The organism is Aeromonas sp. 2MA4, assembly GCF_029237305.1.
Taxonomy (GTDB): domain Bacteria; phylum Pseudomonadota; class Gammaproteobacteria; order Enterobacterales; family Aeromonadaceae; genus Aeromonas; species Aeromonas salmonicida.
In genome coordinates, this window is record NZ_JAACFY010000021.1 from 1 (window position 1) to 56,434 (window position 56,434).

The following is a 56,434-nucleotide window of genomic DNA, read 5'->3' on the forward strand; positions in this document are numbered from 1 at the left end:
TGTCGACCAAAGACGGTTAATCGGGCATTTTTATGGTTGTTCACTGGGGCACCTCGGATGATTGGTTTGGTTGGCGCCTCCAGTTTTCCGGGAATGCCCCGAGTGAACAACCTACAGAGAGATCACACCTAGACACCTCAGAGCCTTAAAATGAGGCAACTATTGGAGGTGTTATGACCCGTCAGCGTTATCCAGAAACATTCAAGATAGAAGCGGTTAAACAAGTCACCGAGCGCGGGCGGCCTGTGGCTGATGTTGCACGAGCCCTCGGGGTATCCAGCCACAGTCTGTATGCCTGGCTCAAGCAGTACGGTAAGCCCGCTGACCAGCAGCACGAAGAGTCTGCCTTGCAAGCCGAGATACGCCGTCTGAAAGCCGAACTGCGCCAAGTCACCGAGGAGCGCAACATTTTAAAGGAGGCCGCCGCGTACTTTGCCAGCGAGTCAAGGAAAGGTACGCGTTCATAACCTCCCGACTCGACCGGTACAGTGTCGTTACCCTGTGCCAGACCCTGGGGGTTCACCGAAGTGGCTTCTATGCGTGGTTGAAACAGCCCGCGTCGCCACGGCAGCAGGAGGACGAACGACTGACCGGATTGGTCAAGCAATCCTGGCTGGAAAGTGGTGCTGTCTACGGTTATCGCAAGATCCATCGCGATCTTCGTGACTTGGGGGAAGCCTGCGGCAAGCACCGTGTGGCCAAATTAATGAAGCGGGGGGGGCTGCGTTCACAAACGGGCTATCAACGCCGTAAGGGGCATCATGGAGGCAAGAGCCCACAGGCTGCCCCAAACACGCTGGCACGTCAGTTTAAGGTGCCAGCCCCCAACATCTCCTGGGTGACTGACATTACCTACATCCGCACTCAAGAAGGGTGGCTGTATCTGGCGGTGGTGCTCGACCTGTTCTCTCGCCAGATCATCGGTTGGGCGATGAGGCCACGTATGACGGCAGACTTGGCGGTTGATGCGTTATTGATGGCCGTCTGGCGGCGCAAGCCCAAGCAGGCGGTACTGGTGCATTCGGATCAGGGCAGCCAGTTTACCGGTGGGGAATGGCAGGACTTTCTGAAGGTTCACAACCTGAGTTGCAGTATGAGCCGACGTGGCAACTGTCACGACAACGCTGTCGCCGAGAGCTTCTTTCAGTTACTCAAACGGGAGCGGATCAAGCGCAGGGTTTACTCGACAAGAGACGAAGCCCGCAGCGACGTATTTGATTATATCGAAATGTTTTACAACCCAATCCGGCGCCATGGTTCCAATGATGGGCTGTCGCCGGTAGAGTTTGAAAAGCAGTTCAATGTTCAACAACAGAGTGTCTAGAAAACCCGGGGCGATTCACAAGGCCTTCCTGCTTGGGAAGGTCTTTTGTGTTCCTGGCCACGGAGTAGCTAGCTTTGAGCTTTAGCAGATTGCCATTGCATCACCAGCTGGATGGATATCTTGCCCTGTTATGCAAGGTGGTGGCTCGGTTCAAAAGCGCTCAAGCAATGGGGAAATACAAAGTGTGATGTAAGGGGCCGGAGGCGTTGGTCTGCGTGAAAGAGCCAACAGGAGGCTTGAGAATGTGCACATAAAGAAAAGGGGACGGCAGTTGCCGTCCCCTCAAGTCATCTAGTCCAGTCCATGAACTGCAATGCTCCCTGCGATCCCTGACTTTATCCTTATCCTTCGGAATATCCCCTTCCCAATCCGTTGAGGTGTCCTGTGACCATCCTGGTCTGGCAATCTTTCCTGATTGCTGCACTCTCTCCATCTTGGAGGTGTCCCTTACCACATCCTGTGGTGTTCCTTGCGTCATCCTGACAGATAACCATCCGGGCTATCTCGCTTCATCCTGAAGCTGTCCTGCTCGCATCCGGCGAGGTCCTGTTCTTCCTGAAGAGCGGTAATCCCTACTGCTCTGCCTCATCCCGAGGTATCCGCAACCACATCCTGTGATGTCCTGTTCAATCCTTTTGATAACCTTCCCGGTTACCAGCCTCATCCTGAGGTATCCCTGACCACGTCCTGTGGATTATTCCCTGTTTATGCGCTGTTCCTGCATCCTGCCGAACCAGCTTCGTCCTTGTGAGACCCATATTAAGGGAAGCGCACAGGGTAACAAGGGTGCTTGGGTGGTTATCGGCATGAGCCAGCTTGATTAAACCCAATCATTAACAAGATAAATCCATATTAATCATTATGTTAGTTTGTTTCATTGGAAAGCACATGGATTCAAAGATGGCTTCGCGTACGGTGCAACACAGTGGCCTCTTACAGCCGCTATGGCGGATCTCTCACACGAAAAAACAGGGGGAAAACGATGGTACAAGACTGCTCAATTCAACTGGCAAGAGTTAAAAATTAGTTGAATAAATATGCTTGAAAAGAATACAAAAAGCCGAGGCTGAGCTCGGCTTTTTGGGATTAGCTAACCCGGCTGCCTGGTGTCGGGTATGCCTTGCGCAATGACTCTGGCGCCAGCACTTCCAGGTTGCCGCTCATGTTATTGAGCCAGGTGCGAAATTCAGGGGTGTCCTGGACTTCGGTCTCCACCACGACACTGCGCTTGTCATAGCGAGTCATGCGTGGGTTGTGGCCCGGGATCTGGCCATCGACCAGGGTCGGGCAGTTTGCATCAATGCGACCGACAAAGCGGATTGGACCGCTGACGTCCTGGTAGCCCTGGTCACGGATCAGCTTCTGGATATTGAAATCCTTCGGCTGGGTTGCGCTGAAGTTGGTCAGTTCCACGCCCTTGATGTGATCGAACGGGATGCCGTATACCTTGGGATCCAGCTCGGACAAAGTACAGAGCAGGGTCGGACCATCGGCCTGATTCAGGATGCCGAGCGGATTGATGCGGTCATAGCAGAGCCATACAGTACGCTCCTTGATGACGCGCTGTATCTCGGCGCTGAACTTGCGACCACGCCAGAGGGCATCGCGGATCAGGGTGCTGCGACGGATCTCCGGGTTGCCGGCAAACGGACGCGGTGACTGATGCACGCTCTCGAGCCAGCGTTCGGCCAGTTCGCTCTGGCTGTCGCGGATCACCTGGCTGGCCTTGTCGATCAGCGGATTCAATTCGGTCAGCACACTTGCCGGTAGCAGTTGGCTTGCCTGATCACTCCAGGTTTTCAGGGCCACCGCCAGCGACAGCGGCATGATATTGGCGAAGTCGTTGAGGCCATGGCGCTCAAAGCACCAGCCGTGGGGTTTGCTGCGCTCATCCGAGGTGAGGTCGAACAACCCCATGCCGGACATCTCTTCCAGGTCCCGTTGCACGGTACGCAGACTGACATGGATACCTTCCTCTTCCAGTTTTACCTGAAGTTGGCTGGCGGTCAGCTTGTAAGGGCGGTGCGGGATGCAACGCGCCAAGGTCAGTTGTCGTAACAGCTTCTTACTCATGGTGCATGCCTTCACTGGTTTAGCGTTGAGTGTATCCTAGCCATGGCATGCGACAGTCTATGTCGCAAGTTTTGCTGCGACAACTGTCGCCATTTTCATACAAACGTCATTAACTACATGATATTAAATATGATTACTGTTTTGGCGGGTGGCAATTGAGGCTTTTAATTGATGAAAAAATCGCAAATTAAAGTGCTGTCTTGCGGTTTTTAGGGAGAAGAAAAAATAGAAATCACGTTAAAGGGCAGAAGATGATGTGGAGGGAATGGCTTCCCCCCACCAGATGGACATTCTTGTCAGGCCAACCAGGACCAGGCCGACTTGGTCATGGCGGCCCCCACCATATAGCCAAACACCGCCAGCGCGGCGACACCCGCCACAAGCTTCTGGCTGCGAGCAGGCCGTTTTAACGCCATGACACCGAGCCCTATGTAGACCACCAGGGCGATCAGCTTGGCCATCAGCCAGGGTTGCTGGCCCGGGCTCATCTGCAACGTGACAGCCAGCAGCACCCCGAACAGCAGCAAGAAGGTGTCGTTGACGTGGGGCGCTATCTTCAGCCAGCGCTGTTGTAGACGCGGGCTGGCATTGAGAGAGAGCATCCAGCGATAGACAAACAGCAGCAGGCTGACGATGGCGAGGGTCATGTGCAGGTGTTTGAGCAGAGGGTAATAGGCAATCATATTGCTTCCTTGTCGTTGTCGGGCAGACCGCTGTTCCAGTTGTGAGCGTGAATACGCTCTTGTCCTTCCTGATCGTCTTGCAACAGATCGGAAAGGATGTCCCTGTATTGCAGGCTCTTGTTGATGTAGGTGTGTTCGTCGTCCAGGTAATTGGCCTGCTCCCGCAGCAACCAGTTGTCGTGTTGTTTGAAGGTCTGTCCCGCCCGCCAGGCCTGGTTGGCCCGAAATCCCAGCTGGGTCAGCGCTTCCACCCCCAGATCCACGGCGGAACCCAGGGTTTCCCGATGCACGCTGTCCACGCCGTGGCGCAGGATCTCGTGAGCATGGGGTCTGTCTTGGGCACGCGCCAGTATCTTAAGGTGCGGGAAGTGTTTCTTCACCATTTCAATCACTTCAAGCGAGGTGGCCGGGTCATTGATGGAGAGTACCAGCAGTTTTGCCTTGTGGGCGCCGGCGGCATGCAGCAGATCGAGCCGGCTGGCGTCGCCGTAGAACACCTGATAGCCGTACCTGCGCAGCATCTCTATCTGACTGGCGTCCTGCTCCAGTATGGTTGTGCCTATGCCGTGGCCGTGCAGCAGGCGCCCCACTATCTGGCCGAAGCGGCCGAAGCCGGCGATGATGACGGGGTGCTCCACCAATTCAGGTTGCTCGTGCTGCGGCGAATCGCTGTGGGTACGGTAATCGAACCAGGGCTGGATCACCCGATCGTTGAGGATCAGCAAGAGCGGCGTCAGCGCCATGGAGAGCGCCACCACCAGGGTGAGCAGCGAGATGGTGTCGCCAGGCAGCACCTTGTTCTGGGAGGCAAACGAGAAGAGCACAAAGGCAAACTCCCCACCCTGTGCCAGCGCCAGCCCGAAGGTCCAGCGCTGATTGGGCGAGATACGAATGACAAAGCCGAGCGCCATCAGCACCAGCCATTTCAATGCCATCAGGCCGATCACCAGCGCCGGGATGAGAAAGGGGTGTTCGGCAAACAGGCTGAAGTTGATGCCGGCGCCCACCGACATGAAGAAGAGGCCGAGCAGCAAGCCCTTGAACGGCTCTATGTCCGCCTCCAGTTCGTGGCGATATTCGCTGTCGGCCAGCACCACGCCGGCGAGGAAGGAGCCAAGGGCAGGGGAGAGCCCCACAGACTCCATCAGCACAGCGATGGCGATCACCAGCAGCAGGGCGGCGGCGACGAAGATCTCCCGCATGTGGGACTGGGCGATGGCGCGAAACACCGGCCGCATCAGGTAGTGGCCGCCCAGCACTATGCCGGAGATGGCCGCGACCACCAGCAGGCCGTGTTGCCAGCCAGCCAGCTCCGCACTGCCATTGCTGGCCACCGGTGCTATGGCGAGCAGCGGCAGGATCGCCAGTATGGGAATGACGGCAATGTCCTGAAACAACAGCACCGCAAAGGCGGATCGACCGCTTTCGCTCTGCATCAGTTTGCGCTCCTGCAGGCTCTGCAACACTATGGCTGTGGAGGAGAGCGCCAGGATGAGGCCGATGGCCAGTCCCTGCTGCCAGGGCAGTCCGATGAGATATGCCACGCCAGTCAGGGCACCTGTGGTGAGCAGCACCTGCAGGCCGCCAGTGCCGAGTATGGGCCCCTTCAGCTGCCACAAGAGGGCAGGGCGCAGCTCCAGCCCGACCAGAAACAGCATCAGCACTACCCCGAACTCGGCGAAGTGCATCACATCCTTCTGCTCCCCCACCAGCCCCAGCAGAAAGGGACCTATGATGATGCCCGCCAGCAGGTAGCCAAGCACAGAACCCAGCCCCCAGCGTTTGGCCAGCGGCACGGCGATCACCGCCGCCGAGAGGTAGATAAGCGCATCAAACAGTAATCCATGCCCCATCAGCCCGCCCTCCGTTTAAACGTCTGGTCAGGCTCATGGGGTCGGCCAAATAGCTGACAGTGTTTCATGAGAGCACCTCCAGCAGATCCCGCAGATAAGATTGCCCCGCGAGCTGATCGAGGGTCAGTTGCTCGTCGCGCAGGGCACACAACAGCTGGCGATAATCCTGGCCACAGCGGCGCAATGCCTCCGAATCCTTGATCTTGTGAAAGGAGTGGAGCACGAACGGGGGCAGCCAGGTCATGCCGCACAGTTGTGCCGTTTGCTGGAACGGCAGCAAAAAGTCGAGCAGTGGGCGGCTGTTGTAGCCTGCGCTGCAATAGGACTCTGGGGCGCCACCCGTGGTGATGGCACTCAGCCACTGCTTGCCATTGAGGGCATGGGCCTCGGGACCGTAGGCATAGCCGTATTCCAGCACCAGGTCCATCCACTCCTTCATGATGGCGGGGCAGGAGTACCAGTAGAAGGGGTGTTGAAAGACGATGATATCGTGTTCCGACAGCAGGGCCTGTTCCTGTTTTACATTGATGAACATGTCCGGGTAGTGCTGATAGAGGTCATGAACTGTGACGCCCTCCAGCTCTTCGATAGCCTGCAACAGCTGCTTGTTGGCTCTTGAGCTCTGCAGGGCCGGGTGTGAAAAGATAACTAGAATGCGTTTCATGGGGTCATAACCTGAAGACTGAGCCTGGTACTGGCAAAAACCAGTACTGGCGAAAAGAAGATGCATTGAGCGGTGACGTTATCAAGAAGTGCCATGGCCCGCCAGTTCCGGGATCAGGTCCCGTTACGCCGGACGCGGGGATCCGTGGGTGAATCGCGCCCCGCCAGACTACTTACATCCCGCGAACCATAGAGGGGAGGGCTTGACCCTCCCCCTGGGCCAGAGGTTACCATAGGGCTCTTCTGCTTAATGAGTCATGTCATGGTTCTGACCCGTCGCCAACTCGCTCGCGCCCGCCGCTGGCTCCCCTTGTGGAGTCTGCTGATGGTGCTGATGTCGTTTGGCAGCCGGGCGGCGACCGATCTCTGTACGCTGACCCCCCATTGCAGCCAGAGTGAGCGAACCCTGGAGAAAGCCATGCCGTGTGGCAGCTTTACTGCGGCGCTCGCCATGACGGTGCTCACCAGCGACAGCCTGACGGTGGCCGTGCTGGAGCCTGACAGGCCAGAGTTTATTTCCCCTTCCCTGTATACGCCGGATGCGCCGCCCGAGCGGCTGGAACGTCCTCCCCGTCATCCCGGTTGAGTCGAGTTTCCCCATTTTTTTGGGTATTTCTTCTTATCCGAGGTGAGTCATGTACAAGTCCCTGTTACTGGCCCTGCTGGCCGGCAGTGTCAGCTTCTCCGCCCTGGCTGCGGAGCGGATGACTGTCTACAAGTCCCAGTATTGCGGCTGCTGCAAGACCTGGATCAAGCACATGGAAGAGAACGGCTTTGAGGTCAAGGTCGTCGAAACCGAGCAGCTTGAACCCATCAAGCAGCAGTACGGCATCACTCCGCAGCTGGCGTCCTGCCACACGGGTGTGGTCAATGGCTATGTGGTGGAGGGACATGTACCCGCTGCCGACGTGCAGAAGCAGCTCAAGGAAAAACCGGCGATCCGCGGCCTGACCATTCCGGGCATGCCCCAGAGTGCGCCAGGCATGGATATACCGGGTCAGCCCTATCAGGTGCTGAGCATCAGTCATGAGGGCGCGACCAAGACCTGGTCGAGCTATCCCGGCTGACGCAAACTGGTCATGAGCAGACATAACTCCATCATGTGAGGCACACCTGAGCGAATCCGTGTCGCTCATGGTCAGGTTTGAGGGCCACTGTCGCGAGACAGTGGCCCTTTTACGTGTTCTGGCGGGTTTTGCGCTGATAACTTGCAACTGGGGGCGACAAGGGGCAGATTGTTGGCCACACCAAGGAGCCAAGGCTCAGGTTTGCCAACCCTTTTAAAGCGCAAAGGATGCGAGATGTTCACCTTTTCCCGAGGGCTTCTGCTGCTGGCTTGTCTGGCCGCGGTCCCCTGTTCATATGCCAATGATGAGTCCGCCATGCCCACAAGTGACACCCTGATCCAGCCTCCCGTGGCCGCCAAACATCCTCATACCATCAAAAAACACGGGGATGCCCGGGTCGACAACTACTACTGGCTGCGGGATGACGAGCGCCAGAATCCCGAGGTGCTGGCCTACCTCAAGGCTGAAAACGCCTATACCGATGCCATGCTCAAGCCCACCCAGCCGCTGCGCGATCAACTCTACAAAGAGATGGTGGCCCGCATTCCCCAGCAGGATGAGTCGGTGCCCTATGTGAAGAATGGCTACCGTTACCAGACCCGTTATGAGCCGGGCAAGGAGTACGGCATCTACTCCCGCACCCGGGTCGGGGAGAAGCACGCCGATGTGATGCTCGACAGCAACCAGCGCGCCGAAGGGCACGAGTTCTACGCCCTGGGCGCCCTGGAGGTGAGCCGCAACAACCGCTGGCTGGCGGTGGCGGAAGATTTCCTCTCTCGTCGTCAGTACCAGATCCAGTTCCTCGATCTGGAGAGTGGCCAGTGGGCCAGCGACAAGTTGGAAAATACCTCCGGCAACCTGGTATGGGCCAACGACAGCAAGACAGTGTTCTACGTGCGCAAGCATCCCAAGACCTTGTTGCCCTATCAGGTCTATCGCCACGAGCTTGGCTCGGATCCGGCGAAAGATGCCCTGGTGTATGAGGAAAAAGACGACACCTTCTACGTCAGCCTCTATGCCACCACCTCGGAAGACTTCATCGTCATCGCCCTTTCCAGCACCACAACGGGCGAGGCGCGTCTCATCGACGCCAATGTGCCGACCCAGGCGCCGCGTCTGTTCTTGCCCCGTCAGGTGGATCACGAATACAGCCTGGATCACTACCGCGGCCGCTTCTATGTCCGTTCCAACAAGGACGGCAAGAACTTCGGCTTGTACGAGACCAAAGAGAGCCCGGTCGATCGCTGGAAATCTGTGATAGCTCCCAATCCGGACGTACTGCTGGAGAGCTATGCCCTGTTCAAGGAGTGGCTGGTACTTGAGGAGCGCAACCAGGGCCTGACCCGGCTGCGCCAGATCAACTGGCAGAGCGGCGAGGAGAAGGAGATCGCCTTCGACGATCCCGCCTATGTCACCTGGCTTGCCTACAACCCGGAGCCGGATACCAGCGCCCTGCGCTATGGCTACTCTTCCATGACTACGCCCTCCTCCACCTATGAGCTGGATATGACGAGCGGCAAGCGCACCCTGCTCAAGCAGCAGCCGGTGGCGGGCTTCAAAGCACAACTGTATGCCAGTGAGAGACTCTGGATCACGGCCCGTGACGGCATGTCCGTGCCGGTGTCACTGGTCTATCGCAAGGACAAGTTCAAGAAAAACGGCCACAACCCGCTGCTGGTGTACGGCTACGGCTCTTACGGTGCCAGCATGGATCCCGACTTCAGCACCGCACGTCTGAGCCTGCTGGACAGAGGCTTCGTCTATGCCATCGCCCATATCCGGGGTGGCGAGGAGCTGGGCCGTCACTGGTATGAAGATGGCAAGCTGCTGAAAAAACAGAATACCTTCAACGACTTCATCGACGTCACCGATGGGCTGGTTGCGCAAGGGTATGGCGCCAAAGATCAGGTCTATGCCATGGGCGGCAGTGCCGGTGGCCTGCTGATGGGGGCCGTCATCAACCAGGCTCCCCAGCTTTATCGCGGCGTGGTCGCCCAGGTACCGTTCGTGGATGTGGTCACTACCATGCTGGATGAGTCGATCCCCCTCACCACGGGGGAGTACGACGAGTGGGGCAACCCGAACCAGAAGCGTTACTACGACTACATGAAGGCTTATAGCCCTTACGATCAGGTCAAGGCACAGGCCTATCCCAATCTGCTGGTCACCACGGGTCTGCACGACTCCCAGGTACAGTATTGGGAGCCTGCCAAGTGGGTCGCCAAGCTGCGCGAGATGAAGACGGATGATAACAAGTTGTTGCTGAATACCGACATGGATGCTGGCCACGGTGGCAAATCCGGTCGCTTCAAGGCGTACGAAGACATAGCGCTGGAATTCGCGTTTATTCTGGATCTGGCCCAAGCCGGCAGCTGAGACAAGATGACACAGGCCCTTGCCCTGCAAGGGTTACAAAAGAATCCGTCATCGCTTTTTATTGCTTCCATCAGGTAGCAGATGGAATTAATCTTTGGTAGGAAAATGAATGATCAGCGTCATAGTTTTCGAGATTTAATTCCGGGATTTTGCCATTTTGTTTGATTTGTGTTGGCTTAATGTGCTTAATCGGAGTGCTTATAACTTTTTCTTTGGCCCCTCAGGGGCCAAATTATCTTCAACTGGCACGAAGCCGGTTGACTCACCGCAGGATGAGGGTGATTTTTTGGGAAAGGCATCGCAGCCCAACCCTTTTATTGCATGAGGCAAGTTAGGCAAGCCCAGCGCAGAACAGGGTGTTGTCGTACATTCATCCGGGAATCGGATGAGATAAATCAATGAAAAGGATGGAAAACATGAAAGGATTATCCTTGGCGTGCGCCCTGTCGGCGGCTCTGGTCGGTGTTTCGTTTGGCGGCCAGGTACAGGCGCAGGAGCGCTTCGTGACCATAGGCACCGGCGGCCAGACTGGCGTCTACTATGTGGCAGGCCAGTCTATCTGTCGTTTCCTCAATCGCGGCGCTGCCGATCATCAGATCAAGTGCAACGCGCCCGCCAGTGGTGGCGGTGTTGCCAACGTCAACGGCATCCGCAGCGGTGAATTCAACTTCGGCATCATGCAGTCTGACCACCAGTTCAAGGCGATGAAAGGGCTGCCCCCTTTCCAGACCGAAGGGGCCATGGATGATATCCGTGCCGTCTTCTCCCTGCAGAGCGAGGTGTTCACCATTCTGGCTCGTCGCGATGCCAAGATCGCCAGCTTTGACGATCTGAAGGGCAAGCGCGTCAACATCGGCAACCCGGGCTCGGGTCAGCGTGACACCATGGAAGAGATCATGGCGGTCAAGGGCTGGAAGAAGGGTGACTTCGCGCTGGTTTCCGAGCTGAAACCGGCGGAGCAGGCTTCTGCACTGGGTGACAACAACATCGACGCCATGAGCTACTTCGTTGGTCACCCGAACGGCGCCATCCAGGAAGCTTCCACCACCACGGATGCCGTGCTGGTGCCGGTGACCGGCGAGGCCATCGACAAGCTGTTGGCAGAGAAGAGCTACTACACCAAGGCCGAGATCCCGGGTGGCCTCTACAAGGGCAGCGACCAGCCGACCCCGTCCATCGGTGGCAAGGCTGTGCTCTCCACCAGCGCCAAGGCCGATCCGGAAGTGGTCTATCAGCTGGTGAAGTCTGTCTTTGACAACCTGGATCGCTTCAAGCGCCTGCACCCTGCCTTTGCCGACCTGAAAGAGGCCGACATGATCAAGGTAGGGCTCTCTGCACCGCTGCATGAAGGGGCTGCTCGCTACTACAAAGAGCGCGGCTGGCTCTGATTGAGGGCCCAAGGGCCTTTGTCACTCCCTCGACACCCGTTGGCTGCGCTGTTTGCGGCGGCGGGTGTCGTTTTTGTTGTACTCGTTGGCACAAGTTAACCCTATGCAAGATACACAACTCTCTACCGAGGAACTGATCGCCCAAGATGTGGGCGCTCGTCTGCCGCTCGGCATCATGGGCTGGCTCATTACCGCCCTGGCGCTGGTCTGGTCCCTGTTCCAGCTCTGGATTGCCTCGCCACTGCCCTTCATGCTGGGTTTTGGCGTACTCAATGACACCGAAACCCGTGCTATTCACCTCACTTTTGCCCTGTTGCTGGCCTATCTGGTGTTTCCGGCATTTCGACGCTCTCCCCGGGACAGAGTCCCGCTCAGCGACATGGCGCTGGGGCTGATTGCAGCCGGTGCGGCCTCTTACCTGTTTGTGATGTATGAAGCGCTGGCCCTGCGTCCGGGCAGCCTCACCACCTCTGATCTGATCACGGCCTGTATCGGCATCCCCTTGCTGCTGGAAGCGGCACGGCGTGCTCTGGGCCCAGCCCTGGCGGTCATTGCCCTGCTGTTCCTCGTATACAGCCTGGCTGGCCCCTGGATGCCGGGTCTGCTGGCTCACCGCGGCGTGAGCTTCACCGCCCTGGCCAACCACCAGTGGATCACCACCGAAGGGGTGTTTGGCATAGCGCTCGGCGTGTCGACCAGCTTCGTGTTCCTGTTCGTGCTGTTCGGCGCCCTGCTGGAGCGGGCCGGTGCCGGTCACTACTTTATCCAGCTCGCTTTCAGCCTGCTTGGTCACCTGCGCGGCGGCCCGGCCAAGGCGGCCGTCGTAGCCTCCGGCCTGACCGGCCTCATCTCGGGGTCGTCCATCGCCAACGTGGTCACCACTGGCACCTTCACCATCCCCATGATGAAGAAGGTGGGCTTCAGTGCCGAGAAGGCGGGGGCGGTGGAAGTGGCTTCCTCGGTCAACGGCCAGATCATGCCCCCCGTGATGGGGGCCGCGGCCTTCCTGATGGTGGAGTACGTGGGCATCCCTTATGTGGATATCATCAAGCATGCCTTCCTGCCGGCCGCCATCTCCTATATAGCGCTGCTCTACATAGTGCATCTGGAAGCGCTCAAGCTCGATATGCAGCCTATCGGCGGCCATCAACCCAAGCCCTGGCTGCGTCGTTTGACCGGCTTTGCCTTCGGCGCGGCCCTCATCAGTGGCCTGTCGCTGGCAGTCTACTATGGCCTCGGTTGGCTCAAGCCCGCGCTGGGTGATTATGCCTTGCCAGGGATTTCATTGCTGCTGGCTGCCGCTTATGTGGGTCTGCTCAAGATAGCGGCCAGCAATGAACCATTGGCAGCGGAGGATCCCGACAAGCCGCTGATCAAGTTGCCCAACACCCGCGCCGTGCTGCTCTCAGGTCTGCATTTCCTGCTGCCCGTGGTGGTACTGGTGTGGTGTCTGATGGTGGAGCGCCTCTCGCCTGGTTTGTCGGCCTTTTGGGGCACCGTCATGCTGGTCATCATTTTGCTGACCCAGCGGCCGCTGCTCAACTGGCTGCGTACCGATGGCAAGCATGACTACGGCTCGCTGCTCGATGGCATGGTGGATCTGCGGGAAGGGCTGGTCGCCGGTGCCCGCAACATGATCGGCATCGGCATTGCCACCGCCACGGCGGGGATCATAGTCGGTGCCGTCTCCCAGACAGGGGTTGGCCTGGTGCTGGCGGATCTGGTGGAGTTCCTCTCCATGGGCAATCTGCTGCTGATGCTGCTGCTCACAGCCCTGTTGAGCCTGATCCTCGGCATGGGATTGCCCACCACGGCCAACTACATAGTGGTGTCCAGCTTGCTGGCTCCGGTGGTGGTGACGCTTGGCCAGCAGAACGGTCTGATAGTGCCGCTCATAGCCGTGCATCTGTTCGTGTTCTACTTCGGCATCATGGCGGACGTAACGCCACCTGTGGGTCTGGCCTCGTTTGCAGCGGCTGCCGTTTCCAAGGGCGATCCCATCAAAACCGGTATCACGGCTTTCTACTACAGTCTGCGCACCGCGGCACTGCCCTTCCTGTTCATCTTCAACACGGATCTGCTGCTGATCGACGTGGACTTCGCCCACGGCGTGCTGATCTTCGTGGTGGCGACCATTGCCATGCTGATCTTCGCCGCCGCGACCCAGGGCTGGTTCCTGGTGAAGAACCGCTGGTACGAGAGCATCTTGCTCCTGCTGGTGGCTTTCACCCTGTTCCGTCCGGGGTTCTGGATGGACATGGTGCACGATCCTTATCGCAGTACACCGCCAGCCCAGCTTGCCCAGACCATGGGGGAGGTAGAAGCGCAGAGCACATTAAGGTTGCGGCTCAAGGGTGAGGATATGGTAGGCAAGCCCCGTCAATCCACCCTGCTGGTCGCAGTGCCGGATGGTGAAAATGGCGACGAGCGGTTGGCGAACCTGGGTCTGACGATCTATGAGCAGGATGGCAAGACCCTGATCGACAGCGTGGCCTTTGGCAGCCCGGCTGCCACCATGGGGCTTGAGTTTGACCAGGAGATCCTCTCCGTCAAGGCGCCTACCGAGCGCTGGCGTAAAGAGCTGATGTGGTTCCCGGGCTTCCTGCTGTTCGGGCTGATCGTCTGGCTGCAACGGCGACGTGCGGTTCGCCAATAAAAAATGCCAATAATAACGGCGCCATCAAGGCGCCGTTATTATTTTCCCAATAGGGGATTATTCTTGCGGAGCCTGTTCCGGCAGCAGGCTCTGGGTCTGTTGTGCCAGTGGACTGAGGCCCGGCAGCTCGCATGCTAGCCCCAGACGGCACATAGTGAGGGCGGGCTAGTTTGACTGAGCCTGCTGCTGCAGCTGATCCAGCGCCTGCTGTTCTTGCGGACTGAGTCCAAGCTGTTCGCAGGCCTGCTCGAAGCTGATCCCCGGATCTGGAACATCATGATATCCATATCGGGAGTGCTAGTTTGACTGAGCCTGCTGCTGCAGCTGATCCAGCGCCTGCTGTTCTTGCGGACTGAGTCCAAGCTGTTCGCAGGCTTGCTCGAAGCTGATTCCCCGGATCTGGAACATCATGATATCCATATCGGGAGTGCTAGTTTGACTGAGCCTGCTGCTGCAGCTGATCCAGAGCCTGCTGTTCTTGCGGACTGAGTCCAAGCTGTTCGCAGGCCTGTTCGAAGCTGATCCCCAGATGGCACATCATGATATCGATAGCGGGCAGATAGTTTTTCATTTCGTCTTCCATGGTGATCCTCCAGACCCTTCCTTATGCCCTGACCAGGGCCGGCGGGCAATTAGACTTTAGGCGTAGACTGCTCATTTGCTGAGCTCCCCTGCCACTGGCCGAGGGAATTTGCTACTCTGCTGCCAGTCAGAAGATGTTGCCGTATGACTGCGAGCAACACGTGAGGAGCAGGGCATGTTATTGAGTTTCTTGATCATCGCATCGGGCTGGTGGCACATTCGTGCGGCCTACGGCTCAGACTCCCGTCAGTTCTATATCAGCAAGCCGCTGACCATGCTGTTCATCATAGCGCTGGCGTTTGGCTATCAGAGCGATGACCATGACGGCTCACACGCTTGGATCCTGCTCGGGCTCTGCCTGTCGCTGGCCGGGGACGTACTGCTGATGTTGCCAAGGGATCGTTTCATTCAGGGCCTGGCGGCTTTTTTTGTCGCACACCTCTGCTACATAGTCGGCTTTGCCCAGGGACCCCTGGTGTTGAACCTGGTGGATGGTCTCTTGCTGCTGCTGGTGGCTGGCATGGTATTCGGCCTGCTGTGGGGCCGGTTGGGGGAGATGAAGATCCCCGTCTTCTGCTACATGCTGGTGATCATCGGCATGGCCTGGGTGGCTGCCGGTGCCTGGCACGCCTCCTTGACCGCGGGCAGTGCCGCCGCCCTGGTGGGGGCACTGATGTTCCTCTTTTCCGACAGCATGCTGGCGCTGGACAGATTCCGGCGTCCCTTTCCTCACGCCACGGCCTGGATCATGAGCAGCTACTTCGCGGCCCAGTTTCTGATCGCAGCCTCCTTGGCGGGGTGAAGAAGAGCCGGTCTCTTTCGTCACTTGCACCTGATCACCAGCAAGAAAAATGGGCCTGTTGGCCCATTTTTTTGTGTCTGTTTTTACGCCTTGGCTATGCCTCGAGCGGCTCGGCATCGGCCGCTCTGGGGGCTGGCTGCTTGAGCAGCAGCATCAGGGCGCTGGCGATGAGCAGGAAGATCCCCATCACGTAGAACACCTGGTTGTAAGCCATGATGGCAGCCTCGCGGCTGATGGTGTTCGACAGCATGGCCTGGGCCTGCTGTTGGGCCAGCTCGGGACCCGAGCCCTGCGCCATCATGCTCCGGGCCAGCTGCAGCAGGTAGCTCTGCCCTTCTATGCTGCTGGCGGCCAGGGTGCTGCTGATCTGGCTGACATGGACGCGGGTGTCGTTGTCGATCAGGGTCGCTATGATGGCGATACCAAAGGCACCCCCCAGGTTGCGCAGCACGTTGAGCAGGGTCGAGGAGGAGGGGATCTCGTCGTGACTCAGGCTGGCCGTCGCCACCAGAGAGAGCGGCACCATGATGAAGGGTTGACCCAGGGCCCGCACTATCAGCGACTGGATAAGCTGGGGGCCGGCGTAGTCGGCACTCATGTTCATGTTCATGAAGCAGCTGATGGCAAATACCAGAAAACCGAAGCTCACCAGATAGCGCGGGTCTATCTTGTGGGTCAGCTTGGGCACCAGCGGCAACACCAGCAGTTGGGGCAGCCCCATCCACATCAGCACCTCACCGATTTCCAGCGCGTTGTAGTTGTGGATCTGCGCCATGTAGAGCGGCAGCACATAGATGGAGCCCATCAGCGCCATGCCGAGCACCAGATAGGCAAAGCAGGCCAGCGCGAAGCGCGGGTTGTGCAGCAGCCGCAGGTTGACCAGCGGATGGCGTCTGAGCAGCTGGCTGATGACGAAGAACACCAAGGCCACCACAGAGATGACGGTGAGCCGCACTATGAAGCTCGAGCCAAACCAGTCCTCTCTGTTGCCCTCTTCCAGCACCACTTCCAGCAGACCCAGTCCCATCGCCATTGTGATGATGCCGATGAGATCCACCTGCTTGATCACGGTCCAGTCGACCGGCTTCTTGTCCAGACCATGGGCCAGCATGGCCATCACCAGCAGGCCGGGCGGTACGTTCAGGTAGAAGATGTAGTGCCAGGAGAGCTGCTCCGTCAGCCAGCCACCCAGAGTCGGACCTATGGCGGGGGCGAAGGTGGCACAGAGGCCGAACAGTGCCATGCCGGCCGCTCGCTTGTGCAGTGGCAGCAGGCTGACGATGAGGGAGAAGGCCATGGGGATTAGCGCCCCGCCGGTGAAACCCTGCAGCGCCCGGAAGACGATCATGCTGGTGAGGTTCCAGCTGAACGAGCAGAGCACGGAGGCGACGATAAAGGCCCCCGTGGTCCACAACAGGTAACGACGCACGCTCAGACCCCGACTCAGCCAGCCGCTCAGGGGAATGGCGATCATCTCCGCCACCAGATAGGAGGTGGAGATCCAGGAGCTCTCGCTCAGGGTGGCCGACAGGGCCCCCTGAATATCCTTCAGGGAGGCGTTGGTGATCTGGATGTCGAGGATGGCCATGAAGGCGCCAATGAGGCCCCCCATGACGGCGATCCAGTTGCGACGTGGAATGGGTTCCATCAGTTGGCTGCCATCAGGGCGGCAGGATCACGGGTATCCACTATCACCTCGGTGGAGAGGCCCGGCAGCAGCTTGCCTGCCAGGGCACCCGGCTCGGGGATGCGGATCTTGACCGGTACCCGCTGCACTATCTTGGTGAAGTTGCCGGTGGCATTCTCCGGTGGCAACAGGGCGAACCTGGCGCCGGTGGCGGGGGCCAGGCTGTCGATGATCCCCTCGACCGGTTGATCCGGATAGGCGTCAAGGATCACTTTGACCTTCTGGCCCGGTTGCATATGGTGCAGCTGGGTCTCCTTGAAATTGGCCTCGACCCACACCTGTTGCAGCGGCACCAGACTGGCGACCTGCATGCCGGACTGAACGTAGAGCCCTGCCCGCAGGCTGCGTTTGCCTATGATGCCGTCAGCCGGTGCCCGCAGCTCGGTATAGCTCAGCTCCAGTCTGGCCTGTTCCAGCTGCGCCTCGCTCAATGCCAGCCTGGCCTGATTCTGCTTGGCCTCGGCATCCAGCACCAACAGACGTTCACGGGCGGCTTGCAGGGCGGCCCTGGCTTCCTGTTCCTGCGCCTGATTGACCTGCAATCCGGCCCGCACTTCATCCAGGCTGTCTTGCGAGCTGTAATGGCGCTGGTTGAGCTGGCTGACCCTTTGCACCTGTTGTCTGGCGCGCACCTGCTCGGCATTGGCGGAGGCGACCTTGGCCTCGGCCTGACGGATCAGGCTCAGTTGCTGGGTCCGGGTCGCGGCCAGATTCTCGGCGGTCGCCTGATTGAGGTGCAGGTCGGCCTCGGCTTCGGCCACCCTGGTCTTGAACTCCCGATCGTCCAGTCGGGCGATCAGCTGACCGGCCTTCACCGCCTGGTTGTCGGTGACCAGCACCTCACTGATGTAGCCGGACAGCTTGGATCCGATCCCGGTCACTTCGCTCTGCAGGTAGGCGTTGTCGGTACTCTCGAAATAGCGGCCATGCAGATACCAGTAACCGGCGAACAGCAGGCCGAGCAGGGCCAGCACCGTGGCGGCCAGCAGGGGGATTTTCTTGTGTTGGCTCATTTTGGGGATTCCTGAACTTAAGGAGCGCAGGCTAACACTGGCCAACTGTTTCGATTAGTATCCATTAATGAGATATACAGTTTCACTGGTGCAACAATGGATCTGAACGCTGCCTTGATCCTGGTGCGGATCGTCGACAAGGGCTCCTTTACTGGGGCTGCCCAGGATCTGGGCATGACCAAGGCGACCGTGAGTCGCCGTATCGCAGAGCTGGAGCAGCGCCTCGGCGTACGACTGCTCTACCGCTCAACCCGTCAGCTCACCCTGACCGAGGCCGGTGAGCAATACTATCTGCGCTGCAGCAAGGCAGTGGATGAGCTGGCTCAGGCCGAGCTGATGGTGAGCGCCAGCCAGCAGGAGGTGACCGGCATTCTCAAGCTGGCGGTACCCATCGAGACGGGGCAGCTGGTGGTGGGTCGGCTGGTGGCCAAATTTCTGCAAGTTTATCCGGGGCTGCAGGTGGAGCTGGAGCTGACCAATCGCATCGTGGATCCCATCAATGAGGGGCTGGACGCCATAGTGCGCATCGGCGACATGAGCGATTCCAACCTGGCGGCGCGGCGACTGTGGAGCACTGAGCGGCTGCTGTGTGCCAGCCCGGATTATCTGGCCCGCAGTCCGGCCATCACTCATCCCGAGGATCTGGTGCGCCATGAAAGGGTGGCGGTGAGCAGCGGGTTTCTGGCTTCGCACTGGTGCTTCGAACTGGATGGAAGAGAGGTGCTGGTTGACCCTCCCTCCCGCTTTAGGGTTAATAATATAACCTGTGCCAGAGAGGCAGCGAAGGCGGGGCTCGGGCTCGCCTCCCTGCCCGCCATGCTTTGCCATGAGGAGCTTGCCAGCGGCGCCCTGGTGCCCCTGCTGCCCGAGTGGCAGCAGCCCAAGGTACCGATTTATCTGTTGTTCCCGGAGCGGCGGCTGATGCCGCGCAAGTTGCGGGCCTTTATCGATTTTATGGTGGCGCAGGGGGCCGATTACGGGATAGACAACTTGCTGTGACAGACAGGTCAGGGGAAGCCGTGGATCCTGGGATCCAGGTTCGATCCCGAGGATGGAAGAGGGGCATGGTGTCAGCTAGACATGGCATCAACAAGCGGTTGCAGGGGGAAGGCATGGATCAATGGATCAATCTTTATCGGGCTTCCCATTCGCTGGAGGCCCATGCCCTGAAAGGGGCGCTGGAAGTGGAAGGGGTGCTGGTGCGACTCAACGGCGAGGCCCTGTCGGGGGCGCTGGGCGAGCTGCCGGTGGATCTGTTGCAGGTGACCCTGATGGTGCGCGAGCAGGATCGCAGCAAGGCAGGACGGGTCATCGAACGTTATCAGCAGCGCCAGGGCAATGGTTGGCTCTGCGGTCAGTGCGGGGAGGAAAACGGCGCAAACTTTGAGGTCTGCTGGCGCTGTCATCACGATCCCCACGATAGTTAATCCCTCACCCTGCCTCAGCGCAGGGTGAAGTCGATATCATCTCCTGCGCTGGCGTCGTGATAGGTCGCCAGATCCAGCTCCTTCTCGCTGCGAGCAATCAGCACGGATACCAGAATATCGCCGGACACGTTGACCGTGGTACGCGCCATGTCGAGGATCCTGTCGATCCCGGCGATGAGGGCTACCCCTTCCAGCGGCAACCCTACCGCAGTGAGCGTCAGGGTCAGCAACATGAGCCCTGTGCCCGGTGTGCCTGCGGTACCGATACTGGCCAGGGTGGCGATGCTGATGATGGTCAGGTAATCCACCATGTGCAGATCCACGCCAAATGCCTGGGCCACGAACAGGGCTGTGACTCCCTGGTAGAGGGTGGTGCCGTCCATATTGATGGTGGCGCCGATGGGCAGCACCTTGGCGGTGATGGCGGGTGAGACCCCGAGGCGCTTCTCGGCGCAGGCCAGACTGATGGGCAGTGTGCTGCTGCTGGAGCTGCTGGTGAAGGCCACGGCCTGGGCATCGACGATGCTCTTGAAGTAGTGCAGCGGGTTGAGCCGCGCCAGCAGGATGAGCAGGCTGCTATAGACGCCAAGCACATGGAGCAGGCAGCCGAGATAGACGGCGCCGATCACCTTGAGCAGCGGCAATAGCAGACTCACCCCGTATTTGCCCGTCATCCAGGCCATCAGGGCGCAGACGCCGTAGGGCGCCAGCGCCATGACCATCTGGGTCAGCTTGAACATTCCCTCCGCCAGCGAGGTAAAGAAGAGGATGGCGGGGCGACCGCGTCGGCCTGTGGCGTTGAGGGCGAGGGCGAGGGCGACCGCAAAAACGATCACCTGCAGTATCTTGCCATCCACCATGGCCTGCACAGGGTTGCGTGGAACCAGATGGCTCAGCACGCTGGCCAGGGTTGGCTGTTCCGCCATGCCGACCCGCTCATAGGGCCCCATGTTGGCGCCCATGCCGGGTTCCAGCAGCCAGCCCATCATCAGACCGATGCAGATGGCGATGGCGGTGGAAAAGAGATAGAGGCCTATGGCCTTGCTGCCGATCCGATCCAGGCTCTTGCCCTTGAGCAGGGAGGTGAGGCCGGCGATGACAGAACAGAAGATGAGCGGCACCATCAGCATCTGTATGGTGTTGACGAACAGGACGCCAAGGGGCTTGAGCTGCAACGCCTGCTCACTGAAGCCGAGTCCCAGCCCGATCCCCGTCAACATACCGATCAGGGTCTTCAACCAGAGGGGACGGCGGGTCCAGATCCGCCAGGGCTTGAAAGCCAATCCATGGAACAGCATGACGCCAATGTCCTTATATTCTGTCTGCGATGGCAAAAAGGGGCGTTAGTGTAGCCATCCCCTTGTCAGGTTGCCACATTATCGACAAAGCGGTACTCACGACCAGCTTGCTATGAGGGAAAACGGCAATTTATTGGCCTATATCAAGTTCACTCCCTTCGGCGCAGGATTTAATAGGCATTAAATATGTTTATTAATGAGGTTTGCTATGACTCAATCGGTACACGGTCACGAGGTGATGGAGATGATGCTGGCACAAGGGGGGCAATTTACCCGTGCCAGCCTCAAGCAGGCGATCGATGAGCACTTCGGTGCCGATGCCCGTTTTCATACCTGCAGCGCGAGCGAGATGGATGCCGAGGCGCTGATCGCCTTCCTGGCACAGCGCGGCAAGTTCATCGAATCAGCGCAGGGTTTCCAGACCCACGCCGACAAGATCTGCAACCACGGTTGACCTTCACGGCGAGCACGTCCTTGGTGCTCGCCGAATCTTTGTCCCTTTGTTAGTATTTCCTCCTGTTTTTCTCTGCCGAAGGCTTGGCCCGGGCATTGCCCAGGAATCGTATGGACACTTTCTCCGCTGCCGTCATGTTGTTCCTGATCATGGATCCGCTGGGTAACCTGCCGGTCTTCCTGTCGATCCTGCGTCATATCGATCCCAAGCGACGGCGCAAGGTGATGATGCGGGAGCTGTTGTTTTCGCTGGCCATCATGATGGCCTTCCTGTTTGCCGGTCAGCAGATCCTCAATTTCCTCAATTTGCGCCAGGAAGCGGTGAGTATCGCAGGCGGCATCATATTATTTCTCATCGCCATCAAGATGATCTTCCCGAGCGAGGGTGGGGTGACCGGGCTGGCGGCGGGCGAGGAGCCCTTCCTGGTGCCCATGGCCATCCCCATGATTGCCGGTCCTTCGATTCTTGCATCCCTGTTGCTGCTGGCAAACCAGGAGCCGACCCGGATGACGGATTGGTCGCTGGCCCTGTTGATGGCCTGGGGGGCCAGCGCCGTGATCCTGATGTTCTACGAGGTATTCAACAAGCTGCTGGGTGAGCGAGGACTCACAGCCGTGGAACGGCTGATGGGCATGCTGCTGGTGATGATTGCGGTGCAGATGCTGCTGGACGGTGTCCACCACTATCTGGCGGTGACGGGTCAGGGCTGAGACACCAGCAGGCTGGGGTGAATGAAACGGGGCTGCTCAGAGACCCGTTTTTGTCTGTGACATGCTGAGGCTGCTGTCAGGTCTGTTCGGCTGAGGAGGTTTCCAGCTTGCTCATGATCAGTGCCAGAAGGGTTTCCCGCAGCCAGCGGTGGCCCGGGTCCTCTTCGTGGCGCTGATGCCAGATGAGCAGGTGGGAGATGCTGTCGAGTGCAATGGGCAGCGGCAGCGGCACCAGCGGATAGACCTGGGTGGCGTGGCGTGCATAGAGTCTGGAGAGGGTCACTATCATGTCCGAGTGCATGCCCATTCGCAGCGCGGCCTCGAACGAGGGCACGGTTGCCTCAATCCGGCGGTAGAGATCCATCCCCGCCAGCTTGTGATCCAGCATCCAGCGATCCCGTCCCTCGCAATAGGTCTGCACATGGGGATAGGCCAGGTAGCGGGCGAGGTCCCATTCGGGTTCGTGCAGGGCAGGGTGATCGTGCTGCACCAGACAGGTGAGATCATCGATGGCGAGCAGCCGCTGGCAGATGGCGTTGGGCAGGGTATCGAGTCGAAAGTCCGAGCTGATGCAGTTCTCCCGCACCGTGAAGGCAATATCCACCTGACCCTGGCTCATCTCGGTCAGGCTGTTCTCGGTCCACTCCTCGTAGCGCAGCCGTATGCCCGGTGCCTGCCGTTTCAGCTCGCTCAAATAGAGCGGGGCAAACAGGGTGAAGGCGCTGTCCATGCTGGCGATCACAAACTCCCGCTCTGTGCTGGCCGGATCGAAATCCGGTGGCTGGATCAGGTTGTCCAGGGACAGCAGTATGGGTTGCAGTTGCTGTTGCAGCACCAGAGCGCGGGCCGTGGGTTCCAGCCCGTAGGCGGAGCGCACGAACAGGGGATCATCGAAGGTCTCCCGCAGGCGCCCCAGGGCCTTGCTGACGGCAGACTGGCTCAGATGCAGGCGACGGGCTGCCCGGCTACCATTCCGCTCTTCCAGTAAAACTTGCAGGATAATCAATAGATTGAGGTCGATACGCCCCAGCTGTTCCAACAACATGATATGAATCCCTTTCAATTCTTAGATGAATTTATACCATTTGTTTTCATATCTTGGCGACCCTATGCTCGGTTCGTCTCTCGCCTTCATGGCGGCTGGTACAGGATGTAGCGGTTGAGGGGACAAGTAGCATCAATTCATACGGCGACCCTGGGTCGCCGTATTTTTTTGGTGATTTATTTGCAAACTTGCACCTGTCTTGATTTTGCCCAACAATCCTTGCGCCTTCTTTTGATACAAACAAAGCGTATCTATCAGTCAGGAGTATCCCGATGGGACTCGGTGGAATTCATATCTGGCATTTGTTGATCCTGCTCGTGGTGGTGCTCGTGGTGTTTGGCAGCAAACGCCTGGCCGGCGCCGGTGAGGATCTGGGCACCGCCATCAGGGATTTTCGTAACGCCTTGCGTGACGATGCCAATCATCCGAAATAAGTAGGAGTGGAAGTATGTCTGTAGACGAGAAAGTTGAATTGAACGAAACCTGCGACAGCTGCGGCTGTTTTGCCGAGATCGGCACCATCATTGGTGAAGGTGACGATCTGATGGAGCTGGTGATCGAAGCTGCAACAGAAGCCGATGCCCGCGCCAAGCTGGCGGCCTATGAGGCGCTGGCCAAGCAGGTGACCGCCGAAGCCATGATCAGCAGCGAGCTGGGCCAGGGGGCCAGCGGCGTGATCCTGAAGGCCCGGCTGCAATTCACCTGCACCGCCGAAAAGCTGATTTTCGAGCTGCGTGCCCGCTCTATCTGAGCCCGGTAATGACACGGCGGGTTCGCCTGCCGTGTTGACCCTTCTGCTGTGGGTCTGCGTTCTATAGTTAGTTATCCCACAGACGGTTTGCCCGGCGGGAGTCGGCCAACAGAAGGCGATTACATCATGATGCAGCGATGGATCTGGGGCCTGCTGGCCCTCTGGTGTCTTCCTCTGCTGGCGGCGGACCTCAAGCCACAGCGCTTGCCCCAACCCGGGGATCTCGAACATATACTGCAAAAGAAAGAACTCAGGGCCCTGGTGGTCTATGAGCGTGGTTTCTTTTTTCTCGATAAAGGCGCCCAGCACGGCATTCTGGTCAATCAGCTGCAGGGTTTCGAGCGCTGGCTGAACCAGACCTACCTCGCCAGGGAGCAGATCAAGCTCAAGATCATCTACATACCGGTGCGCCAGGACAAGCTGCTGGACTACCTCACCGAGGGGCGTGGCGATCTGGTGGCGGCCAACATGACGGTGACCCCGACCCGGCGTGAGCAGGTGGCCTTCTCCAATCCGGTGATCACCCCCATCGAAGAGTGGATCGTGAGTCAGCAGGCTCTGCCGACGTTCAACCGTATCACCCAGCTTTCCGGCCGGCGCGTCTGGGTGCGGGCCAGCTCCAGTTATTACGAGAGTCTGCGCCAGCTCAACTGGTTGTTTCGAGAGCTAGGGCTTCCCCCCATCTATATCGAAACTGTCCCCGAATACCTGCAGGATGTGGATCTGCTGGAGATGGTGGCGGCAGGCATCATCCCCCTCACAGTGACCGACAGCTTCAAGGGGCGCATCTGGCTTGGGATGATCAGCGGCCTCAGGGCCCACAAGCTGATCCCGCTGCGGGATAATGGCCGCAGTGCCTGGGCCCTGCGTAAAAACAGCCCCGAGCTGCTCAAGGCGGTCAACGGTTACCTGGCCGATACGGGCAAGCACTCCCTCTACAACGACATGACATTGCGCCAGTTGCTGGTGCGCAGCGACCAGATGAGCAATATTCTGGCGCCCGATCCCATGGGGCGGCTCTCGACCATCCGCAAGGTGCTTGAGCTGTATGCCGACAAGTATCAACTGGACTGGCTGATGCTGGCGGCACTGGCCTACAAGGAGTCTGGGCTCAATACCGGCGCGCGCTCGGTACGTGGGGCCGTGGGGATCATGCAGCTGTTGCCGAGTACCGGCAGCGAGGTGGGCATACGTGGCGCCAGGTTAGCCAGTCTGGAGGGCAATGTGGAGGCGGCTTGCCGCTATCTGCGGTTGATCCTGGACACCTATTTCAACGATCCTGCGCTGGATCAGCTCAATCGCCACCTGTTTGCACTGGCTGCCTATAATGCCGGACCGAACCGGGTACAGGCACTCAGGGCCAGGGCGCAAGCCGCCGGGCTGGATCCCAACGTCTGGTTTGGCAACGTGGAGCAGCTGGTGGCCAACGAGGTGGGGCAGGGCCCCATCAACTACGTCAGTACCATCTACAAGTACTATGTGGCCTATCGCTTCAGCCTGCCACAGTTGGAGGGCAAGGCGGCCGCCATAGAGGCGGCCCGGCCCTGATCACCCCACCGATCAGGGGGATCTTCAGTGGGGCTGCTCGGGAGAAGAAAAGGGTTCCCAGCCCTGATCCCTGTGTTGCAGATACCAGGGGGTCAGCTGGCCGGTCGGGGAGGGATCCGGCTGGCTGGCTTGCGGTCGATAGCTGATGGCGGGGCGATCACTGAGTTCCATGGTAAATTCCTTTATCCACATTCCAACGAGGCCTGTAGCCAGCGTTATGCCATTCCTCCATGACAAGCAGATGACGCCATGATCCCGGGTGAGTTTGCACTGATCGACCAGCCCGAACTGGCACTCAAGGTGCGTTGCCAGCTGATCCGTAACGCCCGCAGCCGGATCCAGGCCCAGTACTACAGCTGGGAAGAGGACAGCAGCGGCAAGCTGTTGCTGTCCGAGTTGCTGCACGCAGCCCGGCGCGGGGTGCGGGTACAGCTGCTCATTGACGACCTTTATGCCGGTGAAAACCGTTTTCTGGAGATAGTCGCGCGTCAGCCCGGCATAGAAGTGCGGCTGTTCAATCCGTTCTGGTTGCGGGGCTGGCGCCCGCTGACCCTGCTGCTGGAGGGGCTGCTCAGCTTTCGCCGCATCAATCACCGCATGCACAACAAGTTGCTGCTGGTGGATGGCCGCCAGGCAGTGATCGGTGGCCGCAACATAGGTGACCGCTATTTCGGGCTGGGCGGTACGCCCCGATTCGTCGATCTGGACCTCGCCTGCCGCGGCCCTGTCTGCCAGCAGGCAGAACAGGGCTTCGACCAATTCTGGCGCAGTCGCTGGAGTCACCCGATCCGCCGCCTGTTGCGCCGTCCCCTGCAGCGGGCCGAGGTGACAGTGGTGAACGACTTCCTGCTCACAATGACAGATCCGCACGTAGCTGCGGTCTACGACCTGCCTGCCAGTCTGTTCGAAGCCGAGCCCATCTCCCTGACCTGGCATCAGGGGCGGGCCGAGGTGTGGTTCGACCGACCCGGCAAGGGGCTGGTGTCGCGACCGACCACGGCGCCCCTGCTTTGGCGCAAGCTGGCTGACAACGCGGGCTCCCTGAAGTTGGTGAGTCCTTACCTGATCCTGACCCGTGGGTTGCGCCGTCGGCTCAGGCAGCAGCGCCAGGCTGGGGTGAATATCGAGATCCTCACCAACTCCCTGGCCAGTACGGATGTACCCCTGGTGTATGGTGCTTACCGGCGCCATCGTCCCTGGATGATCCGGCAGGGGATAGCGCTGTCCGAGCTGGAGGGGGATACCCTCAGCCTGCATGCCAAGTTGATCCTGATCGGGGACGGGGAGGCGCTGCTTGGCAGCTTCAATCTGGATCCTCGATCCCTGATGCTCAACACCGAATTGATGTTGCATCTCGAGTGCCCAGCGCTCTGCGCCGAGCTGCAGCAGTGGCTGACGCACTGGCAGCAGCTGTCTGCTCATTCAGTGGCTGCGCCTCACTCAACCCTGCGCCGGCTGTTGGCGAAGATGAGTGACTGGTTGCCCTTGCAGCGCTGGTTGTGAGCGTGTGCGAGATCTCGTAAAGCCTTGTGCGCCTTAGAGGATAACGTTTGCCATCCAAAGGCGATATTCTATCTTATCGTATTGTTTTTAATCAGATTGTTCTTGTGCAGGAATCCTGGTAGCGCACTGTCGCTTGCATGGCAGACTGAATAAAACGGTTTTTTATTTTATTTAAGTGCGTAATATTTCACTCGCAAGGACAAACACGGCGGCTCGTCCATCGTGTGGAAAAAGGTCGTGAAGGGAACCGCCAGTTGGATCGCTCCAGCAGGCACCTGATTCGGATGGGTAGCGGAAACTCAAGAAACAGGGCAGAACCCGGCAGGACCGGACTCCAATATGGAACATGCTATTTGCGAGGGGGTGACATGGAAATGTCACCCCATTTTTTATGGCCAGACCCCAAGTTTGTGCCCATAAAAAGACCGCCGGTTGGCGGTCTCTGTGTGCTGTGGCGGGGCCTGTAACTCAGGCGATGCCCGCCAGCAACCGACTCCAGTTGCGCTTGCTGGCAACGAAGCCGTCGTGCAGGTTGCGATATTCCAGTTGCAGTTTCAGCTTGTCGTAGCGGGCCAGCGCCTTGCGTTTGCGCTGCTCCAGCAGGGATTTGCGGCTGGCATAGTAGAGCTGCAACTGCTGGCTCAGTTTGTCGTACTCCTCCTGCAACAATGCCTGCCACAGCTCCCTGTCTTCGCGTTTGCGCAATTTGGCCTGGGCGCGCTTGAGTTGCATCTCAAGTCTTGCCTGTTCGATCCGCTCTTCCGGGCAGGACCTCAGATCCCGGGCCAGCCCGCACCAGGAGGCGCTGCGGATCAGCCACTTGGTGGGATCGAACTGCCACCAGCGGATGCCGTTGCGGTAGTCGTTCTCGAACAGGTGGTGGAAGTTGTGATAACCCTCGCCGAAGGTGAAGAAAGCCAGGATGCCGTTGTCCCGTGCCGTGTTGCGGTCAGTAAATGGCTGACTGCCCCAGATGTGGGCCAGGGAGTTGATGAAGAAGGTGGTGTGGTGGGTCATCACCATGCGCAGCACCCCTGCCAGCAGCAGCATGCCGAGCAGATCGCCGTGGACAAGCCCCAGCAGCAGCGGAATGCCCAGATTGGTGGCCAGGGTCAGCGCCAGATAGTGCTTGTGCTGGAAGGCAACGATGGGGTTGTTCTGCAGATCCCGCACGTTGCTGTAATCGTTATAGATCTCGCGTTGGTACTCGCGCAGCATCCAGCCAATGTGGGAATACCAGAAGCCGCGACCCGCGCTGTAGGGATCCTTCAGATTGTCATCCACATGGCGATGGTGACGGCGATGATCGGAAGACCAGTGCAGTGCCGAGTTCTGCAGGGCGAGGGCGCCGCCGATGGCGAAGATCCACTGCAGGATCCGGTGGGCCTTGTAGGCCTTGTGTGACCAGAGGCGGTGATAACCGGCTGTGATGGAGATGCCGCTGTAACAGAACAGCAGCAGGAAGCAGCTCCACTGCCAGAGGTCATAGCCATGGGTCATACCGTACCAGGGCACGGCGATCAGTGCGGTCAGCCCGGAGAGGGCAAACAGCAGGGTGTTGGTCATGATGATAGGTGGGCGTTCCATCTCACTCGGTTCCTTTCAGCGAACAGCTGTGCGCCATTCTCCATGTAGCAAGAATTCGGGTCAATGGTAAAAAAGTAGGAGACAAACCTGATCCTGGCTCGGCCTTCGGGTTATCATTTGGCCTCGATAACCTGAAGGTGACTGTTTTCGTGGGTATTCGCGCGCAACAAAAAGAAAAAACCCGGCGTACTCTGATCGATGCGGCGTTCAGCCAACTGTGCGCCAATCGCAGTTTTTCCAACCTCAGTTTGCGGGAAGTGGCTCGGGAGGCCGGCATAGCACCGACCTCCTTCTATCGCCATTTTCGCGACATGGAGGAGCTGGGCCTGACGCTGGTGGATGAAGGGGGCCTGACCCTGCGCCAGTTGATGCGTCAGGCTCGCCAGCGCATCGCGGGTGGTGGCAGTGTCATCAGCACCTCGGTGCAGACTTTCATGGAATTTGTCGAGAACAACCCGAATATCTTCCGGCTGCTGCTGCGCGAGCGTTCCGGTACCTCGGCTGCATTTCGTCAGGCGGTGGCGCGGGAGATCCAGCACTTCATCGCCGAGCTGACTGACTACCTTGAAGCGACCTCGGGGGCTCCGCGGGAGGAGGCCTACATCCAGGCCGAGGCCATGGTGACCATCGTCTTCAGCGCCGGTGCCGATGCGCTCGACATGACGAGCGAGGAGTGTCGGGCCTTGTCAGATCGCACCATACGCCAGCTGCGCATGATCGCCATGGGCGCCGAAGTTCAGAACCAGAAGCGCCGTGAACCTCTCTCTTAAGTCAACAGGATGGACAGCTCCATGCATGACCAGAATCTGATCCCGAAGAAACCCCTGCTGCTGGCCCTGCTCGTTGGTATCTGTGGCGATGCCTCCCTGTCGGCCCTGACCGAGCCTGCGGTGCCCTTCTCTTTCTTTCCCATGATTGCCCTGGTGCTGGCGGCTTATCAGCTCTATCAGCACTACCGCCATGTCTCGCTGGAGGGCAATACCCCGGTTTGCATGCTGCTCTGCTTCTTCATCGGCGGGTTCGGGCATGCGGCGCTGGTCAAGGTGCAGTATCCCGAGCTTGGCAGCAATTTCTTCTCGCTCATCATGATGCTGTTGCTGCTCGCCGTGTTGTCGATCAAGCTGGGTATCAGTGTGGGGAAAAAAGAGAAGGAGTGACCAGCACTCCTTCCTGAACCATGACAGTGCCGGCATCAGCCGGCGCTGTTGATATCTGTGCCATGCTGTTTGGCTTCTATGATGGCTTTGAGTCGGGCGCGGATATCAGCCATGCCGAAGACGCCGAACACCAGTATCAGTATGACTTCGAGCCGGGTGACCACGAAGTAGGGTTTGCAGGCAGACTTGACCATGCTGGCCTGCACCAGGTGGACCAGGGCGATGAGCAGGCCGCAGATCGGCAAAAGATCATTCAGCTTGCCGGGTAGCGGAGCCACCAGACTGACCAGCACGCCGAACCAGAAGAACAGGGTCAGCCCCATCGCCAACAGATTAAACACCCGCTTCATTGCTCACCTCCCGCAGATCGAGTTGATAGCAGACCTGACCGGCCTGCTTGTCTTTGAGTCGTTGCCCAAATTGACGGGGAGGGGCCAACGCTCGTTCCCCTTCCTACACGGAATTTAAACCGCAGCGTCATTCTTGGTGTCCCGCAGATAGAGTTGATAGCAGACTTGACCGGCCTGTTTGTCCTTGAGCAGTTGCCAGCTGGCGGGCAACGCCAGGTCGGCCATCTCTTTCTCCCGCTCCAGATAGATCAGAGCATCCGGTGCCAGCCAGCCGTGCTGTTCCAGCAGATCGCACACCCGGGGCAGCAGCTCGCGCCGAAACGGCGGATCCAGGAACACCAGGTCGAACGGGGTGGCCGGGCCTTGCAGCCAACTGACGGCATCGGACTGGATCACCAGGCCCTTGCTGCTGCCAAGGGCGGTCAGGTTCTTTCTGATCTGGTCGGCGGCACCTTTGTCCATCTCGACCAGAGTGACCTGCTCGGCATAGCGCGACAGCGCCTCCAGCCCCAGGCCGCCGCTGCCGGCAAACAGATCGAGACAGCGAACGCCACGCACATGGGGAGCCAGCCAGTTGAAGATGGTCTCCTTGACGCGATCCGTGGTGGGTCTGAGCCCTTCCACATCCTTGACCGGCAATTTTCGGCCCTTCCACTGGCCGCTGATGATTCTTACAAAGCCCGATTTCCCCTGCGGGGCCGGGCTCTTGTTCGGGATGTTACGGCTGGGTTTCACTCTGGGCATCGCGTTTCGTCGTCAGAAAATAAAGTGGTAGTATAAGGCGGTTCATTTTTATGCCGACCCGCCGAGGGACGGCTATCTTAGCAGTCAGCCAACGAAGTGAGTATTTTTTAGATGGCAAAAGGTTTGTTTTCCTGGCTGGGTTTCGGCCGCAAGAAAGAAGAGGCTGAGGCTGTCCAACCACAGACACCCCAAGCCACCCCTGTTACCACTGAGCCTGAGGTCACTGCTTCCCCCGCTCCCGTTTCTGATACTACGCCGGTCGTGGTGCATGAATTGCCGGCCAGCGCACAAAATGATGCCCTGCATGCTGGCGCTCCACTTCATGATGACGATTGCCCTCCCACTGAGCTGGACGTGGCTCCGCTGGTCGTGGAGGAGTGTGCTTCCGAACTGGAACCCGTCATCGTCAACGAATTGCTGATCGAGCAAGCGCGCGTTGAAGCACAGGCTGTCGAGACCGCCCGTGTTGCCGCCGAGGCACAGGCTGCAGAAGCCGCCCGTGTTGCTGCCGAAGCGCAAGCCGCAGAAGCGGCCCGTGTTGCTGCCGAAGCGCAGGCTGCAGAAGTGGCCCGTGTTGCTGCCGAGGCGCAGGCTGCAGAAGCGGCCCGTGTTGCTGCCGAGGCGCAGGCTGCAGAAGCGGCTCGTCTTGCTGCCGAAGCGCAAGCCGCAGAAGCGGCTCGTATTGCTGCCGAAGCGCAAGCTGCAGAAGCGGCTCGTATTGCCGCCGAAGTGCAGGCTGTAGAAGCGGCTCGTATCGCCAAAGAAGCCCAGAGAGCGGAAGATCTTCGCCTGGTTGCCGAGATGGAGGCTGAAACTGCCGCACTGGCTGCCTTGCCGCTTGCCGCCAAAGTGGATGATGACACTCAGGACAAGCCGCAGCGGGAGGGTTTCTTTGCCCGCCTCAAGCGCAGTCTGGTGCGTACCAAAGAGAATATCGGTTCCGGTTTCTTCGGTCTGTTCAGTGGCAAGAAGATCGATGACGATCTGTTTGAGGAGCTGGAAACCCAGCTGCTGACCGCCGATCTGGGGGTCGATACCACCCGTCGCATCATAGACGGTCTGGTGCAGCATGCGGATCGCAAGCAGCTCAAGGATGCCGAGGCACTCTACGGCCTGCTCAAGCAGGACATGGGCGCCATGCTGGCCCAGGTTGAGCAGCCGCTGGTGATCGACACCAGCAAGAAGCCCTATGTGATCCTGATGGTCGGGGTGAACGGTGTCGGCAAGACCACCACCATCGGCAAGCTGGCCAAGCAGTTCCAGGCCGAAGGCAAGAGCGTCATGCTGGCCGCTGGTGATACCTTCCGTGCCGCTGCCGTCGAGCAGTTGCAGGTATGGGGTCAGCGCAACAACATACCGGTGATCGCCCAGCATACCGGTGCCGATTCTGCCTCCGTCATCTATGACGCCATTGAGGCTGCCCGTTCCCGCGGTGCCGACGTGCTGATCGCCGATACTGCCGGTCGCCTGCAGAACAAGAGCAACCTGATGGAAGAGCTCAAGAAAGTGGTGCGGGTGATGAAGAAGCTCGATGAAGAAGCTCCTCACGAGATCATGCTGACGCTGGATGCAGGCACAGGTCAGAACGCCCTGAGCCAGGCCAAGCTGTTCAGCGAAGCCGTGGGTCTGGACGGTATCGTCCTCACCAAGCTCGATGGCACCGCCAAGGGCGGCGTCATCTTCGCGGTGGCTGACAAGTTCCAGATCCCGATCCGTTATATCGGGGTGGGCGAGGGGATCGACGATCTGCGCCCCTTCGTCGCCAACGACTTTATCGAGGCACTCTTCAGTCGCGAGGAGTAAGCGCCACATGCCCCGACTCAGGTCGGGGCATGTCAATGTCAGGGATCCGTTATGATTCGTTTTGATAAGGTCAGCAAGGTATACAGCGGCGGCCATCAGGCGTTGCAGAAGGTCAGCTTTCACCTGCACAAGGGGGAAATGGCCTTCCTGACCGGGCACTCGGGGGCAGGCAAAAGTACCCTCTTGAAGCTTATTGGCGTGATGGAGCGACCGACCGATGGCCGTGTCTTCTTTCATGGCGACGATGTCAGCCATATCAAGCGGGGGGATATACCCTATGTGCGTCGCCAGATCGGCATGATCTTCCAGGATCACCGTCTGCTGATGGACAGAACCGTGTTTGACAACGTGGCCCTGCCGCTGGTGATCGATGGTTACAGCCATGCAGACATCAACAAGCGGGTTGCGGCGGCGCTGGACAAGGTGGGCTTGCTCGGCAAGGAGCGCTATCAGCCGCGCATGCTCTCCGGTGGTGAGCAGCAGCGGGTTGGCATCGCCCGTGCCATCGTCAACAAGCCGCCGTTGCTGCTGGCGGATGAGCCGACCGGCAACCTGGATCCCCAGCTCTCCATGGATATCATGCGGTTGTTCGAGGAGTTCAACCGCTTTGGGGTCTCGGTACTCATTGCGACCCATGATCTGGGGCTGATTGCTCGCATGCGCTACCGTACCCTGACCCTCAAGGCGGGCCGGATGTATTCGGCGGGGGAGGAGCTCTGATGGCTATCGTTCGCCATAAACAACCACCGCTGCGCCGTCTGATGATGTACGGGGTTGATCACGTCCGTCAGGCGTTTGCCAGCCTGGGAGAGTTGTGGCGCAATCCGCTCGCCTCCCTGATGACTCTGGCGGTGCTCGGCGTCAGTCTGGCATTGCCCTCCTGCTTCCACGTCTTGCTGAAAAACGCCGAAGTGGTGGAAGGCAGCTGGCAGACCAGTTCCCAAATTTCTCTTTATCTGCGCAAGGATCTGCCAGAGCAGAGCATTCTCGACATGAAGCAGCGGATCCTGCTCTATCCCGAGGTGGAATCCGTCACCTACATGAGCCGGGAGGAGGCGCTGAAAGAGTTTCGCGAGATCTCCGGCTTCGGCGATGCCCTCGACTATCTGGACAGCAACCCCTTGCCGCCCGTGCTGAGCGTCATTCCGGATCCCCGCTGGCAGAATCCGGAAGGGGCCGCCGAGCTGCTCGGCAAGCTTAACAACGAAGACGGGGTTGAGCAGGGCAAGCTGGATCTGCAGTGGCTGACCCGGTTGCAGGGGATCATGAACCTGCTGCGCCATACCATTACAGGCATCGCCGTGCTGTTGCTCTCGGCTGTGCTGCTGATCGTCGGCAATACCTTGCGCCTGAACATCCTCAACCAGCGCTCCGAGATCGAAGTGCTCAAGCTGGTGGGGGCGACTGACGCCTTCATCCACCGTCCCTTCCTTTATACCGGCATCTGGTTCGGGGTCATCGGCGGCATGCTGGCCTGGTGGTTGACCGAAGTCATGGTGATCTGGAGCGAGGGTGTGGTGAAGGAGCTGGCCGGTCTCTACAACAGCAATTTCCGGCTGGTGGGCATGGGGGCGATAGACGGGATCAATCTGGTCTTGCTGGGGGCCTTGCTGGGGCTGATCGCTTCCTGGTTCTCGGTACATCGCCACATTCGTGACATAGAACCATCCTGATTAATTTGTCAGCGTTTCAAAGCGCTGGATTTTGAGAGCTGGATCAAGTAAAAGAGTGGCCGTTTCTGGCTCGGCCACTGTTCTCGGAGTAATCTGATTAACAGCTATCTTCAGGATCTGATCTGGATCCGGTGAACCTTCTGATTTATAAGCAGTCTACAAGTGCTGAAGAACTTATACGGGTGTGGCCCCTCTGCCTTGCTCGTCTGACTTGGCAAGCATGTGAAGGTTGCGAGCTCCGCAACAATGGACTTAGCATGCTACTTTTCGGGGGTCCTTGATTGTGACCCCCTTTTTTTGACTGTTCATTCATGATTCATCCTGCCGGCCTAAGATAGCCCGAGTTCAAACTGGGCACAGTGTTTGATGTGGGCCGCAGAATGATATCCGGTCAGTAGACAGACCCTCTCAGGGTGTTAGACTGGTTCGATTGAAAAGAAAGAGGTAAAAAATGGGAACTTCATTGCAACGCACTATGGCTCTGATTCCGCAAGGTAGTCTGGAAGGCTATATCCAGGCAGTAAATTCGATTCCTGTGCTGACTGCAGAGGAAGAGCGTGAGCTGGCTGAGCGTTTGCAGCAGGGTGGCGATCTCGAGGCTGCCCGTCAGCTGGTCATGTCGCACCTGCGTTTTGTCGTTCACGTCGCCAAGAGTTATGCCGGATACGGTCTGCCCCAGGCTGACCTGGTTCAGGAAGGCAACATCGGCCTGATGAAGGCAGTCAAGCGCTTTGACCCGACCGTCGGAGTGCGACTGGTCTCCTTCGCCGTGCACTGGATCAAGGCCGAGATCCACGAGTATGTCCTGCGCAACTGGCGCATGGTAAAAGTGGCCACCACCAAGGCCCAGCGCAAGCTCTTCTTCAACCTGCGCAAATCCAAGAAGCGTCTGGGCTGGTTCAGCCATGACGAAGTGCAGGCCGTCGCCGCCGAGTTGGGGGTCTCCCCGACCGACGTGACCGAGATGGAAGCGCGCATGAGCAACTACGATCAGGCGTTCGATCTGGTCGGTGATGATGAAGACGAAGGCGGCTTTGCCCCTGTCCATTATCTGGAAGACAAATCCTCCGATCTGGCCGCCACCATCGAGAACGACAACTGGGATGATCATGCGACCCGTCGCCTGAGCTCGGCCCTTGCCACTCTGGATGAGCGCAGTCAGCACATCATCCGTGCCCGCTGGCTTGATGATGACAGCAAGACCACGCTGCAGGAGCTGGCCGACACCTATGGTGTCTCCGCCGAGCGGGTGCGTCAGCTTGAGAAAAACGCACTCAAAAAGCTGAAAGACGCCATGGAGGCCTGATGCCTCCCACACAAAAACAGGGCCTGATGGCCCTGTTTTTGTTTCGCGAGTATCTGGTCGGCCTTGCCTTGGTTACCCTTGTCTATGTTATGTTGCCGCCACTGCCACAGTAGGGAGAGCAGATAGTGAAACTGTTGAACGACCTGTTTACCAACAACCGCGAGTGGGCGGAACGGATCAAGGCCGAGGATCCGAATTTCTTCGCTACCCTCTCCGCCCAGCAGGCCCCTGAATACCTCTGGATCGGTTGCTCCGACAGCCGGGTTCCCGCCAACCAGCTGATGGGCTTGCTGCCGGGGGATGTGTTCGTCCACCGCAATGTCGCCAATCTGGTGGTGCACACCGATTTCAACTGCCTCTCCGTGCTGCAATATGCGGTCGAGGTGCTCAAGGTGAAGCACATCATCATCTGCGGCCACTATGGCTGCGGTGGCGTCAAGGCGGCGATGCAGAACCAGGAGCTGGGGCTCATCGACAACTGGCTGCGCAACATCAAGGATGTCTACTTCAAGTATCGTGAACAGCTGGATGCCATCGAAGATGAGCATGAGCGTTTCGATTACCTGTGCGAGCTGAACGTGGCCGAGCAGGTTGCCAACGTCTGCCACACCACCATCATCCAGAACGCCTGGCGCAAGGGGCAGGAGCTGGCGGTGCATGGCTGGATCTATGGCATCAAGGACGGTCTGCTGCACGATCTGGATCTCTGCATCAGCGGGCCGGATCAGATCCCCGATGTTTACCGCGCCTGGCCGGACATGCGTCCGCCCCACCGCCGTCGCTGAGGAGCCTGCCGTTGGCGCCAGCCCTCTATCTTCAGATCAAGCAGCACATCCTGGACGGGATCCGTGAACGCCACTATCAGGCGGGAGACAGGATCCCGACCGAAGCCGCCCTGTGCGAGCAGTTTGCCGTGAGCCGCATGACGGTCAACAAGGCACTGCGCGAATTGGTGGCCGAGGGCTGGCTGGTGCGCACCGCCGGTTCCGGCAGCTTCGTGGCGGACAGGCGTACCGAGTCGCCCTTGTTGGCCATTCGCAACATAGCCGACGAGATTGCCGAGCGGGGCAGCCAGTACAGTGCCCGGGTGATCCGGCTGCAACGCCAGGCCGCCGACGAGAAGGTGGCGGTCCAGCTCGGGCTGAGAGTCGGTGCTGCCATCTTCCACAGCCTCATCGTCCATCAGGCCGATGGGGAGCCGCTGCAACTGGAGGAACGCTTCGTCGATGCCGAGCGTCTGCCCGGTTATGGCGAGCAGGATTTCACTCAACAGACTCCGAATCGCTACCTGATGGACGTCTGTCCTCTCTCCGAGATGGAGCATGTGGTAGAGGCCGTGTTGCCGAGTGCCGGTGAAGCCGGTCTGCTGCAGGTGCGGGTCGATACCCCCTGCCTGTTGCTGCACCGCCGTACCTGGTCGGAAGGGTATCTGGTCTCCTATGCCCGTCTGCTCTCGCCGGGTTCCCGCTACAAGCTGAGTTCCAAGACCAGTCTCAGTTAATTGTATATACATGTTGTTTTAACAGAGCCCACCTCATGGTGGGCTTTTTTGTGCTTAAACTCTAATGAAAGCGCTGTTATCAAGATGTGAACTTGATCCTTTCTTTCCTGACAGAGATCGGATATAAGATAATGTATATACATTTAGAGGTCGGTATGAACAAGGAATTGTTGAACTGCGAGCGGGTCTGGCTCAACGTGACACCCGCCACCCTGCGCCCCGATCTGGCTGACTACGGTCTGCTGGAACCCCACGCCCTTGGCGTTCATGAAGGCAGGATCCACGCCCTGGTGCCCATGCAGGATCTCAAGGGCCCTTATCCTGCCCACTGGCAGGACATGAAGGGCAAGCTGGCAACCCCGGGTCTCATCGATTGCCACACCCATCTCATCTTCGCCGGCAGCCGGGCCGAAGAGTTTGAACTGCGCCAGAAAGGGGTGCCCTATGCCGAGATCGCCCGCAAGGGCGGTGGCATTCTCAGCACGGTACGGGCCACCCGTGCCGCCAGCGAGGAGCAGCTATTTGAGTTGGCACTGCTGCGGATCAAGTCGCTGATCCGGGAAGGGGTCACCACGGTGGAGATCAAATCCGGCTACGGCCTCACGCTGGCGGATGAGCTCAAGATGTTGCGGGTTGCCCGCCGGCTGGGGGAGGCGCTGCCGATCCGGGTCAAGACCACCCTGCTGGCGGCCCATGCGGTGCCGCCCGAATATCGCGACGATCCTGACTCCTGGGTCGAGACCATCTGCCAGGAGATCATTCCGGCGGCTGCCGAGGCCGGTCTGGCCGATGCGGTGGATGTCTTCTGCGAGCACATCGGCTTCTCGCTGGCCCAGACCGAGCAGGTCTATCTGGCCGCGGATCAATACGGTCTGCCGGTGAAGGGCCACATGGAGCAGCTCTCCAACCTGGGAGGCAGTGCGCTGGCCGCCAACTTTGGTGCCCTCTCGGTGGATCATCTGGAGCATCTGGATCAGGCAGGGATCCAGGCACTGGCCCACCGTGGCGTGGTCGCCACCCTGCTACCCACCGCGTTCTATTTCCTGAAAGAGACCAAGCTGCCCCCCATCGCCGCCCTGCGCAAGGCCCATGTGCCCATGGCCGTTTCCTCCGACATCAACCCTGGCACGGCCCCGATTGTGTCGCTGCGCATGGCCATGAACATGGCCTGTACCCTGTTCGGTCTGACCCCGGTCGAGGCCATGGTCGGGGTGACCCGCAACGCCGCCCGCGCACTTGGCGAGCAGGAGCGTTTGGGGCAGTTGAGAGTGGGCATGCTGGCGGATTTCCTGGTCTGGAACTGCGCGCACCCGGCCGAGCTGAGCTACCTCATCGGGGTCGATCAGCTGGTGAGCCGGGTCGTCAACGGGGAGGAGACGCTGCATGGATAAGTTCAGCCTATCCCATATGTCGGTCTGGCAAGGGCGCCAGGATCCGGAAGATGGTGAGCTCGCCCTGCGCTGGCACGACAAGGTGCAGGCCTGGTCGCTGAGCGGTACTGCCGAACCCGGCGTCGCTCTGGTGGGCTTTGCCTGCGACGAGGGGGTGCGCCGCAACAAGGGGCGTGTGGGGGCCGCTGGCGCACCGCTGGCGATCCGCAAGCTGCTGGCCAACAGTGCCTGGCATCTGACCCGTCCCGTCTATGACAGCGGGGATTTGACCTGTGACGACGGCGATCTCGATGCCGCTCATGCCCGCTTGGCCGAGCGGGTGGCGAGCCTGCTGGATGAGGGACACTACCCGCTGGTGCTGGGAGGCGGTCACGAGGTGGCGTTCGGCAGCTGGAGCGGCCTCAACCGTCATCTGGCCGGTCAGGGCCGGGTCGGCATCATCAATTTCGATGCCCACTTCGACCTGCGCATGAAGCAGGAGCAGGCAAGCTCGGGCACCCCCTTCTTCCAGATAGCCGAGCAGTGCGCCGCCCAGGGGACGCCCTTTACTTACGCCTGCCTCGGGGTGGCCGAGACCGCCAATACGCAGGCGCTCTTTGCAAGGGCCGACGCCTTGGGGGTCTGGTATGTGAAAGATGAGGCCATGAGCGAGCGTAGCCTGCCCGCCTTGCTAAGCGGGCTGGATAGCTTTATCGCCCAGTGTGACCACCTCTATCTGACTATCGATCTTGACGTCTTGCCCGGCGCCGTCATGCCGGGGGTGAGTGCCCCCGCCGCCCGCGGCGTCGAGCTGGCCGTCATCGAACTCCTGATCGCCCATATCCGGGCCAGCGGCAAGCTGCGGCTCGCCGACCTGGCCGAATACAACCCGAACCTGGATCAGGATAACCGCAGCGCCCGCGTGGCCGCCCGGCTGGTCCATCAGTTAACCAAGTAGCGCTCTGCCGAGGGCAGGTCGCAATGCTGCTGCATTGATAAAACAAGGAGTGTGTATGTCTGAGCAACACCTGGATCCCCGTCAGGATCCGAGCCGTGTCATCCGTGCCTCCCGTGGTACCACGCTGACCGCCAAGAGCTGGCTCACCGAGGCGCCGCTGCGGATGCTGATGAACAACCTGGATCCGGAAGTGGCCGAGCATCCCCAATCCCTGGTGGTCTATGGCGGTATCGGCCGCGCCGCCCGCAACTGGGCCTGCTACGACAAGATTGTCGAGGTGCTGACACGGCTGGAGGAAGACGAGACCCTGCTGGTGCAATCCGGCAAGCCGGTCGGCGTGTTCCAGACCCACAAGGATGCGCCTCGGGTGCTGATCGCCAACTCCAACCTGGTGCCGCACTGGGCCAACTGGGAACACTTCAACGAGCTGGATAAGAAAGGTCTCATGATGTACGGCCAGATGACGGCCGGATCCTGGATCTACATAGGTACTCAGGGAATCGTGCAGGGTACCTACGAAACCTTCTTTGCGGTGGCCAATCAGCACTTCAACGGCGAACCCAAAGGGCGCTGGATCCTGACCGGCGGTCTGGGTGGCATGGGTGGCGCACAGCCGCTGGCGGCCACCATGGCCGGCTTCTCCATGATTGCCGTCGAGTGCGACGAGACCCGCATCGATTTTCGCCTCAAGACCCGCTACGTCGACAAGAAGGCCCACAGCCTGGATGAGGCGCTGGCCATGGTCGAGGAAGCCAAACAGAGCGGCACCGCCGTTTCCATCGGCCTGCTCGGCAACGCCGCCGATGTCTTTGCCGAGCTGGTGGCCCGTGGCATCACCCCGGACGTGGTGACCGACCAGACCTCTGCCCACGACCCGATCCACGGCTATTTGCCGCAAGGGTGGAGCTTGCCTAAGTGGCGCGAGCTGCAAAAATCTGCGCCCCAGGAAGTGAACCAGGCGGCTCGTCACTCCATGGCCCGTCAGGTGGAAGCCATGCTGACCCTGCAATCCCGTGGCGCGGCGACCCTCGATTACGGCAACAACATCCGCCAGATGGCGCTGGAAGAAGGGGTGAAAAACGCCTTCGATTTCCCCGGCTTCGTGCCTGCTTATATTCGCCCGCTGTTCTGCGAGGGGATTGGTCCCTTCCGCTGGGTGGCGCTGTCCGGCGATCCGGAAGATATCTACAAGACCGACCAGAAGGTCAAAGAGTTGATCCCGGACGATCCCCACCTGCACAACTGGCTCGACATGGCCCGCGAGCGCATCGCCTTCCAGGGCCTGCCGGCGCGGATCTGCTGGGTCGGGGTCAAGGACAGGGTACGCCTCGGCCTGGCTTTCAACGAGATGGTGAAAAATGGCGAGCTGAAGGCGCCGATCGTGATTGGCCGCGACCACCTGGATTCCGGCTCGGTGGCGAGCCCAAACCGCGAGACAGAATCCATGATGGATGGCTCCGATGCCGTCTCCGACTGGCCGCTGCTCAATGCCCTGCTCAACACGGCCGGTGGCGCGACCTGGGTCTCCCTGCACCATGGTGGCGGCGTGGGCATGGGCTTCTCCCAGCACTCGGGTGTGGTGATTGTCTGTGACGGCTCCGATGACGCCGCCAGACGCGTCGGTCGCGTGCTGCGCAACGACCCGGCCACCGGTGTGATGCGTCACGCCGACGCAGGCTACGAGATTGCCATCAACTGCGCCCATGAGGCGAAACTGGATCTGCCGATGCTGACCGCAACGGGCAAAGGGGTTAAATAAGATGTTTGAACTCAATCTGTTACCGGGCAAACTCTGCCTCAATACCCTGCGCCGCGTCAGCCGCGAGCCGGTCCATATCAGCCTGGATCCGGCCGCGCTGCCGGGGATCCGCGCCTCCGCAGCCGTGGTCACCAAGGTGATAGAGCAAAACCGCGTTGTGTATGGCATCAATACCGGTTTTGGCCTGCTGGCCAACACCCGCATTCCGGTGGAGCAGCTGGACGAATTGCAGCGCTCCATCGTGCTCTCCCACGCCGCTGGCATCGGTACCTACATGGATGACGCCACAGTGCGGCTGATGATGGTGCTCAAGGTCAACTCGCTGGCGCGGGGCTTCTCCGGCATCCGCTTGACGGTGCTTGAGGCGCTGATGACCCTCATCAACGCCGAAGTCTATCCGGTGGTGCCGAAGAAGGGATCCGTCGGTGCCTCCGGCGATCTGGCACCGCTGGCCCACATGAGCTGCCTGCTGATCGGGGAGGGCAAGGCCCGCCACAAGGGCGAGCTGATAGACGCTGCCACGGCGCTGAAGATCGCGGGTCTCGAGCCTATTTCATTGGCGCCGAAGGAGGGACTGGCCCTGCTCAACGGTACCCAGGCCAGCACGGCGTTTGCGCTGGAAGGCCTGTTCCACGCCGAAGATCTGTTCGCCGGCGCCATCACCATAGGCGCCATGAGTGTGGAGGCGGCGCTGGGCAGTCGTCGTCCGTTCGATGCCCGCATCCATGAGGTGCGCGGTCAGCGTGGCCAGATCGATGCCGCGGCTTGCTATCGTCACCTGCTGGTGGATGGCAGCGAGATCGGCATGTCCCACCACAACTGCGAGAAGGTGCAGGATCCTTACTCGTTGCGTTGCCAGCCCCAGGTGATGGGGGCCTGTCTGGCCCAGATCCGCCACGCCGCCGAGGTGCTGGTGTGCGAGGCCAATGCGGTCTCCGACAACCCGTTGGTGTTCGCCGAGGATGAGGAGATCCTCTCCGGTGGCAACTTCCATGCAGAACCCGTGGCCTTCGCCGCCGACAACCTGGCCCTGGCCATCGCCGAAATCGGGTCGTTGTCAGAGCGCCGCATGGCTCTGCTGATCGATTCCCGCATGTCGGGCCTGCCCGCCTTCCTGGTCAACAACGGCGGCGTCAACTCGGGCTTCATGATCGCCCAGGTCACCTCGGCGGCGCTCGCCTCCGAGAACAAGAGCCTGGCTCACCCGGCCTCGGTGGACAGCCTGCCCACCTCCGCCAACCAGGAAGATCACGTATCCATGGCCACCTTTGCCGCTCGCCGACTGGCGGACATGGCGGAGAACACCCGTGGCATACTGGCGGTCGAGCTGCTGGCAGCTGCCCAGGGGCTGGATTTCCGTGCTCCGCTGCGTACCACAGCACTGCTGGAGCAGGCCAAGGGCCGGCTGCGGGCAGAGGTGAGCTTCTACGACAAGGACAGGTACTTCTCGCCGGACATAGAGGCGGCGGCTGCGCTGCTGGCCAGGGCGAGTTACAACGACCTGATCCCGGTCGGTGTGCTGCCCAGCCTCTAAGCCCCCATTCGGCTCATAGCAAAAGACCGCCCATCGGGCGGTCTTGTCGTTTCTGGTGTTGGCTGGCGCGGGTTATTCGTGTTCAAACATCAGGAACAGATAAACCACGAACAGCACCAGGTGGGTAGCGCCGTGCAGGACATTGGTGCGGCCGCTGCTGAAGGTGACCTTGCAGACCATAAGCGTGGTGACGAGCAGCACCATGTCGGCGGCGGAGAGGCCGAGGCGCACCTCCTGGCCCAGCATGGCGCCGATGAACAGCACGGCCGGTACTGTCAGGGCTATGGTGGCCAGCACAGAGCCGAAATAGAGGTTCATGGCCCGTTGCAACTGGTTGTTGAAGGCTGCCTTGATGGCACCGACTGCCTCGGGGGCGAGTACGATACAGGCCACGATAAAGCCACCCAGCGCAGGAGGCGCCGCCATGATCTTCACGCCGAAGTTGATGGGCACGGCCAGGGTCTTGGCCAGCAGGATCACCACCACCAGATAGGCCAGCAGCAGTATGGTGTGATAGACGTTGCTGCGCAGCGGGCCGTGGTGCTCCTCGTAATCCTCGTGGTCGCTGTCGACGAAGAAGTGGCTGTGGCTGCGGGTCTGGATCAGCAGGAAGATACCGTAGAGCAGGATGGAGATGATGATCAGCATCCAGGACATGGGGCTCGACATGCTGCCAATGGTGCCGCCCCGGGTGAAGTTGGGCAGCACCAAGCAGAGCAGGGCCAGCGGTATGATGGCGACCAGATAGGATTTGACCCCATCCAGATTGAAGCTCTGGGTGTGGTAGCGCCAGCCGCCAAACAGCAGGGTGAAGCCCACCAGGCCATTGGTGACCAGCATCACCACGGCAAACATGGTATCGCGGGCCATCACGGGATTGGGGTCGCCTGTGAGCATGACGGAGGAGATCATCACCACTTCCAGCGAGATGACGGAGAGCGTCAGGATAAGGGTACCGAAGGGCTCACCCAGTTTGATGGCGAGGGCATCCGAGTGGCGCACCACAGAGAAGATGGCCCAGGTGACGATGGCAAGCAGCGCCGCCGAGACAGGCAGATAAATCCCGAGCGGAGTCGCCTCTGTCAGCAGCTCGCTCCCTATAGTCTTGAAGAACAGCAGGGTCAGCAGGCCAACGGGCAGGGCAATCTCTTGCCGGATAAATGACTTCATAGGCAATGGTTCTCATCTCGGGGCGGCATGAGCCGACGGGGTATGGAGGCAATGATGCAAGGTCACGGTAGGTGACGACCCAGACAATGATAAAGGCTGTTGCCCGGATCGGGAAAAATCATTTTGTTACAAACCAAGTAGTGATGGGCTTGTCTGACCCCGTGGTCAGCCGATGGTCGGGATATAGATAGCTAATCTGACCGTATGCTGCGTAGCATGGGCTATGCCGATCGCATTCATGCTCTTGTGGATCTGGCGGCATTCCGACCAAGGACTCCCATGTCTGTTGTGCGTCTGCGCTATCACACCATAGAGTTTGGCGAACTCGACATCCACCTGCGCACCCTGCGCGACAACCAGCAATTCTCCGATGACGAGGGGGAGGCAGAGGCGCTCGGCATCTCTTCAGCCTTCTGGCCGCTATTCGGTATCGTCTGGGATTCCGGCAATGTGCTGGCCCATCTGATGGTGGAGTACGAGATAGTTGGCTTGCGGATCTTGGAGGTGGGCTGTGGCATCGCCTTGGCGAGTCTGGTGCTCAACCACAGGCTGGCCGACATCACGGCCACTGATTATCACCCGGAGGCGGGCGCCTTTCTGGCGGAAAATGTGCTGCTCAACAAAGGCAGCCTCATCCCCTTTATTCGCACCGGTTGGGCAGATACCACCACGGCGCTGGGTCGCTTCGATCTCATCATCGGCAGCGATCTGCTCTATGAGCGCGGTCAGGTCGAGACCCTGGCCGCCTTTATCGAACAACACGCCAAGCCCCATTGCGAGGTGATCCTGGTGGACCCGGGTCGTGGCCTGCATGCCCGCTTCAGCAAGCGGATGGTGACCCTGGGCTATCAGCACAATCAGCACAAGCCACTGGATGTGAGCTATCTGAGCCAGCCTTTTCGTGGCCAGATACTGCAATACCGGCGCTAGTCATCGGCAGTATGGGCTGCCGTCGCGCCAGGCTTCCCTATTCGGTTGTGGTTTCTTTATCGACCCGGTGGGCGGTCAAGGCCGCGGCGGCATAAGCCTGAGGGCGGGATTTGTCGCAAGGAGGAAGGGTTTGATACACGGATGGGATGCAAATGGGAGGCGTTGTTCTGGTGCATTAGCTGTATCAATTTGATCCGCAGGGAGCGCCGTGGCAATGATAAATTATAACTCAATGATAAATATGGTTTTTATAAATTACTCTGATGAAGATTCAATCGCTTACCTGTCATAAGTGACAATTGTCCAGCTTATCTGAAATGGCTAGAGTAGCCGAGCGGTTTGACTCACCGTGTGTTCAATACTCCTGTATCTGTTTTTTTGTCAGTAGCACAGAGTGTTAGTTTTGATATGAGTGTTTCTTTCGGTCCCCTTAGTGGGACCATTTTTCTGCCTGAAAATCCCTGATCCCGCCACTCCACTCCCATTTTTCTGCCCCGGTAGCCATTTTCATGGATGGCTTTGTGTCAGGCTTGGTGTTCCTGTGCCCATTTGGTTATGCTCGCCCGCTTAATTCCAGAAGCGGGATCTTCGTCCATAGGCGCGCTTCGGCGTTGGCTGATACGATGAAGCCACATGGATGTTGTCGGGCATACGGAAGGCATATGAAACTGACTACTCAGCTTGTCTCGTTTATTACCCTGTGCGTGATCGCCTCCATGGCCATGGTGCTGCTCGGCGGTGTGTTCAGCTTTCGTGAGCTGGGGATGGAGCTGCAGCAAAAGAAGGTCAACTCTCTGGTCGAGGTGATCGACAAGCAGCTGGAGGTGGCCGATGACCATCAGGAGCTCACCCGCTGGTTGCCGACCCTGCTGCGTTCGGCCCATGTGGTGGAGCTGGAGATCCGTCAGGGCAAGCAGCGGATTTACTGGTTTCGCGACGTGCAACAGCAGACCGACGAGAGTCTGTTGATCCCCTACAGCCAGCCCATCTCTCATCAGGCAGGCATGCAAGCCGACTTCAAGCTGGAGCGACCGTTCAAGGAGTTCGAATACTCCATGAAGGCCATGTCCGGCATCTCCCTCGGTATCTTCATCGTCATCTTCGGGCTCTGGTACTCCATTCGCTGGCTGCGGCTGCAACTGCGAGGTGCCGAGCTGCTGGCCGAAAGGGCCCAGCTTATTCTCGACAACAAGCTCACCAAGCTGGCCCACGATCCGGCGGAGGAGTGGCCCGTCTCCGCCAGTCAGGCCCTGGATCATCTGCTGGCCGAGCTGGCGGATGCCCGCAAGGAGCGCAGCCGCTTCGACAACTTCATCCGCAGCAATGCTTTTGTCGACAAGATGACAGGCATAGGCAACCGCCTGTTCTTCGACAACCGGCTGGAGAGCGCCATCATGGAGGCGAGCGTGATGAGCGGCGGCGTGCTGCTGATCGACCTCGCCGGTCTGGAGGATCTGGATCCCGAGCTGAGCGGGCGCCAGAGCCAGGATCTGCTGATGGAGGCGAGTGCCTCCATCGCTGCCTTCGTGCGCAAGCACAACGGCGCCCTGCAGGCCCGCTATGCCGGTCAGGTGTTTGCCGTGCTGCTGCCCAACATGTCCGAGAGCGAGATGGTGGATGGCGCGGGCCAGCTGCACAAGAGCCTGCAGCGACTGCACTGGCCCGCGGCGGTCAACGTCGAGACCGCCGTCTACCTGGGCGCCGTCTGCTATCAGGCGCAGGATTCCCTGCTCAAGGTGCAGGAAGAGGCCGAACTGGCGCTCAAGAGCGCGCGACTGCAGGGTCATACCGGCTGGTTCCTCTACGAGAAGCAGCTGGATGAGGAGCAGAGCAGCAAGGGCACGGTACGCTGGCGCACCCTGATAGGCCGCCGCATCGAGGAGCATGGCATCGATTTTTACGTTCAACCGGTGCAGCAGGAGCGGGATCAGGTGGTGCTTCAGCAGGATTTGCTGATCCGCATTCACGACGAGCAGGGGCGGGCGTTGCAGGCTGGCGTCTTCATGCCCATGGCAGAAAAGGCGGGGCTGCTGTTGCCACTGGATCGGCTGGTGGCGGAACAGACCCTGCGGCTGCTGCGTCAGCGCTCAGAGCAGAGCTGCCCCATCAGTCTGACCCTCTGTGCCCAGAGTTTGCTGCACCGGGAGTTCCAGCGCTGGCTCTTCTTCGACCTGTTCCAGCTGCCGCGCAGCATCAACGAGCGGCTGATTCTGCAATTGTCCGAAGCCCAGGTGACTCGCCACTACGAGGCACTCAAGCGGCCGCTGCGGGCGCTGCGCATGCTGGGCTGCCAGCTGGCCATCGATCACGCCGGTCAGGATGTGGTGAGTACCCAATACATCAAGGAGTTCGAGATCAACTTCCTCAAGCTCCACCCCAGTCTGGTGCGGGAGATCCACACCCGTCAGGTCAACCAGATGGCGGTGCGCAGCCTGGTGGGAGGCTGCGCCAACACCCGTACCCGGGTGATTGCCGTCGGGGTGGAGAGTGGCGATGAGTGGAAGATGCTGCGCCACCTCGGCGTTCATGCCGGTCAGGGTCCCTGGTTCGCCGAGCCGGAGCGGCTGGTGATGGAACCGGCCGGCGCCTGATGGTGTGGCCGCAGGGCTGCCCTCAGATCCGGCCCTGCTCCTTCAAACCAGCCAGTCCCTGCATGCCACCCGTGTGGATAAAGACTATCTTGCTGCCACGGGGGATGCGCCCGGCGGCCAGCTCGCGAAACAGGCCCCACATCGCCTTGCCGCTGTAGATGGGTTCCAGCGGCAGGCCTGTCTCGGCGCTGAAATCCTGCACCCACTGCCACAGGGCCGGGCTGAATTTGGCATAGCCACCATCATGGTGATCCAGCGCTATCTGCCAGCCGGGCGTGCTGGCAGCGGCGGGATGGAGGCGACACACCTCGTCAGCGATAAAACCGCCCCCCTTCAGTACCGCGATGGCGAGTATCTGTTCCCGATCCCGTTTGCCGGCGATCAGGCCAGCCAGGGTGCCGCCGCTGGCGCAGGGCAGCACCCAGAGATCCGGCGAGAAGGGCACCTCGTCGACCAGCTCGGCCACCCCGGGAATGGCGAGCGGGCTGCTGCCTCCTTCCGGCACTATCAGGGTATCGGACGCCGCAAACTGGGCCAGCCAGTCGGGGTCCTGACGCCGCCGGTAACTCTGGCGGTCGACAAAAATGAGATCCATGCCCCAGCCTTTTGCTGCGCTCAGGGTGGAGTTGCTGACGGCCTCTGCTTCACCACGTATGATGCCGGTAGTTCTCAGGCCAGATTGACTCCCAGCTGCCGCCAGCGCATGAATGTGGTTGGAATAGGCACCGCCAAACGAGAGCAGGTGCTGCATGCCCTGTTCCCGGGCATGTTGCAGCTGGTACTTGAGTTTGCGCCACTTGTTGCCCGAGATGGTCGGGTGGATCAGGTCATCTCGTTTGCACCAGAGCTGGACGTCGTATTGCCGCAGCAGAGGGTGGAAGATGGCTTCCAGTGGCGAGGGCAGCCGGGCTGGTTGCAGGGTAAACGCCCGCGGGCGGGTCGAACTGGGTAACAATGAGTAATCCGTCATTTATCTGGAGGCTAATGCCCTGTTTATGCTAAGGTTTAATGCGTTTTATGCAGCCAGGTGCGGGTTTCAATGAAACAACTTTTTAGACGTTCAACCCCAAGCCGTCAGGTGGGGCTCCTGCTTGCCAGCGACCGGATCATGCTGGCCTCGCTGGGCAACCCCCCTGTCTTCGCCACCCGCGCCATCAACGGCCCGCAAGAGTGGCCGCTTGCCATGAGCGAGCTGTTCAGCCGCCATGGCCTCGCCAAGTCTAAAGTGCGGGTCGCACTCGCCGCCACTCTTTATCAGCAAGTCCAGATCGACAAGCCCGCCGTGCCCGAGGCAGAAATGGCGGGCGCTCTGCCCTGGGCCATCAAGGATTATGTCAACGAGCCCGTGTTGCAGCTCGCCATGGATTACGTGGACTTGCCCACTCCGCCGGCTGGCAGGCCGCGGATCAACGTGATCTGCGTGCCCAAGGCGCGGGTGCAGCAACTGGCGGATGCGGTCAACAGCATAGCGAGTCTGGATGCCATCGTCAGCGACGAGCTGGCCATGACGGCGCTTTATGAGGCCGACAACACAGTACGCATGTTGCTGTGGCAACCCAGGGGGCAGGATCTGCAACTGCTGGTATTCCATCAGGGCGGGCTCTGTTTCTCCCGCCAGCTGCGCGGTTTCACCGCCCTCACAGGCGAGCATGAGCCGGACAGCATGCTGCTCGATTCGCTGGCGCTGGAGATCCAGCGCTCCCTCGATTATCTGGCCGGCCAGCTCAAGCTGCCGGAGCTTGGCCAGATGCAGCTCGCCATCGCCTCCTCCTTCATCGGCACCCTGGTGCGCCACATGGAGCAGACCTTTGGTTTTGCCGTCTCCGCCATGGCCAACAAGGCTGTGCTGGCCGGTGTTGAGTACCTGTCGGCCTATGCCGCAGCCATCGGGGAGCCTGCCTGATGAAACGTCAGATAAACCTCTATGGCGCAGAGTTTCGCCCCAAACGCCAGTGGGCCAGCCTCAATCAGATGGCGCTGGTGTGGGGGGGCTGCGTGATCCTGTTGCTCTGCATGGCCGCTTTTTACGGCTGGCAGCAGCAAGGGGTCAGCCGTGAACTGGCACAGGTGCGCGCGGCGCTGGAGGTCAAACGTGGGGAGGCCCAGCGGCTGGATGCCGCGTTGACTCGCCATCAGGCCAACACACAGTTGCAACAGCAGCTGGCCAACAAGCAGGAAGAGTTGACTGCCAAGCAGGGGCTGATGCGTCAGCTGGGCAGCCTGGCGTTGCAAAAATCCCAGGGCTACGCCGGCCTGATGGCCGATCTCTCCCGCATTCGGGACAAACAGCTCTCCTTGCAGCGGATCGAGATCGCCGAGGGGCGTATCAATATCTCCGGCTTCGCCGGTCGCAGCCAGGATGTGCCCGCCTGGGTAAACCGTTTCAAGCAGACACCGTCGCTGGCGGGCAAGCAGTTTGGTGAATTGACCCTGAGCCGTGACAAGGAGGGCCGCCTGGCCTTCCAGCTCAGCGGTATCGAGCGGGAGAAGCCCTGATGAGCCTGAAAGCACAATGGCTGGCGTGGGCAGACAAGATTGCCGCCCTCAGCCAGCGCGAGCGGATATTGATACTGTTGACCGGGCTGGTGCTGGTCTGTGCCGGTGGCATTTATGGCTGGCTGGATGATGCCACCCTGCGCCTTGAGCAGGAGCGTGTGGCCTTGACCTCGGCCCAGCGGGATCTGGAGATCATGGATCTCGAGAATCTGGGCAAGCAGGCACGTCTGGCGCGGGATCCCGATCAGAATGTACGGGAGCAGCTGGCGCGGGTTGAGGGTGAGCTTGGCAAGCTGGATGCCGAACTCAAGGCCCAGACGGTGGATCTGATCCCGGCCCACGAGATGCCGGAGGTACTGGAGGCCTTGCTGTCACGCTCCACCAATCTGCACATGCTGGCGCTGACCTCCCTCGCCCCTGAGCCGCTGATGGCGGGGGATCAGGGCATCAACCTGTTCAAGCACGGTATTCGTCTCAAACTGGAAGGCGGTTATTTCGATGTGTATCAGTACCTGAAAGCGCTGGAGGCGCTGCCTCGTCACTTCTACTGGAAGCAGTTTGACTATCGGGTGGAAGCGCACCCCAAGGCGGTGGTGGAGATGGAAATCTACACCCTGAGCACCAGCAAGGAGTTTATTCGTGGTTAGATGGCTGACGCTATTGTGTTGCCTGCTGGGCTCAGTGGCCAAGGCCGAGGTGCTGCAGGATCCCACCGAACCGCTCGAGGGAGTCAACAGCCAGGCGGGGGCGGTAGAGAGCCAGAGCGCCGGTCTGCCCAAGTTGCAGAGCGTGGTGCTAGGCAACGGCCCGGCGCTGGCGGTGCTCAACGGGAAAAGTTACCGGATAGGCCAGCAGGTCGAGGGATATCGACTGGTGGCCATCAGTGCAGATGCCGTTGTGCTGGAGAAGGGGGGCAAGCGCCAGTCGCTGACCCTGTTTGCCAGCAAGGTCCGTATCTGAACGGGCCCTGCCCGGGATGGGCGGGGCAAGGTTTGTCGAGTTTAATTGCAAGTCAGGGTGCACTCATTACATGAAAAAAAATCATCTCTGCCTGATCTCCGTAGCCGTTCTGGCTGCAGGCTGTACCAGCTACCGGCACCCCGAACCCGTGCAGGCCAAGGACGCACTGAAACACGCCATGACCGAGCAGAACAAGGTCGGCGCCCTGGCGACCGTACCCAAGTCGGTACAAAGCGAACTGTTGCAGATGAACCGGCCGCCCCAGGCCATCAGCATGCCGGAGCAGCGGCTGCGTATCGCCGCCCACGATGTGGAGGCGGTGGAGTTTTTCGGCTCCCTGTTCAAGGGCTCCCGTTACAGCGTGGCCGTGCATCCAGGGGTAGGCGGGCTGGTTTCCGTCGAGCTCAAGGACGTGACCCTGCCCGAGGTGCTGGCCGTGGTGGGTGACATGTACGGCTTCGACGTGCAGCGCAAGGGTAACGTGTTCCACGTCTATCCGGCTGGCCTGCGCACCGAAACCATACCGGTCAACTACCTGATGATGTCCCGCCGGGGTCTGTCCCGTACCTCGGTCAGTACCGGCGGTGTGACGGCCAACGACAACAATTCAAACAACGGCGGCATCAACTCCAGCAGCAACGCTGAAATATCTTCTAACCAAAATGGCACAGGTATTTCTAGCAACTCCAGTACCCAGACGACATCGAACGGTACCCAGATAGAAACGGGCACCAACAGCGACTACTGGACCGATCTGCGCACCTCGCTGGAGATGCTGATCGGCAGTGGCGATGGTCGTGCCGTCATCACCAGCCCGCAGGCGGGTCTGGTCACCATCCGCGCCTATCCAAAAGAGCTTAAAGCGGTGCGCGAATTCCTCAGTCAGTCCGAAACCCACCTCAAGCGCCAGGTGGTGCTGGAGGCGCGGATTATGGAGGTGGCTCTAAGCGAAGGCTATGAGCAGGGGGTGGACTGGAGCGGTCTCTCCGCCAGCTGGGATGGCAACAAGGGCATTACCGGTGGCGGCTCTCTCTCGCCGACCCAGTTGCCCACGACCCCCAATCAGATCTTCACCGCGCTGGGGGGCGGGGCCGGTTTCAAGATCTCCGACGGCAACTTCAACGTGGCGGTCAACTTGCTCAAGACCCAGGGGGATGTAAACACCCTTTCCAGCCCGCGGGTGACGGCGACCAACAATCAGAAGGCGGTGATCAAGGTGGGGACGGACGAGTACTTCGTCACCAATGCGACGACAACCATCACCTCTACTACAACAGGATCAGAGCGGACGCCCAATGTGGAGTTGACCCCCTTCTTCTCCGGCATAGCGCTGGACGTGACGCCGCAGATCGACGAAGAGGGCAGGGTGCTACTGCACATTCACCCCTCTGTCATTGATACCGAAGAGCAAAACAAGACGATCGATTTGGGCACCACAGGCGGCAAGATGACTCTGCCGCTGGCCAAGAGTTCGATCCGCGAGTCCGATACAGTGGTGCAGGCCAACAACGGCGACATTATAGTCATCGGCGGCCTGATGAAGACCGACAAGCAGGAGATCGTCAGCAAGGTGCCGCTGCTGGGGGACATTCCCTGGATTGGCGAAGCCTTCACCAACCGCCGCGAGAGCACCAAGAAGGTGGAGCTGGTGATCATGCTCAAGCCAACCGTGGTGGAGAAAGACACCTGGCAGAACGAGCTGAAACGCAGCGCCGATCTCCTGGACAAGTGGTATCCGCCTAAGGGCTAAGCCATGAAGCAGCGCGCGGTCAGCCTTACCCCATGTGCCCTCTTGCCCTGCGTCACTGCAGGCTGCTTGCTCGGGATGGCAGGTGACAACCCATGTACCTGAACCACTTCGGTTTGCAGGAGGCGCCGTTCGGCCTCACCCCCAACACGGGTTTTTACTATGGCTTGCCGCCCCACGAAGAGGCGTTGCAGGTGCTGAACTGGGCGCTGGCACAGGGGGAGGGGTTCATCAAGGTGACCGGCGAGGTGGGTACCGGCAAGACACTGCTCTGTCGCAAGCTGCTGAGCGAGCTGGGGTCTGAGGCTCACCCCGTGCGTCTGGCCTGGTTGCCCAACCCGCACCTCACGCCGGCCGAGCTGCGCACAGCCCTGGCGCTGGAGCTGGGATTGTCGGTGCGGGAGGGGGCCGAGCTGGATCTCACGGATCGTATTCATCGCCACCTTATCAGCCTGCATCAGCAGGGCAGTCGAGTGGTTGTGCTGATCGACGAGGCGCAGGCCCTGCCGGACGAGACCCTGGAAGCGATCCGGCTGTTTGGCAACCTGGAGACGGAGTCGAACAAGCTGCTGCAAATCGTGCTGTTCGGTCAGCCCGAGCTGGACACCCGGCTGGCAAAGCCTCATTTGCGTCAGTTGCGTCAGCGGATCGGCTTCTCCTACTGCCTGCGCCCCCTGCGCTTTGACGAGACCCGAGCCTATCTGGAGCACAGATTGCAGGTCTCCGGTTACCGCGGGGCACCGCTGTTTGCAGGGTACGCCATGCGCCTGCTGTGGCGGGCGTCGCGCGGGATCCCCAGGCTTATCAACATACTGGCGCAGAAGTGCCTGATGCTGGCCTATGGCCAGGGGGCGCGCCAGATCGATAGCCGTCTGGTGCGGCTCGCCATTCGCGATACCGACGATGCCAGCCGCTTTGCGCCGTTGCGCTGGTGGCCCCTGTTACTGTTGCTGGGGTGTGCCCTGGCTTATGGAGTCTGGCCATGAGCGTGATCAACCAGATGCTCAAGGATCTGGAGCAGCGCCAGCAGGGTGGCGAGGGGGCCGTCTATGTGCCGCCCGTGCGGCAACAGGGTTGGTGGATGCTGGTGCTGACCCTGATCTGCGGCCTGGCCCTCGGCATTCTGGGCTGGCGGACCTGGATTTACTGGCAGCAGAGTCTGGTCCAGGCCAGCGAGCCAAGGCCTGATGCCGTTGCCCGCGCCGTGCCCGCCACGCCGGCCTATGTAGAGCAGGAGCCGGTGGATCTGGTGGTGGCCTTGCCCACCCCGGGCCCCGGGCCCGAGACCCGCTCTCGGCCTGCAGTCGAACCCGGGCTGGCACAAGAGCAGGATGAGATCGCCTATGAAGAGGCTCCGCCGAGCGATGAAGAGCTGCAACCTGAGCTCTATGCCGAGCTGGAAGCGGAACAAGAGGCGGTCGCCACGCCGCCGCGCAAACCGGGGGTGCTGAAGATAGAGACGGTGAACCTCTCCGAGGCCGAACTGGCCACCCTGGCCGAGCGCAAGGCCACTACCGCCATGGCCAGGGGGCAACTGCGAGACGCCCAGGACAACTACTATCAGGTGCTGGTTCACGACCCCCACAATCAGGGCGCCCGTGAACAGCTGGCGGGTCTGCTCTACGGCGAAGGGCGGCTGAGTGAGGCTGGCCAGTTGCTGGAAGAGGGGATACGGCTCGATCCGGCGCAGGCGGATTTTCGTCTGCTGCTGGCACGGCTTGCCATCAGCGGCGGCGATCAGCTCAAGGCACTTGGCTGGCTGACCGGTTATCAACCTGACTTGGCCAGCAATCTGGATTATTACGCCACCTGGGCCGGGTTGACCCAGGAGCTGGGCCGCAACGCCGAGGCGGCGGAGCTCTATGTGAAATTGCTGCGTCAGCAGCCTGATCAGGGGCGCTGGTGGCTCGGGCTAGGTGTGGCCGAAGATGGCCAGGGCCACAGCCTGCGGGCGCTCGATGCCTATCGCAATGCCCAGTTGCATGGCAACCTCGGCGAGGCGTCGACCCGCTGGATTGAACAGCGAATTGCCCAGCTCGCTCCCTGACGGGCGGGACGGTTAACTTTTTTGGAGTTTGCATGGCACAACCCAGACTGAAAATGCGCCTCGGCGACCTGCTGGTACAAGAGCAGATCATCTCGGATGATCAACTGCAGCTCGCCTTGCAGCAGCAGCGTCAGACCGGCCGCAAGCTGGGCACCACACTGATCGATCTCGGCTTCATCAGCGAGGTGCAATTGCTGCAGTTCCTCGCCCGCCAGCTGGACGTGCCCTTCTTCGATCTCAACAACCTCACCATAGACGCCTCTGCGGTGCCGCTTCTGCCCGAGGTTCAGGCGCGCCGTTATCGCGCCCTGGCGGTCAATCTCACCGACAACCGGGTGACAGTGGCCATGTCGGATCCGGCGGACCTGAGTGCCCTCGACGCCATCGCGGCCTTGCTCAGCCCCAGGGAAATGGTGCTGGCGGTGGCGCGGGAAGGTCAGCTGCTGGAGTATTTCGACCGCCTCTATCGCCGTACCCGCGAGATAGAGAGCTTTGCCGAACAGCTGCACGAGGAGTATCAGGACTCCGGCTTCGAGCTGGGTTCCAGCAACCTGGGCGCCGGCGACGAGGGGGAGGCGACGGTGGCCAAGCTGCTGCGCTCCCTGTTCGAGGATGCGGTGCAGGTGGGGGCGTCCGATATCCATATCGAGCCGGATGAGAAGGTGCTGCGCATTCGCCAGCGGATCGACGGCATACTGCACGAGAATATTCTCAACGAAGTGCGCATTGCCCAGGCGCTGGTGCTGCGCCTCAAGCTGGTGGCCGGGCTCGACATCTCCGAGAAGCGACTGCCCCAGGATGGCCGCTTCAACATGAAGGTGCGCGGTCGGGACGTGGATGTGCGTATGTCCACCATGCCGGTGCAGTACGGCGAATCCGTGGTGATGCGGCTGCTGGATCAATCCTCCGGCATATTGTCCCTGAGCGAAACCGGCATGCCGCCGGAGATCCTGACCCGCTTCCGTCGCCAGCTCAAACGCCCCCACGGCATGATACTGGTGACAGGCCCGACCGGGAGCGGCAAGACCACTACCCTCTATGGCGCTCTGTCTGAACTCAATCAGGCCAGCAACAAGATCATCACGGTGGAAGACCCGGTGGAATACCGCTTGCCCAGGGTCAATCAGGTGCAGGTCAATCCCAAGATAGGCCTCACCTTCTCCCATGTGTTGCGCTCCACCCTGCGTCAGGATCCGGATATCTTGCTGGTGGGGGAGATGCGGGACAATGAGACGGTGGAGATAGGCCTGCGTGGCGCCATCACGGGCCATCTGGTGCTCACCACATTGCACACCAACGATGCGGTTACCAGCGCCCTGCGTCTCATCGACATGGGCGCGCCTGGCTATCTGGTGGCGAGCGCGCTGCGTGCCGTCATTGCCCAGCGGTTGGTGCGGCGGGTGTGCGAGCACTGCGTCGAGGAGAAGGCGCCTGACGAGGGGCAGGCGACCTGGCTGAGGGTGCTGTCCGGTGAGGCGCCGGGTCAGCATGTCTACCACAAGGGGCGTGGCTGCCAGAGCTGCAACTTCACCGGCTACTCTGGCCGGATCGGTGTCTACGAGCTGCTGGAGCTGGATCAACCCATGATGGATGCCCTGCGCCGCAACGATGCGGAAGGCTTTGCCAAGGCGGCGCGTCAGCATGAGCACTACCGGCCGCTGGCCCTGACAGCGCTCGATTATGCCCGCCAGGGGATCACGTCGGTGGACGAGGTGCTGAGGTTGGCCGAGGACCTGGGGTAAGTGATGACCAACTTCATCGGCAATGAGCAACCCGGACGGCAGCGCCCTGCCACTCGGCTTGTGCGGGGCGCGGCATGAATACCTTCGCCTACAAGGGTCGCGACAG

Annotated in this window: 54 protein-coding genes (1 of these 54 cut by a window edge); 38 read left to right on the top strand and 16 right to left on the bottom strand. The window is 60.0% G+C overall.

Features of this window, described 5'->3' with window-relative positions:
• Positions 1-173: 173 nt before the first annotated feature.
• Positions 174-1,324 (top strand): IS3 family transposase gene (locus GWQ31_RS18230; RefSeq protein WP_275909970.1). Its coding sequence is split into 2 segments (ribosomal slippage): positions 174-402 and positions 402-1,324, totalling 1,152 coding nucleotides; the frame shifts between segments, so codons are not numbered across the junction.
• Between the two features lie 1,086 nt (positions 1,325-2,410).
• Here GWQ31_RS18230 and GWQ31_RS18235 read toward each other — a convergent pair.
• From GWQ31_RS18235 to GWQ31_RS18250, 4 genes are all read right to left on the bottom strand, one after another.
• Complete coding sequence (locus GWQ31_RS18235; protein WP_005316508.1) at positions 2,411-3,397, bottom strand: WYL domain-containing protein; 987 nt, start codon at positions 3,395-3,397, stop codon at positions 2,411-2,413.
• A 296-nt stretch (positions 3,398-3,693) separates the two neighbouring features.
• Positions 3,694-4,080, bottom strand: coding sequence for a SirB2 family protein (locus GWQ31_RS18240; protein ID WP_059168914.1), 387 nt, complete (start codon positions 4,078-4,080; stop codon positions 3,694-3,696).
• A complete protein-coding gene (gene kefC / locus GWQ31_RS18245; protein WP_021140154.1) occupies positions 4,077-5,933 on the bottom strand; it encodes a glutathione-regulated potassium-efflux system protein KefC in 1,857 nt (618 codons plus the stop codon). Before kefC ends, GWQ31_RS18240 begins: the two co-directional genes overlap by 4 nt.
• Before the next feature lie 64 nt (positions 5,934-5,997).
• Positions 5,998-6,597 (bottom strand): NAD(P)H-dependent oxidoreductase, encoded by a 600-nt coding sequence (locus GWQ31_RS18250; RefSeq protein ID WP_275909971.1) that lies wholly within the window; start codon positions 6,595-6,597, stop codon positions 5,998-6,000.
• Between the two features lie 261 nt (positions 6,598-6,858).
• On the opposite strand from GWQ31_RS18250, the gene GWQ31_RS18255 reads away from it, so the two are divergent.
• The 5 genes from GWQ31_RS18255 to GWQ31_RS18275 all read left to right on the top strand — a co-directional run bounded on the left by GWQ31_RS18255 (position 6,859) and on the right by GWQ31_RS18275 (position 14,083).
• Positions 6,859-7,182, top strand: a complete 324-nt coding sequence (locus GWQ31_RS18255) for a hypothetical protein (protein ID WP_021140156.1) — start codon at positions 6,859-6,861, stop codon at positions 7,180-7,182.
• A gap of 49 nt (positions 7,183-7,231) precedes the next feature.
• Positions 7,232-7,663: a DUF411 domain-containing protein gene (locus tag GWQ31_RS18260; protein ID WP_275909972.1), complete on the top strand. Its 432-nt coding sequence runs from the start codon at positions 7,232-7,234 to the stop codon at positions 7,661-7,663.
• A gap of 234 nt (positions 7,664-7,897) precedes the next feature.
• Entirely contained in the window at positions 7,898-10,039 is a 2,142-nt protein-coding gene (locus tag GWQ31_RS18265; RefSeq protein ID WP_275909973.1) for a S9 family peptidase, read from the top strand.
• Positions 10,040-10,455: 416 nt separating this feature from the next.
• Entirely contained in the window at positions 10,456-11,427 is a 972-nt protein-coding gene (locus GWQ31_RS18270) for a TAXI family TRAP transporter solute-binding subunit (protein WP_159165166.1), read from the top strand.
• A gap of 103 nt (positions 11,428-11,530) precedes the next feature.
• Positions 11,531-14,083 carry a TRAP transporter permease gene (locus GWQ31_RS18275; RefSeq protein ID WP_275909974.1) on the top strand — a complete coding sequence of 851 codons (2,553 nt, stop codon included), beginning with the start codon at positions 11,531-11,533 and terminating at the stop codon, positions 14,081-14,083.
• A gap of 297 nt (positions 14,084-14,380) precedes the next feature.
• On the opposite strand, the gene GWQ31_RS18280 is transcribed toward GWQ31_RS18275, so the two are convergent.
• Positions 14,381-14,503, bottom strand: coding sequence for a hypothetical protein (locus GWQ31_RS18280; RefSeq protein ID WP_275909975.1), 123 nt, complete (start codon positions 14,501-14,503; stop codon positions 14,381-14,383).
• Positions 14,504-14,513: 10 nt separating this feature from the next.
• A complete protein-coding gene (locus GWQ31_RS18285; protein ID WP_005316486.1) occupies positions 14,514-14,666 on the bottom strand; it encodes a hypothetical protein in 153 nt (50 codons plus the stop codon).
• 174 nt (positions 14,667-14,840) lie between these two features.
• Between GWQ31_RS18285 and GWQ31_RS18290 the strand changes: the two genes are divergently transcribed.
• Positions 14,841-15,467, top strand: a complete 627-nt coding sequence (locus tag GWQ31_RS18290; RefSeq protein ID WP_005316484.1) for a lysoplasmalogenase — start codon at positions 14,841-14,843, stop codon at positions 15,465-15,467.
• Between the two features lie 94 nt (positions 15,468-15,561).
• On the opposite strand, the gene GWQ31_RS18295 is transcribed toward GWQ31_RS18290, so the two are convergent.
• Together GWQ31_RS18295 and GWQ31_RS18300 are read right to left on the bottom strand one after the other, a co-directional pair.
• Positions 15,562-17,115: a DHA2 family efflux MFS transporter permease subunit gene (locus tag GWQ31_RS18295; protein WP_275909976.1), complete on the bottom strand. Its 1,554-nt coding sequence runs from the start codon at positions 17,113-17,115 to the stop codon at positions 15,562-15,564.
• Positions 17,115-18,167 carry an HlyD family secretion protein gene (locus GWQ31_RS18300; protein WP_275909977.1) on the bottom strand — a complete coding sequence of 351 codons (1,053 nt, stop codon included), beginning with the start codon at positions 18,165-18,167 and terminating at the stop codon, positions 17,115-17,117. Before GWQ31_RS18300 ends, GWQ31_RS18295 begins: the two co-directional genes overlap by 1 nt.
• 96 nt (positions 18,168-18,263) lie before the next feature.
• On the opposite strand from GWQ31_RS18300, the gene GWQ31_RS18305 reads away from it, so the two are divergent.
• Together GWQ31_RS18305 and GWQ31_RS18310 are read left to right on the top strand one after the other, a co-directional pair.
• Complete coding sequence (locus tag GWQ31_RS18305; RefSeq protein ID WP_017413013.1) at positions 18,264-19,166, top strand: LysR family transcriptional regulator; 903 nt, start codon at positions 18,264-18,266, stop codon at positions 19,164-19,166.
• 113 nt (positions 19,167-19,279) lie between these two features.
• Positions 19,280-19,594, top strand: coding sequence for a DUF2007 domain-containing protein (locus GWQ31_RS18310; RefSeq protein WP_042467471.1), 315 nt, complete (start codon positions 19,280-19,282; stop codon positions 19,592-19,594).
• A gap of 14 nt (positions 19,595-19,608) precedes the next feature.
• Here GWQ31_RS18310 and GWQ31_RS18315 read toward each other — a convergent pair whose 3' ends face one another.
• Complete coding sequence (locus GWQ31_RS18315; protein ID WP_275909978.1) at positions 19,609-20,892, bottom strand: dicarboxylate/amino acid:cation symporter; 1,284 nt, start codon at positions 20,890-20,892, stop codon at positions 19,609-19,611.
• Positions 20,893-21,100: 208 nt separating this feature from the next.
• On the opposite strand from GWQ31_RS18315, the gene GWQ31_RS18320 reads away from it, so the two are divergent.
• Complete coding sequence (locus GWQ31_RS18320; RefSeq protein ID WP_005316470.1) at positions 21,101-21,346, top strand: YecH family metal-binding protein; 246 nt, start codon at positions 21,101-21,103, stop codon at positions 21,344-21,346.
• A 110-nt stretch (positions 21,347-21,456) separates the two neighbouring features.
• Positions 21,457-22,056 carry a YhgN family NAAT transporter gene (locus GWQ31_RS18325; protein ID WP_005316467.1) on the top strand — a complete coding sequence of 200 codons (600 nt, stop codon included), beginning with the start codon at positions 21,457-21,459 and terminating at the stop codon, positions 22,054-22,056.
• Between the two features lie 76 nt (positions 22,057-22,132).
• Here GWQ31_RS18325 and GWQ31_RS18330 read toward each other — a convergent pair whose 3' ends face one another.
• Positions 22,133-23,101 (bottom strand): LysR substrate-binding domain-containing protein, encoded by a 969-nt coding sequence (locus tag GWQ31_RS18330; protein ID WP_021140170.1) that lies wholly within the window; start codon positions 23,099-23,101, stop codon positions 22,133-22,135.
• Positions 23,102-23,373: 272 nt separating this feature from the next.
• Between GWQ31_RS18330 and tatA the strand changes: the two genes are divergently transcribed.
• From tatA to GWQ31_RS18345, 3 genes are all read left to right on the top strand, one after another.
• Complete coding sequence (gene tatA, locus GWQ31_RS18335; RefSeq protein WP_111589336.1) at positions 23,374-23,535, top strand: twin-arginine translocase TatA/TatE family subunit; 162 nt, start codon at positions 23,374-23,376, stop codon at positions 23,533-23,535.
• Between the two features lie 14 nt (positions 23,536-23,549).
• Entirely contained in the window at positions 23,550-23,852 is a 303-nt protein-coding gene (locus tag GWQ31_RS18340; protein WP_265462756.1) for a YfcZ/YiiS family protein, read from the top strand.
• A 126-nt stretch (positions 23,853-23,978) separates the two neighbouring features.
• Complete coding sequence (locus GWQ31_RS18345; protein WP_275909979.1) at positions 23,979-25,400, top strand: lytic transglycosylase F; 1,422 nt, start codon at positions 23,979-23,981, stop codon at positions 25,398-25,400.
• A 24-nt stretch (positions 25,401-25,424) separates the two neighbouring features.
• Here GWQ31_RS18345 and GWQ31_RS18350 read toward each other — a convergent pair whose 3' ends face one another.
• A complete protein-coding gene (locus GWQ31_RS18350) occupies positions 25,425-25,571 on the bottom strand; it encodes a hypothetical protein (protein WP_005316451.1) in 147 nt (48 codons plus the stop codon).
• 78 nt (positions 25,572-25,649) lie between these two features.
• Here GWQ31_RS18350 and GWQ31_RS18355 point away from each other — a divergent pair, with 78 nt between their 5' ends.
• The gene (locus GWQ31_RS18355) at positions 25,650-26,903 is read left to right on the top strand and encodes a phospholipase D family protein (RefSeq protein ID WP_265462753.1); all 1,254 of its coding nucleotides are present in this window, start codon (positions 25,650-25,652) and stop codon (positions 26,901-26,903) included.
• 468 nt (positions 26,904-27,371) lie between these two features.
• Here GWQ31_RS18355 and GWQ31_RS18360 read toward each other — a convergent pair whose 3' ends face one another.
• On the bottom strand, positions 27,372-28,490 hold the full coding sequence (locus tag GWQ31_RS18360) for a fatty acid desaturase (RefSeq protein ID WP_021140173.1): 1,119 nt from the start codon (positions 28,488-28,490) through the stop codon (positions 27,372-27,374).
• Between the two features lie 149 nt (positions 28,491-28,639).
• Here GWQ31_RS18360 and fabR point away from each other — a divergent pair, with 149 nt between their 5' ends.
• Positions 28,640-29,260, top strand: coding sequence for an HTH-type transcriptional repressor FabR (gene fabR / locus GWQ31_RS18365; protein ID WP_005316443.1), 621 nt, complete (start codon positions 28,640-28,642; stop codon positions 29,258-29,260).
• 21 nt (positions 29,261-29,281) lie between these two features.
• Entirely contained in the window at positions 29,282-29,647 is a 366-nt protein-coding gene (locus GWQ31_RS18370; protein ID WP_111589339.1) for a YijD family membrane protein, read from the top strand.
• A gap of 35 nt (positions 29,648-29,682) precedes the next feature.
• Here GWQ31_RS18370 and GWQ31_RS18375 read toward each other — a convergent pair whose 3' ends face one another.
• Both GWQ31_RS18375 and rsmD read right to left on the bottom strand, forming a co-directional pair.
• Positions 29,683-29,997 (bottom strand): DUF1145 domain-containing protein, encoded by a 315-nt coding sequence (locus GWQ31_RS18375; protein WP_275908217.1) that lies wholly within the window; start codon positions 29,995-29,997, stop codon positions 29,683-29,685.
• A 114-nt stretch (positions 29,998-30,111) separates the two neighbouring features.
• On the bottom strand, positions 30,112-30,741 hold the full coding sequence (rsmD, locus tag GWQ31_RS18380; RefSeq protein ID WP_059168900.1) for a 16S rRNA (guanine(966)-N(2))-methyltransferase RsmD: 630 nt from the start codon (positions 30,739-30,741) through the stop codon (positions 30,112-30,114).
• A 111-nt stretch (positions 30,742-30,852) separates the two neighbouring features.
• On the opposite strand from rsmD, the gene ftsY reads away from it, so the two are divergent.
• From ftsY to hutH, 10 genes are all read left to right on the top strand, one after another.
• Positions 30,853-32,544 (top strand): signal recognition particle-docking protein FtsY, encoded by a 1,692-nt coding sequence (gene ftsY / locus GWQ31_RS18385; RefSeq protein ID WP_275909980.1) that lies wholly within the window; start codon positions 30,853-30,855, stop codon positions 32,542-32,544.
• Between the two features lie 51 nt (positions 32,545-32,595).
• The gene (ftsE, locus tag GWQ31_RS18390; protein ID WP_005316428.1) at positions 32,596-33,264 is read left to right on the top strand and encodes a cell division ATP-binding protein FtsE; all 669 of its coding nucleotides are present in this window, start codon (positions 32,596-32,598) and stop codon (positions 33,262-33,264) included.
• A complete protein-coding gene (gene ftsX / locus GWQ31_RS18395) occupies positions 33,264-34,217 on the top strand; it encodes a permease-like cell division protein FtsX (RefSeq protein WP_005316425.1) in 954 nt (317 codons plus the stop codon). The genes ftsE and ftsX overlap by 1 nt, the downstream gene beginning before the upstream one ends.
• A 451-nt stretch (positions 34,218-34,668) precedes the next feature.
• On the top strand, positions 34,669-35,523 hold the full coding sequence (gene rpoH / locus GWQ31_RS18400; RefSeq protein ID WP_011899178.1) for an RNA polymerase sigma factor RpoH: 855 nt from the start codon (positions 34,669-34,671) through the stop codon (positions 35,521-35,523).
• A gap of 125 nt (positions 35,524-35,648) precedes the next feature.
• Entirely contained in the window at positions 35,649-36,308 is a 660-nt protein-coding gene (can, locus tag GWQ31_RS18405) for a carbonate dehydratase (protein WP_042868573.1), read from the top strand.
• A gap of 11 nt (positions 36,309-36,319) precedes the next feature.
• Complete coding sequence (hutC, locus tag GWQ31_RS18410) at positions 36,320-37,024, top strand: histidine utilization repressor (protein ID WP_058394753.1); 705 nt, start codon at positions 36,320-36,322, stop codon at positions 37,022-37,024.
• Positions 37,025-37,179: 155 nt separating this feature from the next.
• Positions 37,180-38,415, top strand: a complete 1,236-nt coding sequence (hutI, locus tag GWQ31_RS18415) for an imidazolonepropionase (RefSeq protein ID WP_265420768.1) — start codon at positions 37,180-37,182, stop codon at positions 38,413-38,415.
• Complete coding sequence (gene hutG / locus GWQ31_RS18420) at positions 38,408-39,352, top strand: formimidoylglutamase (protein ID WP_265420767.1); 945 nt, start codon at positions 38,408-38,410, stop codon at positions 39,350-39,352. Before hutI ends, hutG begins: the two co-directional genes overlap by 8 nt.
• Before the next feature lie 55 nt (positions 39,353-39,407).
• Positions 39,408-41,111 carry a urocanate hydratase gene (gene hutU / locus GWQ31_RS18425; RefSeq protein ID WP_275909981.1) on the top strand — a complete coding sequence of 568 codons (1,704 nt, stop codon included), beginning with the start codon at positions 39,408-39,410 and terminating at the stop codon, positions 41,109-41,111.
• 1 nt (position 41,112) lies between these two features.
• Positions 41,113-42,645 (top strand): histidine ammonia-lyase, encoded by a 1,533-nt coding sequence (hutH, locus tag GWQ31_RS18430; RefSeq protein WP_275909982.1) that lies wholly within the window; start codon positions 41,113-41,115, stop codon positions 42,643-42,645.
• A gap of 72 nt (positions 42,646-42,717) precedes the next feature.
• Here the strand turns inward: hutH and GWQ31_RS18435 are convergent, their stop codons facing one another.
• Positions 42,718-43,815 carry a calcium:proton antiporter gene (locus tag GWQ31_RS18435; RefSeq protein ID WP_005316398.1) on the bottom strand — a complete coding sequence of 366 codons (1,098 nt, stop codon included), beginning with the start codon at positions 43,813-43,815 and terminating at the stop codon, positions 42,718-42,720.
• A gap of 279 nt (positions 43,816-44,094) precedes the next feature.
• Here GWQ31_RS18435 and GWQ31_RS18440 point away from each other — a divergent pair, with 279 nt between their 5' ends.
• Both GWQ31_RS18440 and GWQ31_RS18445 read left to right on the top strand, forming a co-directional pair.
• Entirely contained in the window at positions 44,095-44,745 is a 651-nt protein-coding gene (locus GWQ31_RS18440) for a histidine kinase (RefSeq protein WP_265420764.1), read from the top strand.
• A 662-nt stretch (positions 44,746-45,407) separates the two neighbouring features.
• Positions 45,408-47,336 carry an EAL domain-containing protein gene (locus tag GWQ31_RS18445; RefSeq protein WP_275909983.1) on the top strand — a complete coding sequence of 643 codons (1,929 nt, stop codon included), beginning with the start codon at positions 45,408-45,410 and terminating at the stop codon, positions 47,334-47,336.
• A 22-nt stretch (positions 47,337-47,358) separates the two neighbouring features.
• On the opposite strand, the gene GWQ31_RS18450 is transcribed toward GWQ31_RS18445, so the two are convergent.
• A complete protein-coding gene (locus GWQ31_RS18450; RefSeq protein WP_275909984.1) occupies positions 47,359-48,306 on the bottom strand; it encodes a pyridoxal-phosphate dependent enzyme in 948 nt (315 codons plus the stop codon).
• Positions 48,307-48,375: 69 nt separating this feature from the next.
• Here GWQ31_RS18450 and GWQ31_RS18455 point away from each other — a divergent pair, with 69 nt between their 5' ends.
• The 9 genes from GWQ31_RS18455 to mshG all read left to right on the top strand — a co-directional run.
• Positions 48,376-49,239 carry a hypothetical protein gene (locus GWQ31_RS18455; RefSeq protein ID WP_005316385.1) on the top strand — a complete coding sequence of 288 codons (864 nt, stop codon included), beginning with the start codon at positions 48,376-48,378 and terminating at the stop codon, positions 49,237-49,239.
• The gene (locus GWQ31_RS18460) at positions 49,239-49,832 is read left to right on the top strand and encodes a PilN domain-containing protein (RefSeq protein WP_021139571.1); all 594 of its coding nucleotides are present in this window, start codon (positions 49,239-49,241) and stop codon (positions 49,830-49,832) included. The genes GWQ31_RS18455 and GWQ31_RS18460 overlap by 1 nt, the downstream gene beginning before the upstream one ends.
• Positions 49,832-50,479, top strand: a complete 648-nt coding sequence (locus GWQ31_RS18465) for an MSHA biogenesis protein MshJ (RefSeq protein WP_125597285.1) — start codon at positions 49,832-49,834, stop codon at positions 50,477-50,479. Before GWQ31_RS18460 ends, GWQ31_RS18465 begins: the two co-directional genes overlap by 1 nt.
• Positions 50,472-50,792 (top strand): MSHA biogenesis protein MshK, encoded by a 321-nt coding sequence (locus GWQ31_RS18470; protein ID WP_275909985.1) that lies wholly within the window; start codon positions 50,472-50,474, stop codon positions 50,790-50,792. Before GWQ31_RS18465 ends, GWQ31_RS18470 begins: the two co-directional genes overlap by 8 nt.
• A 70-nt stretch (positions 50,793-50,862) precedes the next feature.
• Positions 50,863-52,542 carry a pilus (MSHA type) biogenesis protein MshL gene (gene mshL / locus GWQ31_RS18475; protein ID WP_099991463.1) on the top strand — a complete coding sequence of 560 codons (1,680 nt, stop codon included), beginning with the start codon at positions 50,863-50,865 and terminating at the stop codon, positions 52,540-52,542.
• A gap of 92 nt (positions 52,543-52,634) precedes the next feature.
• Positions 52,635-53,525: an AAA family ATPase gene (locus GWQ31_RS18480; protein WP_270687721.1), complete on the top strand. Its 891-nt coding sequence runs from the start codon at positions 52,635-52,637 to the stop codon at positions 53,523-53,525.
• On the top strand, positions 53,522-54,586 hold the full coding sequence (locus GWQ31_RS18485) for a tetratricopeptide repeat protein (RefSeq protein WP_275909986.1): 1,065 nt from the start codon (positions 53,522-53,524) through the stop codon (positions 54,584-54,586). The genes GWQ31_RS18480 and GWQ31_RS18485 overlap by 4 nt, the downstream gene beginning before the upstream one ends.
• 32 nt (positions 54,587-54,618) lie before the next feature.
• Positions 54,619-56,328 carry an MSHA fimbrial ATPase MshE gene (gene mshE / locus GWQ31_RS18490; RefSeq protein WP_021139565.1) on the top strand — a complete coding sequence of 570 codons (1,710 nt, stop codon included), beginning with the start codon at positions 54,619-54,621 and terminating at the stop codon, positions 56,326-56,328.
• Positions 56,329-56,402: 74 nt separating this feature from the next.
• Positions 56,403-56,434 carry the start of an MSHA fimbrial biogenesis protein MshG gene (mshG, locus tag GWQ31_RS18495; protein WP_265420759.1) on the top strand. Its footprint extends 1,189 nt past the window's final position, so the window shows 32 of its 1,221 coding nt (coding positions 1-32); its start codon is at positions 56,403-56,405; the stop codon falls past the right edge of the window.

Bases quoted from the DNA above. Each gene is read 5' to 3' on its own strand.
- hutI (WP_265420768.1), top strand. From the start codon at position 37,180: ATGAACAAGGAATTGTTGAACTGCGAGCGGGTCTGGCTCAACGTGACA.
- GWQ31_RS18270 (WP_159165166.1), top strand. From the start codon at position 10,456: ATGAAAGGATTATCCTTGGCGTGCGCCCTGTCGGCGGCTCTGGTCGGT.
- GWQ31_RS18435 (WP_005316398.1), bottom strand. From the start codon at position 43,815: ATGAAGTCATTTATCCGGCAAGAGATTGCCCTGCCCGTTGGCCTGCTG.
- ftsE (WP_005316428.1), top strand. From the start codon at position 32,596: ATGATTCGTTTTGATAAGGTCAGCAAGGTATACAGCGGCGGCCATCAG.
- GWQ31_RS18310 (WP_042467471.1), top strand. From the start codon at position 19,280: ATGGATCAATGGATCAATCTTTATCGGGCTTCCCATTCGCTGGAGGCC.
- GWQ31_RS18340 (WP_265462756.1), top strand. From the start codon at position 23,550: ATGTCTGTAGACGAGAAAGTTGAATTGAACGAAACCTGCGACAGCTGC.
- ftsY (WP_275909980.1), top strand. From the start codon at position 30,853: ATGGCAAAAGGTTTGTTTTCCTGGCTGGGTTTCGGCCGCAAGAAAGAA.
- GWQ31_RS18300 (WP_275909977.1), bottom strand. From the start codon at position 18,167: ATGAGCCAACACAAGAAAATCCCCCTGCTGGCCGCCACGGTGCTGGCC.
- rpoH (WP_011899178.1), top strand. From the start codon at position 34,669: ATGGGAACTTCATTGCAACGCACTATGGCTCTGATTCCGCAAGGTAGT.
- mshE (WP_021139565.1), top strand. From the start codon at position 54,619: ATGGCACAACCCAGACTGAAAATGCGCCTCGGCGACCTGCTGGTACAA.
- GWQ31_RS18250 (WP_275909971.1), bottom strand. From the start codon at position 6,597: ATGAAACGCATTCTAGTTATCTTTTCACACCCGGCCCTGCAGAGCTCA.
- mshL (WP_099991463.1), top strand. From the start codon at position 50,863: ATGAAAAAAAATCATCTCTGCCTGATCTCCGTAGCCGTTCTGGCTGCA.
- GWQ31_RS18325 (WP_005316467.1), top strand. From the start codon at position 21,457: ATGGACACTTTCTCCGCTGCCGTCATGTTGTTCCTGATCATGGATCCG.
- hutG (WP_265420767.1), top strand. From the start codon at position 38,408: ATGGATAAGTTCAGCCTATCCCATATGTCGGTCTGGCAAGGGCGCCAG.
- GWQ31_RS18465 (WP_125597285.1), top strand. From the start codon at position 49,832: ATGAGCCTGAAAGCACAATGGCTGGCGTGGGCAGACAAGATTGCCGCC.
- hutH (WP_275909982.1), top strand. From the start codon at position 41,113: ATGTTTGAACTCAATCTGTTACCGGGCAAACTCTGCCTCAATACCCTG.
- GWQ31_RS18375 (WP_275908217.1), bottom strand. From the start codon at position 29,997: ATGAAGCGGGTGTTTAATCTGTTGGCGATGGGGCTGACCCTGTTCTTC.
- GWQ31_RS18260 (WP_275909972.1), top strand. From the start codon at position 7,232: ATGTACAAGTCCCTGTTACTGGCCCTGCTGGCCGGCAGTGTCAGCTTC.
- GWQ31_RS18460 (WP_021139571.1), top strand. From the start codon at position 49,239: ATGAAACGTCAGATAAACCTCTATGGCGCAGAGTTTCGCCCCAAACGC.
- GWQ31_RS18275 (WP_275909974.1), top strand. From the start codon at position 11,531: ATGCAAGATACACAACTCTCTACCGAGGAACTGATCGCCCAAGATGTG.
- GWQ31_RS18370 (WP_111589339.1), top strand. From the start codon at position 29,282: ATGCATGACCAGAATCTGATCCCGAAGAAACCCCTGCTGCTGGCCCTG.
- hutU (WP_275909981.1), top strand. From the start codon at position 39,408: ATGTCTGAGCAACACCTGGATCCCCGTCAGGATCCGAGCCGTGTCATC.
- GWQ31_RS18315 (WP_275909978.1), bottom strand. From the start codon at position 20,892: ATGCTGTTCCATGGATTGGCTTTCAAGCCCTGGCGGATCTGGACCCGC.
- ftsX (WP_005316425.1), top strand. From the start codon at position 33,264: ATGGCTATCGTTCGCCATAAACAACCACCGCTGCGCCGTCTGATGATG.
- GWQ31_RS18235 (WP_005316508.1), bottom strand. From the start codon at position 3,397: ATGAGTAAGAAGCTGTTACGACAACTGACCTTGGCGCGTTGCATCCCG.
- GWQ31_RS18295 (WP_275909976.1), bottom strand. From the start codon at position 17,115: ATGGAACCCATTCCACGTCGCAACTGGATCGCCGTCATGGGGGGCCTC.
- GWQ31_RS18480 (WP_270687721.1), top strand. From the start codon at position 52,635: ATGTACCTGAACCACTTCGGTTTGCAGGAGGCGCCGTTCGGCCTCACC.
- GWQ31_RS18290 (WP_005316484.1), top strand. From the start codon at position 14,841: ATGTTATTGAGTTTCTTGATCATCGCATCGGGCTGGTGGCACATTCGT.
- GWQ31_RS18440 (WP_265420764.1), top strand. From the start codon at position 44,095: ATGTCTGTTGTGCGTCTGCGCTATCACACCATAGAGTTTGGCGAACTC.
- GWQ31_RS18285 (WP_005316486.1), bottom strand. From the start codon at position 14,666: ATGGAAGACGAAATGAAAAACTATCTGCCCGCTATCGATATCATGATG.
- GWQ31_RS18350 (WP_005316451.1), bottom strand. From the start codon at position 25,571: ATGGAACTCAGTGATCGCCCCGCCATCAGCTATCGACCGCAAGCCAGC.
- GWQ31_RS18320 (WP_005316470.1), top strand. From the start codon at position 21,101: ATGACTCAATCGGTACACGGTCACGAGGTGATGGAGATGATGCTGGCA.
- GWQ31_RS18280 (WP_275909975.1), bottom strand. From the start codon at position 14,503: ATGGATATCATGATGTTCCAGATCCGGGGAATCAGCTTCGAGCAAGCC.
- GWQ31_RS18485 (WP_275909986.1), top strand. From the start codon at position 53,522: ATGAGCGTGATCAACCAGATGCTCAAGGATCTGGAGCAGCGCCAGCAG.
- GWQ31_RS18305 (WP_017413013.1), top strand. From the start codon at position 18,264: ATGGATCTGAACGCTGCCTTGATCCTGGTGCGGATCGTCGACAAGGGC.
- GWQ31_RS18450 (WP_275909984.1), bottom strand. From the start codon at position 48,306: ATGACGGATTACTCATTGTTACCCAGTTCGACCCGCCCGCGGGCGTTT.
- GWQ31_RS18240 (WP_059168914.1), bottom strand. From the start codon at position 4,080: ATGATTGCCTATTACCCTCTGCTCAAACACCTGCACATGACCCTCGCC.
- GWQ31_RS18330 (WP_021140170.1), bottom strand. From the start codon at position 23,101: ATGTTGTTGGAACAGCTGGGGCGTATCGACCTCAATCTATTGATTATC.
- GWQ31_RS18360 (WP_021140173.1), bottom strand. From the start codon at position 28,490: ATGGAACGCCCACCTATCATCATGACCAACACCCTGCTGTTTGCCCTC.
- GWQ31_RS18455 (WP_005316385.1), top strand. From the start codon at position 48,376: ATGAAACAACTTTTTAGACGTTCAACCCCAAGCCGTCAGGTGGGGCTC.
- GWQ31_RS18355 (WP_265462753.1), top strand. From the start codon at position 25,650: ATGATCCCGGGTGAGTTTGCACTGATCGACCAGCCCGAACTGGCACTC.
- GWQ31_RS18255 (WP_021140156.1), top strand. From the start codon at position 6,859: ATGGTTCTGACCCGTCGCCAACTCGCTCGCGCCCGCCGCTGGCTCCCC.
- kefC (WP_021140154.1), bottom strand. From the start codon at position 5,933: ATGGGGCATGGATTACTGTTTGATGCGCTTATCTACCTCTCGGCGGCG.
- GWQ31_RS18445 (WP_275909983.1), top strand. From the start codon at position 45,408: ATGAAACTGACTACTCAGCTTGTCTCGTTTATTACCCTGTGCGTGATC.
- GWQ31_RS18265 (WP_275909973.1), top strand. From the start codon at position 7,898: ATGTTCACCTTTTCCCGAGGGCTTCTGCTGCTGGCTTGTCTGGCCGCG.
- GWQ31_RS18345 (WP_275909979.1), top strand. From the start codon at position 23,979: ATGATGCAGCGATGGATCTGGGGCCTGCTGGCCCTCTGGTGTCTTCCT.
- rsmD (WP_059168900.1), bottom strand. From the start codon at position 30,741: ATGCCCAGAGTGAAACCCAGCCGTAACATCCCGAACAAGAGCCCGGCC.
- tatA (WP_111589336.1), top strand. From the start codon at position 23,374: ATGGGACTCGGTGGAATTCATATCTGGCATTTGTTGATCCTGCTCGTG.